A 57,671-nucleotide genomic window follows, 5' to 3' on the forward strand; every position below is an offset into this window, starting at 1 on the left:
CAATGCCAAGAGCGCTGAAGCGCAACTACGTACCTCAATGCCAAGAGCGCTGAAGCGCAACTACGTACCTCAATGCCAAGAGCGCTGAAGCGCAACTACATACCTCAATGCCAAGAGCGCTGAAGCGCAACTACGTACCTCAATGCCAAGAGCGCTGAAGCGCAACTACATACCTCAATGCTAAGAGCGCCCAAGCGCAACTACATACCTATTGAACGGGCTCTCCGGCCCGTTCCTAAAAAGCTTAGCGCGAGATAAAATGCGCCCAAACATTCCCATCAGGCCCGGCTACTTGATTGATATAGCCATACGGATACATCAACTTTCTTCCCTCAGTATCTCTGTAACCCGTGAGTGCATCTCCCCACGGATCTTGCACGATATAACCCTCAGAATTGTAGCCAATTAAAGTGATAATGTGACCCGCCGCCGTAAAATCTCCCGCTAAAACTATCGGCCGCCGATTCAGCAATTCCGATCGCACATCAGCCCATTTCCGAGTCGCACTAAAACTCGTCTTAAACCCGTAAGCCTTAATCAGCGCCGAAAGCACGTTATGATCGGTTTGAGAACCCTGGCCGGCATAGTCGAAACACCACTGCAACAACTCATCCTCCAACTGTCCCCCATACTTAGAACGAACGCCGTAATAATACAGCACCATGGCGATCGCAGTTACATTGCAAGTAGACCAGTCAAAACGCGGATTGTCCCGCTGTGAAAAATACGGCACGTTCAATTCCACATTGTTCGGAACCGGATCGAAAATTTTATCTCCCCGCTTGAACTGAACAAAACTTGGAAAAACATAACCTGTATTGCCGAAATTTTGCAGCTCTTCAGTCAGAGAAACTTTCAGGTGATCGGTTTCCAAACCGTAGCTTTCCACACCGTAAACTCGACCTAAAGGCAGTGTAGTTCTCTCGGTAGCCGTCAGCTTGGCAGCATCTACAGGGCGTTTTTTAAACACAGTTGGTTGCAGCATTGTCATTGTCAAAGGATCCGGGTCAAAGGGAACTTCTTTGCCATTTTTCTTGATTTGAACAGATTGCCAATAGATAAATCCCACATTGCCAAAACCGGGAATAGCTTCGGCGAAAGTTACTCGGAAATGCCCCAAAATGCAGGCATAACCAGTGATGGCGTAGGTGCTGCCTAAAGTTAGTTCAGCAATTTGGTTTGCAGGGAGTTTCGATGATTCTTTTGGTTGACCTTTAATCAGAGTTGTTTGAGTTACCAACAGTTGAGCATTCCCGTTGCTATTGGGTACGTCTGCTAGGTCGAATTTCAGGACTTTTGTACCTTTGGCAAGCTGAACGTCTGGTTCGTAAAAATAGCCAAAAGTGCCGATCGGCGAAATTGTCGAATCCAGAACCACTTTGAGATGCCCGTCAATAAATCCGTACTTGCTAAGTGCCAAAGTCTGACCTGCTTTGACAAGAACTTTTTGCTGGTTGTTGAGGCGGGAACCATCAACCGGGGCTACCTTAAACCAAGTGTCGGAAACTATCTTTAAGCTCAAATCTTTTCCGACAGTCAGTGGATCTGAACTTACGGTAATATAAATTATTTGGCTGGCGGTAATGTTACCTTTGCTATCAGTTGCCCGCAATCTCAGCCAGCGAGCTCCGGGTATGCTAAATCCTTTAGCCAAATTCACTTGCCAAGTGCCTGCTTGTTGGTTGAGTGTCACGGTTAGCGGAAATTTATCCTCGGCTATTACCTCAACTTTTGCTGCTTCTTGCTTGTCAAAAGTACCTGAAAGTGCGATCGACTGATTGACCAAAACCTCTGTCGGGCCTTGATACGTTAAATTTGGGGCCGGATTGAAAGATTTGCCACCTTTGGCAAATTGCACGAAATCTGGATAAACAAAACCCGTATTGCCAAAGGGCGGCAAATTTTCAGTCAGCGAGACTTTAATATGACCTTGTTCGATCGAGAATCCGGAAATTCCGTAAATCATTCCCGCCGGTAAAGTGATTTTTTCTGGCAGTTGCAGCTTGACAGCATCCACCGGCCGTTTTTTCAACACAGTAGTTTTGACAACAGTCATGGTAACTGCATTTCTGTTACAGGCAATCCCCTTGCCGTCTTGCAAAATCTGGACGTGTTGCGAGTACATAAATCCCGAATTGCCGAAGTTGGGAATTGGGCGATCGAGAGTGACTCGAAAATGACTTTCCACGCAAGCGTAGCCGAAGATATTGAAAGTTTCCCCCTGGTCAAATCGCACTTTCTGAGTCGGGCTTAAAATAGTCGAATCTGCGGGGTTGCGCTTTAACCAGGTTTTTTTGTTCACCCACAGCAACTGCATTCCAGGGGGCGGGGTAGGTAGATCGGCGCGATCGAAGATCAGGATTTTTGAGCCTTTAGTGATGACTGCGTGCTTTTCGTAAAAAAAGCCGGATTTTCCTACGGGAGAAATTGGATTATTTAGTTCAACATTTAGGTGTTCGTCTTCAAACTCGTAGCTGCTAATTTGATAACTTTTACCTGCGGGTATTTCCGCTTTTTGCTGAGAAGTGAGACTGCCAGAAGGCACTGTTCCGGCTTTTAATTGGGTATCTTGGAGCGTAATTAACGTGAAAGAGCGATCGGGTGTGTTAGAAGCAGGATTAACTTTAATGTTAATTGTTTGTTCGCCAATAACTTTGCCTGTTTTATCAGTAGCCTTCACCTGCACTGTGCGAGTTCCAGCGCTATCGAATCCTTTCTCTAAACTAATGTTCCAAATGCCTGTCGATAAATTTATCCCGGCCTTCAGGGCATTTGAGCCTTCTGCTGCTGAGATTGCCGCCACTTGATTTTTATCAAAACTGCCAACTAAGACAGAGGCTCGATTAGCCTCAACTTCTTGTGGGCCTAAATAACTCAAAATAGTCTTGGTGCTTGTCATTATGTATCCGCCTACCTACTTAATTATTCAGCTACAGCAAGGATAACTTCTCATTTTATCAAACACAACGATCCGATCCCGGACAAAATCGCTCCTGGACTGAATCTAGGGGCAGTTAATGCGTTTTAAAGCATGAATTTTTTATTGTTGGCGAGATTTTTACCAGAAATCTAACAGTCCAGCTAGCGATCGCGCACCTGACGCGAATATACCGCTGGTTGAGAGAATTTGTGGCGCAATTTTTGCGAGAAAAAATTTAATGGAAGTAGGTTATTACCCCCTATACCTTTGACCCCTCACTTAGCTCATTTGAGATTTTAGATTGAGGGATTTTAGATTGAGGAATTTTAGTCGTAGGGTGTGTCGCGACGAAAAATTTTTATAAGGAATGAGAATTAAATAACTTACAATCTTTATTGTTCTTGTGGAATGGGCGTCCCGCCCGTCCTTCCGGGACGGGCGGGACGCCCATCCCACTTTCAAGAGTGTAAATTATTTAATTTGCGATCCTAAGACTTACGCACGGGTTGCCAGAAACCGGGTTTTTGCGATAATACTTTGCTGTGATTCGCAAATTTGGGAAAAAACCCGGTTTCTTTAGACTTACGCACGGGTTGCCAGAAACCGGGTTTTTGCGATAATACTTTGCTGTGATTCGCAAATTTGGGAAAAAACCCGGTTTCTTTGTCGGAGTGCGTATTTCACATATCCGCAATAGTTTGATAAACAAACACAAAATTTATTCTGTAGCAATTTTTGGTGGAAATGGTATTACAAAAAAATCCGGTTTCTACGAGAAAATTGCGTGTAGCAACGAGATATCTCGGAAGAAACCGGATTTTTAGCCCTTTAGTGCGTTCAGGAATGTTAGACTAACGGCGGCTAAACTATGGTGACCAGAATATCTTGAGCGTGAGAGTCAACTTTCATCGTTTCCCCTTCATAAACCTGAATAATTTTGCCAGTACCGTCGATAACAAAAGTAACGCGCTTGGCATAATCACCTTTCTCAACATCGTAAGCTTTGGTAATAGCACCATCAACATCTGCTAATAGCTGGAAAGGCAAACCGTACTTCTCCGTGAACTTTTGGTGCGATTCTTCGTTGTCGCGGCTGACACCGAGAACTACAATGTCTTTGCCCTTGTATTCTTCATGGGCTGCTTTGAAGCTTTGAGCTTGTCTGGTGCAACCGGGGGTGTCATCTTTGGGGTAGAAATACAAGATTACGGTTTTACCCGTGAAGTCGGAGAGGGAGACGGTTTTGCCGTTTGTGTCTTTGGCGGTGAATTGAGGAGCCGCGCACCCAACTGGTAATGTCATAGTTTTGTTGACCTTGCGATTGATAAAGATATTTTAGTTGATTTTGGGCTGTTGTTGTCAATCTCTTAAATTTAGATTCGGAATTGAGCGACCAAAATGTAAAATCTACCTTTCGGAATAGTTTTGATGGGTAATTTTGTGCCTTGACTGACGGGCGATATTGTGTTAGATTGTGGGCGTGGACTCCGAATATACTGACGCTATCAAACTTGATGAAGTAAGTAAAATATGATAGATTTTTACACTGTTATTATCCGAAAGAGTGCCAAGTATTGGGTGGCATTGTGTTTGGAGAATGGATTGGTTGGACAAGGAAATACTCCCGAACAGTCTATCGACAAACTCAAACAGGCGATCGAGTCATTTTCTGAAGTTTATGAAGCTGAATTAAATATTTATCTTAATCCTCTTGCTATTAATGAATTGCACGAGTTTCTTACTTTAGAAGATGCGGAAGCTTCAGATACTTATGAACTAAGAAAAGTTTATGCCTAAAATAATTAGACTTACAGGACTTACGCAGGGGGCCCAGAAACCGGGTTTTTTGACGAAAATACTGAGTTACAACCCGCAGATTTGGTAAAAAACCCGGTTTCTTTGGTAGAAGTGGGTAAGTCCTGACTTAATTAATTTTGGCAACAAGTTCTAACATATTCTCGAACAACAAGAGATAAATCAAACAATACTTGCTCTCCTTCTATTCTTTTGACTAAATAACGTTGACGCAATGATTCTAACCCATTCATTAAGTCCATTGATGAGAGAGATAAACTTTGTCTTAAATCTTCTCTTGACACAGGTTGCTCAAATTTACTTAATTGTAAAACAATCTCTTGTTCTCTGGGTGATAGTCGCTTGAATAATTTAGTCAACCGAGATTTCATGTCTTTAGTGACAATTAAACTATCTTCGTTTAAGAAATCAGCGACTTTGCCCCCAAAAATATTTTTAATTAAGCTGACAATATCTTTTAAATAAACGGGATTACCTTCATATAACTTTATAAGTTGCGCCCAAGTTTCATCATCCTTTAATCCCCAGTTTTTCATGATTGACCTACTCTCTACTCCTTCTAACTCTAAGCACTTAATAGGATATAACTCCTCATCCAAGCAAATCATTTCTTGACATTGTTCCTGACTAATTAAGATCAAACTGCTTTGATGTTCAATCTCTGTCATCATTGTAAACAAGTTTTGGTAATTTTTATATTCCGTTTTGAATTGTCCTGCCCAGTCTCCCTTTATAAATAATTCTTGGATATCATCAAGAATAATTAAACATTTTTTCTGACGTAAAACATTAAAAAGTTGAGTTAACTTATTGTCAGGTTGAACAGAATCATGATTAACACCTGTTAAAATTTCAGTAATAATGCCATCTAAAGATTGAGATAGTTTGAGGTTTTTCCAGACAACTACATCAAATTGTTGTAAATTGAGATCGACAAACTGTTTAACTAGGGTAGTTTTACCGATTCCGCTTAAGCCTAAAACTGAGATTAGACGAGTATTTTGATGAGTTAGCCAATGGGATAGGGTTTGAAGTTCGGTTGTGCGATCGTAAAAATGGGTAATTTTCGGTGCTAGGGTTAAATCGTGAAAATTTGAGCTAGGTTTACTTTTAGCTTGATTTTGTTGATTATCTTGATGAGATTGATCTAGCGTTTGCGAACAGAAATTAAATTTATGATGATTTCCGATACCTATCACCTGTGATGATTTAACATAAATCCTTTCTATTGTTGAACGAAAATTGTATTTATTAACATCTTCGCCTAACTGTTTAGATAAAATTTGCAAAAGTTTATAACCTATGTCTCTAACATGACTTTCACTGCGATGACATTCATCTGCAATTGTCTCATAAGTCTGTCCCTGCCAAACTCCTTTAATCACCGTTTCCTGAATATCATCTAAGTGTTTTCCCGTCTGGGCAAAAACTAACTCATCAGCAAACTGTAACACTTCTTTAACATCCATAAAATTTATAGGGTATAAGTATTTCAGCCATTATAGCTCAGCTTGGGCAGGCACGATCAGGCATTGTCGGACAATCACGTTAATAATTTGTTACAAAAGACTGGATTAAATCAGGCATTTTCCTATAGCGGCCGATCGATTTTTACTTTATCTTTATTAAAGAAAACTAAGAATTTTTCAAATAGGAGACAACAATGACTAAAACTATAAGCGCGCCAAACTTTGTCAATTTAGGCACAGAAAAAACTCCTGTTAGCTCGCCAAATATTGATAAAGCGATGGAGAGTTTTATTTGCACAGAGATTGTTGCAAAAGATGGAAAAAATACGGATACAAGCACGGCAGGGAACGATAAGGTAGTTGATGATTAATGCGATTAATTATTGACCGAGAGTCAGATGTATAAAACAGAAAAAACATCTGGATTAATTATTTCACTTTCACGTTCCCGTGAAGATAATCATACTTTTTTTTACGGGAATCTCTTCTCAATAAAAGTTTAGCCAACCTAGTTTAGGATTTTTAAAATTTATGTTTGTCCCTCTAAATTTATCTCAACAACAAATAGATTGTCTTCGTTTAACATCAACAGTTTCTCTGGATGAATATTATATTGAAATAGTTGATTTTTTAGGAAATTTTCCTGAAATTACCTATGTTTCTCCTCCTCATGTAGATATTCTGCCAAAAACTCTAACAGATTTAGAAAAATATTTAGATAAAACTGAAAAGTTTACCGAACAAATTTCATATTTAAATTATGACGAGTCGCAAAAAAAACAACTTTTTCAAGAACTACTAGAAATAAGTAAAAAGCGCGGATATAAAATCATTCTTTCTGTATTGAGTTTTGTTCAAAAGTTACTAGAGTTAGAGATTAGCGATTGTGAATTGAGATTTATTGAGAAAATAATCGATTTTTGCATATACATTAAATCACCTGAAATCACACTTCACCTAGAACAAATACTCAGAAAAATTTTAGGTAAGAGAAATATTGTTCTTTATATTTCTGATATCGAAGATGCTCACTTTACCATGCACCTCGATCCTATGGAGAGAAACTTTCTATTTATAGCAGTCGATCTAATTGTTTCTCTATACTCGTCTCCACAGGGCTACCCAATACCTACTGAAAATGTTTTTTTACTATTTGATATTTCAACCTATATCTGGTACAGAAAGCCGTCCAGCTTGCCTCGTGTAAACACACCACTGGAAAAACTCACGAGACAAGACATATTAGAGTTTGTTGATTCACTAAGAATAAAATATGCGTACAAGCTATTTCCTCAATATAATATAAGCGATCAAAAATTGGTTTATTTTGAAGTAATGGCAAAGGAACTTAAGCAAATAAAAATATGTAACAGCTATTTTGAAAATTCTACATATCTCTGGAAAAAAGGAGAGTTCATCAAACCTTTGGCTATGCAGGCAAGTCGCAGTTCAGACTGGTTGATTGAGCAAGCTTTCTCTCCTTTTGTTTATGATAATGAGTGTTCTTTATGGATTTCAACAATGCCTCCTGTTATCAGACAGAACAATATTTATAAAGAGTATGAGATAAGAGGAACATACTTTATGGACTATGTATCTTGTGTTAAGATTGAAACTCAAAAATTAACAGGTAAAAAAGCTGGTATAGATTGGCGGTACTCTCATGGTCTGAAGGAAAATATGTCGGAAATAAATTTACCTGATTATGTTGTTAGTGAGTTAATCAATTGTTTTAATGTATTGCAACTTCGTTTTTGTACTTTTGATCTGATATTTGATGGTCAAGACTACTACTTACTAGATATTAATTACAACGGACAATGGATTTTTTCAGATGAAAAGTGTGACATGAAAATTACTCGCCAAATTTTAGACTATTTGGGAATAAGGGGTAATTCTTCTCCAATGCCAAAAATACAGGGATGAGTTACAACTTGCAGAGGGAGCTATGCCATATCAAGCCCGGTCATATATTTTAGTATATTTTTTATAACTCCACTTAGACTCTAAATAGGTAATCATAAAAATATACTACCTATGCTGAGCCAAATCAATGACTTTTATCCCATCCGAAGCGTTTAAATCTATTAGTTATCCCAGCCGCACTGTCAAAAGAGCCGATCGCGCGATCCGGTGTGCTCCTTTTCAATTACACTTCTTCCAGACCATCCGCGATAACAGCGTTTTCCTAAGCGCGATCGCCTCAAATGCAGGTGTCGAAAGTGGCTACACCCGATCGCCCGTATCCGAACTCGCAGCCGAAAACTCGCTGCTGTGGCTGATTCAAGTCGGCGTGTTGCGGCGCGAAGTAGATGGACAAGGGATTACCGATAGTTTTCGCCTCACGCCCCTGGGCCGCCAACTCGTGGAAAAATGGGAACAGCAAGGAAATAGTTTGCCAACTGCTTCATTGTGCGATCGCCTGGGAAATGCCGTTAGCCGAGGGTTCGGACTATTTTCATAAGAGCGTTAAGGCGGTAAGGTGCGCGCCGCGCACCTGCATAATTAGATTTTAATGAGGACTGAAGTCCTCACTACAAACGTCAATTTCTCTCCCCGAATTTTCAGCTAATTAGCCCTGATTCAAAAAGCGGCTAGCCATCGACATGGCGTCAGTAATATCTACGTCGCCGTCTCCATCTCCATCTAAAAACGCATTCAAAACGGGATTTGCGCCCTGGGCTGGATTTTGGGCGTTGCCGCCGCTTTGCAGCAAATTGAGTACCAAGGGCAGTAAAACAGGGATCATCCCTTGCACTGTTTCGTTATTCAAGCCGGTTCTTTGGGCGATATCGGTCACTATTTGCGTCAGTTGGCCACCTCCGAACAAACTCTGTACCGCTTGTGCATTGGGATTTGTGCCGCTAAATTGGTTGACAACTTCTTGGGCTTGTGCGTCTCCAGATTGCGATCGCACGTCTTGCAATGCCGATCGCACGTATCCACCCAAAACCGACATCGCTAGCTGAGTCGTACCCGCATCGACGCCGTGGTTGCCGCTCAACTGCTCTACCGCACCCAGAATGTTGCCCAACTGATTGGGACTTGCTTGTTGGTTGGGATTGTCGATCGCACTCAAAATTTGGTCAAAGAGTCCCATAATTTTCGCTCCGTACAGTGGTTGCTCAACTGTGAATTATAGCAAAGCCTGTTTTTTAAGATTACCGAAAATAGTTTTGAATTGGGTATTTTCACTCATCATACTATTTTTTTATTAGGACGCTCGTTCTTATCCTGCACTAGCAACTTGGTTTATCGTTTCCGTTATCGGATATTTTAGGATGCACTTATACGATTACGATTTTAGATGTTAGATTGAAAAATTGGGAATGACTGATTCCGTAAGGATTTGGAAAACTGGAAAATCAGTTGCATTCTTTTTGGCAACTGGTATGACGTTAATAAACCGTGTTTCTAGGTACTTAAGATATATTTGTTTAAAAAACTATATAGTTCAACTCGCGATCGAATAAATAGGTAGGTAGGTATCAGTAAACCGACAAAGGCGTTCGGGCGGGTGAGTGCAACCATAAATTGTCTGCTAAGCTACAATTGCAGCCTCGGGCGCGATCGCCATGTTTTAGTTGCATCCGCTGGCACTCAAACCCACACTGCATCGAACCCGAAGGACAAGGCGAATCGGGATTTACGAGCGCGACATTACGATCGGGCGCTTCAACAGTTCCGAGTTCTGGCGAAAATGTAAAAATCAAAATATAACCCTTTTACTTGCCCCTGCCCCATGCCTTTGCCGCGCCTGCTAACATTAATTGCCGCTTTCTGCCTCACCCTGGGGTTGATTATTGGGCTGGTGAGTTCCTTAACGGGGCTTTACAGTCAAGTTGCGTGGTCTGCTTCTCCGCTGCTGGCTAATTTGCTAATTTTCCTGATCGTTGTACTTTTAGCAACGCTAATTTTTGCGCTGTTTTATTATTTTAGGCTGCTGCAACGTCCGGGAAAAGTTAAGGGAAAACGGGCGATAGATCCGAAGATTCCTGTTGTCAAAAGCGAAGCTGCTTCGGAAAATCTCAAAGCAATCAGGCAGCAAGTCGATCGCATTCAAGATGAAGTAGCACGGCAAGCTTTGCTGTTGAGAGCCCGCGAAATAGAAGCTAGCATGGCCCGCGGCAATGTTCGGATCGTTGTTTTCGGTACCGGTTCTGCGGGCAAAACTTCGGCTGTAAATGCGCTGGTGGGGCGGATGGCCGGACAGGTGGGGGCGCCAATGGGAACTACCGAAGTTGGAGAAACTTACACTCTGAAATTGAAAGGAGTCGATCGAGAATTAGCAATTACTGATACCCCAGGCATCTTGGAAGCGGGAGTAGCGGGGACTTACAGAGAGGAATTGGCGCGGCAGTTGGCGGCCCGGGCTGATTTGATCTTATTTGTGTTGGACGGCGATTTACGCAAATCTGAGTATGAACCGCTGCGGACTTTGGCCCAAATTGGCAAAAGGTCGATCGTGGTTTTTAATAAAGTAGACCTTTATCCCGACAACGACAGAGACGAAATTATCGATCGACTGCGACAGCGAGTTAAAGGTTTAATATCAGCAATGGATGTAGTTGCAATTAGCGCCAACCCGCAAAAAGTTGTACTAGAAAGCGGGACAATATTTCAGCCAGACCCCGATATGATGCCATTAATTCGGCGAATCGCAGCAATTTTGCGAGCCGAAGGCGAAGACTTAATTGCGGACAACATTTTGCTACAATCTCAGCATTTGGGAGACCAAGCACGCAAATTAATTGACGCTCAAAGACGGCGCGCTGCTGATAAAGTAGTAGAGCGCTTTCAGTGGATCGGAGCCGGAGTAATTGCCGTTACGCCTTTGCCAGTTGTAGATTTGTTAGCGACAGCAGCAGTTAACGCTCAAATGGTAGTAGAAATTGCCAAGATTTACGGCTGCGAATTAAATATCGATCGCGCCAAAGAACTAGCCCTGTCTCTCGCCAAAACCCTAGCCAGCTTAGGAATAGTTGAAGGCGTAATTCAAGTAGTCTCAAGGGCGTTGCAGTTAAGTGTAGCCGGATTTGTACTTGGCAAAGCAATTCAAGCAGTCAGCGCCGCTTATTTAACCAGAATTGCCGGGAAAAGTTTTATTGAATATTTCCGACACGACCAAGATTGGGGTGACGGCGGCATCGCCGAAGTCGTGCAAAGGCAGTTTCAGTTAAATCGGAAAGACGAGTTTGTCAAAGCTTTTGTCAAAGACGCGATCGCCCGCGTTGTCGAACCTCTAAACATCTACCAGCAAGAAGAATCGGAACCAGAATTAGAAATGTCAGCAGAATTGGAACCCGAACCCTTGTATCAGCACCCAGGCGACGATTGGGAAACCCACAGCAACAAGCGAAACGATGAATGGTAATTGTCAGTTGACAGTTGACAGTTGACAGTTGACAGTTGACAGTTGTTAGTTGTTATAGCGGTTCTCACAAAGACGAGGTACGTTGTTGGGCTTCAGCCCTCTTGATTTAAGCGGTTATGTAAGCTGTCAGCCATACCTCATCTTTTTGAGAAAGGCTATATTAGTTATTAGTTATTAGTCAACAGTCATTAGTTCCAGGGCTATTTCATGTTTCATTCTGCTGAAACCAGCCTTTCTTGAGGTTAAGATTGTCCGAAGAGAGGCACGTTAGCGCAGCGATCCGAAGGAAAGCAAACAAGAGTGTCTATTTTTCATATGGTTTGATCGACTTGGCTCTAAGTAAGTCGGCGCTTTAAAACACAACTATGTAAACGATTGTAAAGTGTCCAAATGCTTTCTACTGGCTGACTTAAGCCTGTTTACATACTGTTACATTAAGCCTGTTTACATACTGTTACATTGTTCGGTTTAATCCTGCCTACCTACTTATTCTTGCAAGCGTCTTGGGTTAAAACTTAAAGCCCAATACCGTTTACTTAAGAACACCCTGGGGGTAAAACCCTATGAACAATAGATACGGAGATTGCTTTCCTTCGGATCGCGAAAGCTAACGTGCCTCTCTTCGGACCATCTTAAGTAAACCGTATTGGGTTAAAACAGACTAGAATAATAAAATGCAGTCAGACAGAGGTAGGTTAAAAACTCTGTCTGACTGCTGCTTTGAGATCGGGAAATAGCTTTATTTCAAATTAGTCGATCGCGTCTACCGCTCTTTCAGCAGCTCGTTGAGTTCTGTCAATATCTCGATTTACTTTCGCGCGAACCTTGTCCGAGGCATCTTCAGCGCTGTATTTTACATTTCCCGCTGCATCTTTGACATTTTCTTTGCCTTCGCTGACATTATATCTCAGCGACTCAGTACCCTCAGCAGCTCTTTCTTTTGCTCCCTCGGTGGCTTCTTTAACAATCCCTTTTGCTCCCTTCAAGCCTTCGCGAGTATTTTCCTTAAGATTAGCAAAGCCTTGTTTTGTTTTGTCACCAAACTCATCAGCTTTCTGCTGAGCGGTACGAACATTGTCATTCATCTTCTCGCCAATTTGGTCGAGTTTGTTCGGCGCGTCATCTGCTACCCGCCGGATATTTTCACGCACATTGCTACTAGATTTGGTTTCGATGCGGCGCTGGGCTTCCTCTTTAAGAAGCTTAGCTTGTGCTTCTACTCCTTTAACCATTGGGTTTCTGGGATCGTCATCGCTGTATTGATTCTGGCCGCCTTTGTATACGGAAGTTACAGCCTCTGAAGGCACTTCTTTTCTAATTTGGTCGGCAGTTTTTCCGGCTATGACATCAGATCCCTTGCAGGCAGTGCTCACAAATACTAAAATGCCGACGAGAAACACTGTTAAAATTTGTACAGCTCGAATTTTTTTCAGAAATGCAGTTAGTCTGTTCATAAAAATGCTCCTTTCTATGGTGACTTATTTTTTGGAATATGTTTAAATGCCTGGTGGTTCTGTAGGTGGCTACCATTACAAACATTAAGCACTCAAACACTTTTTTAAATATACGAAGACAAACAGAAGTTTTTCATCTATCTGAAGTAACATTCCTTAAGTCATACTAGAAGCAATAACAAAAGCTTTAGTTATAGTCGCGAGAGCAGGAATGAGAGCTAAATGATAGTAAAAAGCATTTTTTACCAGAAATAATTAGTTTAAAGCCTCTCCCTTTGAGGGGAAAATTAAAATCAGACTATTCATTACTCCAATCCTCGGACTTAAGGGTAGAGGTCGCTCTCAAACTGTCAACTGTCAACTGTCAACTGTCAACTGTTGAAGAGTGCTATCACCGAAGAGCGAGTCATGTATACATATAGCGGCGATCGGGACAGGACTACTGTAGTTGAACTGTTTTGCGCTTTGGGAGGTAAAAAAACCTTCCGGTCAGGAACCAGAAGGAAATGGGTGTACGATCTCAAGTACAACAAGGTCTTTAATGGCAATTGTCGCCGCACGTGCCGATCGCCCACATCTGTCTAATGGCGGAAAGTATCTGCACAGTTACTAATCATTTTGAATAGCTGTTTTTAGACTCTTGCAGAATTCGCCGATCGCCTCTAAACCCTCTTCTGGAGTTCCTTGGGCCAAGCGTTTGACAAAAGCACTACCAACAATCGCAGCATCTGCACCCCATTCTTTGACTTGACGGGCGTGTTCGGGTTTCGAGATACCAAAGCCGACGCCGATGGGTTTGTCGGTGATGCTGCGGATTTCTTGCAGCAACTCTTTTGCTCGCGTATCTAAGCCTTCCCGCACTCCTGTCACCCCCATCACGCTGACTAAGTAAATAAATCCTTGAGACGCGCGAGCGATCGCTTCTATGCGACTTTTGGGACTTGTGGGAGCAACTAATAAGGTGAGTTCAATCCCTAATTTGTTGGCAGGTTGGATGAGGCTGTCAGCTTCTTCTAAGGGCAAGTCTGGTACAAGCAATCCCTGAACTCCAGCACTTTTGATTTCCTGCAAGAAGGTTTCGATACCTCGGTACAAAATCGGGTTGTAGTATGCGAAGAGAATGATGGGCGATCGCAAATTCGGACTAACTCTCGCTACCATTTCCAGTACCGAATCTAACCGCGTTCCCCGCTGTAGCGCCCTCGTAGCAGCAGCTTGAATCACCGGCCCGTCAGCTAGGGGATCGGAATAAGGTACGCCAAGCTCGATCGCATCTGCACCGTTATCATCCAAAACTTGTAGCGCTTTAGCCGTTGTCTCCAAATCTGGATCGCCAGCAGTAATAAAAGGAATTAATCCACACTGGTTGCTTTTTCGCAACGTTTCAAAACAATGAGAAATAGTCATTAGGGAGTTGGCAGTTGGTTGTTGGCAGTTGATTCTTGGCAGTTGATTCTTGGCAGTTGATTCTTGGCAGTTGATTCTTGGCAGTTGATTCTTGGCAGTTGGTTGTTGGCAGTTGGTATTAGCTAATAACAACTAATATCATGTCCGATTGATTAACCATAATATCCCGGTCGGGGCGGGTTTTTGAGATTATCAATTATTGGCAGGTATTGTTGGCTCACGGGCCCCTACAAAAATCGCGGTCGATCGACCGGACATGATATAACAACTGACAACTAACAACTAACCACTAACAACTGACAACTGACAACTGACAACTAACCACTGACTAACTATCTTTTTCCTGCTCAATTTCGGCTTGAAGTTTGGCTAACTCTTCAGGAGTGAGTTCATCGAGCTGCTTCTGCAAGACAGCATCTTTGTACTCTTTCAGTTGCTGACTGTAAGTCATCTTTTGAGTAAGCGCTCGAAACAAATAAGTCACCAGCCAGCCAATCAAGCCAGCTATCAAAAATAACTGACTCCAAATCCCAGCATTCATGCTGTCGAGTCCGGCGAATTGTAGCACCAAGTAGGCCAACCCACCCGCTACAAAAAAGCCTAGACTGATTCCAATTACGTCAATACGTCGCATTTAGGCTTCTATCTGCCGCCGTTTGGGGCGAAAATTCAAAAAAGGAGCGAGGAGAAACATACCAGGGAAAAAGAAGAACATCAAGAAGTACATGAAGCCACGCTCAAAAGAGGAGGCCACGTACCAGCGACTGTTCAGGTAAGCGTAGGTGCCCGCGGGTACTACCAGGAGGTAAGCTCCTCCCAAGACGGCGTAAAGCAGCAAGGTAATATACATAGATTTGCTTTAAGGGAATAATAACAGGGTCAGTCGGTTGACACGCTCAGCTAGCTGGTTAACTATTGTACCGCTTGGGGAGATACAGCGCGACTTTTGAGAATTTTTCAATTAGGGGTTGCGCTATTTAGGGTTTTGCGTGTAGAATAAAAGGCTGTTGTTGTCAGTGGGTCAAAACCACAGCAGCAGCTTCACGAAAGGGGGTGTGGCGGAATGGTAGACGCTACGGACTTAAAATCCGTTGACCCGAAACGGTCGTGTGGGTTCAAGTCCCTCCACCCCCATTAAATTTTCATGGTTTGTGAGCTAATAGTTTCAGATTGGCCTCAACACCAAGAGTTCTAATTTCCGCTCATCTTTCTCTAAATCCTAAGATGTGGCGGATTTAACTTTTCGGGCGGGCTAGAAGCCCACCCCACAAGAGTTGTAAGAAAGAGAATTCTTCAAATTAGATGCGCGCTAGCTTATAGTAATGCTTGCAAGATTTGTGGGATGGGCTTCTAGCCCGTCCCGGATTTGGGTGGATCTGGTTTTTGAAGCCTGAAGAAGCATGACCGCATATAAGTTATTAGTTATAATCCCATATTTTCTGCGGTCATGCTATAGCCCATACGGATATATTCGCTTGCATTGAGATGCACCCCCCGATTTGTGGGATGGGCTTCTAGCCCGTCCCGGATCGCCTGCTATATTACTCAGCAATTGGCAAAGTAATCGCAAATTCCGTCCCCTGTCCAATTTGAGAATTCATCTCAATTTTGCCTTGATGCTTGGCAACGATTTGATAGGAAATAGCCAATCCTAATCCAGTGCCTTTGCCGATCGACTTTGTAGTAAAAAACGGGTCAAATATCTGTTGGGCAGTGGCTGCGGTAATTCCCGGCCCATTATCCCGAATCTTGACAGTGATAGCATTATCTGCCGTAACTTCCGTGCAGATCCAAATCGTTGGTGAAAACGCTCTGTCTGCCTTTTTTACCTCCTCCAGCGCATCAATTGCATTGCCGAGTACGTTCATAAATACTTGATTCAGTTGCGCTCCATAGCACTCAACCGGAGGCAAATTAGCGTATTCTTTAATAACTTCGATACCTTGTTTGAGTCGGTGATTGAGAATTATCAGGGTGCTGTCTATTCCTTCGTGAATGTCCGCAGGTTTCATGTAACCGTCGTCTAAACGGGAAAAGTTCCGCATGGATACGACAATTTCGCGAATGCGATCGGCTCCCATTTTCATCGAAGCAAGCGTTTTTGGCAAATCTTTGCTGAGAAAGTCCAATTCAATGTCTTCGATGCAGTCTTTAATTTCATCCGGTGGGTTGGGATAGTATGCTTGATAGAGAGTTACCAAGTCTGCCAAATCTTGGATGTATCTATTAGCATGGTCAATGTTACCACCGATGAAATTAACCGGATTGTTGATTTCGTGGGCGATCCCTGCCACCATTTGACCGAGAGACGACATTTTTTCAGTCTGAATTAATTGGGATTGAGTTTCTTTTAGTTCTTGTGTATAATCGCTAACTCGCTGAATCAATTCATTGAAAGAAGCCGCTAAAACTCCGATTTCGTCTTCAGTTGTGACTGGTACTTGCAGGTTAAAATTAGATTCGCGGGCTACTTGCTGGGCGACGTTTGTCACGCTTTCGAGGGGTTGGGCAATGGCGCGGCTCGTTTTGTCCGCCAGTAACACGGCGAGAAGTCCTGAAATTACCATACTCCCGAGAATAATTCGGTTTCGCAAACTTTCAGCTTCTTCTAATGCTTCTACCCCTTGCATTTTTTGAATGTCTACAGTAGCAATTAATTGGGTTAAATGATCGGAAAGTTTATCTAGTACGATCGCCTCTTCGCCGCTGCGATTTCTCAACAATTGTAGCTGTGCCGACTCGATGCGGTTAGCTTCCAAATGCCACACTTCGGCTTCTTTTAATTGCAGTTTAGTTAGCCGATCGTAATAATCGATGACCATCGCATACCTTGGCAATATTGACTGCAAATCTTTCTCTTGTCTTGCTAGCCAGTCGGGATTTTTGATCGCAAAAAATTGTATTTCCGCAATCAGGATTTTCGCCTGATTGATTTGCTGGACAAACCGATCGTGTTCGTATTGCAGCCACACCGTGTTTCCCAAAACTGCCGGGAATCTCGCTGCGTGCGATCGGGCTTCAAATATGCTATTTTGCAAATTTTGCAACAGTTGCTGTTGTTGTTGAGCAACATTTACCTGAATTAAAGCTTGCTTGCGAAAGTAGTCTCCCACTTTCAGCCCCGCACCCGTTCCCAAAATCGCTATGCCGATAGCTAAAGCATAGCCATAGCTGATTTTTTGGCCTATCCGCAAATGGTTGAATCGTTCCCTTAGCCAGTTTAAATTAATAAATCTATGGTGTAACAATTTTTTCTGAGCAGAGTTTGCTGGCTCTACTTTGCTATCTTGGGGCTGAGTGTCGGTCAATAATAACATCGAAAGTTCCTCCCAAACAAATCAGGAGTAGTTGACATCCTGCACAATTTTTTGCAATATCGAGAAACAGCATAAACCTGTATTTCTCAGTTAATCAGTAGATTTGTTGAAAAATTATAATACTTCGTATTCTACTCCCTAAAAAAACGATAGGGAGATACAATAATTTTTCGGATTTTTAACTTTTTCGTTTTCTAGCCTGACAGTTGGTTGAGTACAAAATGTCAAACTAATCTTTCTATTGAATTTGCCAGATCAATTGCTATCTGAGCTGCCAGCCGACGCGATTTACCCCATAACGCCTTAATTATCTCTGTTCTTAGACAAAAGTGTTTGTGATCTGTATCAACAATTTATGTGATTATACGCAACTTTACAAAAATCATAAAAAAAGCTACAGTATTTTCACTTACTTAGTTAAGGATACAAGCTCTAACTACGGGTTCTTCCGGTTTTTTTTGCCAGTTCTAGGTGGGATTTCAGCAATTTTGCGAAAATATCGTCGCTGTCAGTAAATCCATAAGCTTGCATTACATTGGCGATCGACCTTAAAATACAGTTTATAAAGTTAGCTAGTTGTTTCTTCAAAAAACTTATTATAAAATTGAGTAATTCCCCACTGTTTTGGCAACTTTTTTTTAGTTCGGTACTATAAAATAGTAAAATCGAAACACCATCGCATTTCTCATCCCTAAACATTTTCTCTTTTAATCGTGGAGCACGTGTAATCATGGTAAAGTCTCAGTATGAGGGATATTCCGTCGGCAAAAAACACACTTCCGCACTCAGGGAAAACTTCGGGAATGCCAAAGTGTATGCACAAAATGCACAATCAGTGCTTAACAAAGCTACTGGATTTATCAGTGCTTACGATTTCACGCTAAATCCTTATCGGGGCTGTCAGTACGGATGCAGCTATTGTTATGCTGCTGCTTTCAGCCCGAATTCACAGATGCGAGATGATTGGGGAAATTGGGTAATTATCAAGCAAAATGCAGTGGCAATTCTTAAGAAAGAGTTAGAACGTTGGCACAAGAAAAACCCCGATCGCCCACCGACAATTTACATGAGTAGTGTCACAGATCCGTATCAGCCAATTGAATCGAAAGAACAACTAACTAGGCATTTGTTAGAAGTCATGGTTCCCTATCAGCCGACGCTGGTTATCCAAACTCGCAGTCCTATGATAACTAGAGATATCGATATTTTACAGCAATTCCAGCGATTGCGAATCAACATGAGCATTCCAACTGGTAGCGAAAAAGTGCGGAAAGATTTTGAACCAAAATCTCCGAGTATTCCTGCAAGACTTAAAGCTATTGCCAAACTGAAATACAGCTTTCCTTATCAAGAAAATTGCGAAGTCAGATTTTCTATAACTGTGACCCCACTACTACCTACCCTACCCGAAGATGAAGGTAATTTTATTAGCAAGCTAGAAGTTGTCGATCGGGTAGTGATTCAAGATTTTCATGCCAGCAACGAGCGATCGCTAATTGCATCAACGCGCTCAGAAGCATTAGCTCTTAAACAAAAGTACGCTTGGTGGTACAATAGCGAACAGCAGAGTTATCGCAAGTTTAAAAATAAACTCAAGGCGATGCTCCCGGATGTTGAAATCATGGAAGGCAAAGAGGGATTTGGCTATGAATAATCTGCTAGCTAACTGGTGGCGTTCTCAAAAGTTTAACCAAGCCGTTAAGAGTCAAAATAATCGACTTGCCCAAAAACTGTTAAAAGAAATACAAAATTCAGGGGCAAAATTATCGTGGCAGGAGAAACTATATAAAGAATGGCTACAGCTTGAAAAATTATTGCAACAAAAAAATAACCGCCTCCAAGAAGGCGATCGGCGTTTAGCAGAGTTAGAACTGGAACTGGGGTTCGGAAAAATTGATGCCTTTCCCGGAGATATTGATGACTTAAGCTTATTGACTCCGGATACACAATTTATTGAAGTTATTTCACAAAGTTTCAAGCTTAAAGAATGCGATGCCAGCATGATTCAATGCACAGGGATTTATGAAAAAGTATTTGATAAGTTTGAACAACATTTGGCTGGTTTCATCAAAAATGAGCTGAATAATTTGAGTCGAAAAAAAACAAATTTTGATTCTTTACTTCAACAAGCTATTGACGATATACAAAAACTCAAAGAAGGACAAGATCCTCGATACAGTTTTGAGCTAAGTCCTCACATCTATTTAATGAGGTATTTCCTAGATAACGTCTATTGTGCATATCTAGCTTGGTTTCTCATTTACAAAGCAGGATTATTACCAACTAAAGTCAATATCCTTGATATTGCCGCAGGGCCGGGGACAGTTGCCTACGGACTAGGTTTGTTCCTGCAAACTATTAACGACTTTTGTTTAATACCGCCAATGCACATATCCTATTACTCTTTGGAACAGCAAAAAGCTTTTCAATATCGCGGACTCCAATTTTGGCGGCAATATATGGAACCCCACGAGATCAATGCTTACTTTCGGTTTGACACTTCTAGTATCTTTGATGGTGAAAGTCAATCTAGAAAGATTCCTCAAAACTTTTTTGATTTTATTGTAATTTCTCACTGTTTTTTTAACGATGAGGATAGAAGAGAAAAATCCCATCGCATTTATAAGGATATATTTACGGATTGCCTGACAGATTGTGGTTATGTTTTGCTAATTATTCAAGAAAATAAGTTGCTTAAACCTTACAATATTCGTCAAAATTTCTTGATGATGTGGGGTTAAACTTGGTTTGGTATAAATATTTACATTCAACAAACAGCCGGACATCCCATCCGAATTTTGGAAAATTTGCTAGAGAAAATCTTCATACCCAGCAATTCATCAGTCCACTTTTTCGTAAGCACTTTAACTTACGTTATGACTTGAATTACTCAATTGATGATTATGTAATATTAGCCCAAAAATGAAGTTTTCAAATGAGTAAAATAACTCAGATATAATTTGATAGGTATTGAATTTTAATGCAAAAAAATATGCTCAAAAATTTGACTGACCCCTCTACAAATAAATTTCAAAATGGTTGGCATGGCAGCCTCAAGTTAGCCTACGCAAACCGTGACGGGGCTACCCAAATTATTCACAATCAAATGCAAGCGCTCACAGCGTAGTTTTGCACACGGCTGGGGGAGTTGTCGGGGGCGATCGCCTTTCGCTCAATTTCCACCTCCAACAAAACGCCAAAGCCTTAATCACCACCGCTGCGGCTGGTAAAATTTATCGCAGCAGCGGACAGTTAGCGCAACAAAATATTGACATTCAACTAGATACTGGCGCTCATTTGGAATGGCTTCCCCAGGAAACTATCGTTTTCGACGGCGCAGTTTACCGACAAGACTTGCGGGTAGAATTAGCACCGCAAGCCAGTATTTTGCTGTGGGAAATTACGCGGTTCGGACGCAGTGCTAGGGGCGAAAAGTTCTTGTCTGGAGAATGGCGATCGCACACCGAAATCTGGCAAAAAAACAGCCCTCTGTGGATTGACAGACAATGGCTCAAAGGTGGGGGCGAAATGCTCGAAAGCGCTCACGGCTTAGCAGGAAAACCCGTAGTTGCTACCCTCGCTTGGATCGGCGAACCAGTCACAGCCGAGATGCTGGAAAAAGTGCGAGCTTTGCGGTGCGAAGATACAATTTATTCCGGATCTGTAGCCGTTAATTCTGCTGCCGGCGTTACTCGCATTCCCAACGGTTTGCTGTGCCGATATCGCGGTTCGTCCACCGCTGCCGCCAGAGACTGGTTTGTCGCTATTTGGGAATTGCTGCGCTTGTCTTTTTCAGAACGCCCTTGCTGTTTGCCCAGAGTTTGGATAAAATAGCATTCTCTTTTAGTTTCACCTACTTTCTGTTTCCGGTGCAACACATCAAATGCAATACCCGCCCCCAGTACCAGACAGACTACTTCTTCCGATTGACATTCGTCGTGACAAATATAGCCGATTTAAGTCAGAAATATGCGATCGGCAAAAAGTCGTTTTCGGTTCTTTGCTAAAGTCCAAAAACAAAAGGATAAATCACCTTGACACAAACCAGATGTTAACACTATCTTGAGTCATGGGATGTAATTACCGATGATTTGCCACGGCTGATAGTTGAACTTGAATAAATAATGCGATCGCACTTACAAGAATAAAAATGCAACTCACCCCCCAAGAAAAAGACAAACTGCTGATTTTCACCGCCGCCCTGCTAGCAGAGCGTCGCAAACACAGAGGTTTAAAATTAAACTATCCAGAAGCACTAGCCTACATTTCCGCCGCGATTTTAGAAGGAGCAAGAGATGGCCTCACCGTCGCAGATTTAATGAGCTACGGGACAACTCTCCTGACGCGGGAAGATGTGATGGAAGGGATACCGGAAATGGTGCATGAAGTGCAAGTTGAGGCGACTTTTCCCGACGGAACTAAGTTGGTGACAGTGCACGATCCGATTCGTTAAATAATATTTAAACCCACAGACTCGCAGGAGACAGATATGATTCCGGGAGAAATGATTGTTTCAGACGGTGAAATTGAGCTAAATGCCGATCGCCCAACAGTGCGGTTGCTGGTTGCAAATACGGGTGACAGGCCCATTCAAGTTGGTTCCCACTATCACTTTTACGAAGCAAACGAAGCCTTAGAATTTGAACGAGAACAAGCAAAAGGAATGCGGTTGGATATCCCCGCAGGTACAGCAGTTAGATTTGAGCCGGGAGATGAAAGAGAAATTCAATTAGTACCGTTTGTGGGTAGCCGTCAAGTCTACGGCTTTAATGGAAAAGTGAACGGTCATCTGGAAAGTTAAGTATGAAAGCAGAAAATCGTTTGCAAGTGTTGAATGTTGAATTGGGAATTTGTTAACTTAAAACTCATCCCAGTTAAAATAATGCAACTTTAACCTCGCAATCCCAACCAGGATCGCGCTCGGTCATCCTATGGAAAAGCTAAAATCAAAATGGTATCACTTACCAGAAAGAATTGGTTGAAAGCCTCTCCCCGATCGGGAGAAATTAAAATCAGACTATTCATTACTCCAATTCTCTTCCTTCTAGGTAGAGGTCGCTCTCCTTCGGTCAACTGTCAACTGCCAACTGTCAACTGTTGAACAGCACTACCGCTGGAGAGTGACAAAGCAATGTCAAAAAAAATTCTCTGCATAAGTGTATAAATGCCTTTCTTTTGTTAGTGAAACCTCAGACTTTTGAGCGAGTTAAAATCGGCAGTTTGCGATCGATATTGGTATTCAAAACCGCAAACATACACAGCAAAAGCGCATGATGAATCCAAAATTAGTTGACCAGATAAAACAGATGTTGAAGCAGAGTTTGCTTGCAACGTCGAGGCGTATCTGGAGAACCCCGTTAGATCGGCGTACCAGCATCAAATTATTAGATAACAGCATCGTTTACAAACAGCAGCACGAACCCGTCAACATACCTGCATTAACCTCAGTAAATGGAGTACCTTCTCGGTTTTTTACCACAGAAACAACCGTGTCTTTTGACCCGGATTATGTGTGGAAAATTTCCGTGAATAAACACATAGAGGCTCTAACTATTTGTACGTCTGGAAACACGCTGCTAAATCACAAGTTGCTGTTAGACCTAGATTTTCGGATTAGCGGCGCGGGTATTCTGGAATGGCCTTATAAATCCCACCAAATTACCTATCCGCTGGTAGTTGCTCCTTGGTCGCATTTGTGGTGCAGTTATTACGATTATGTGATTTTTGTACTGGCAAAACTTTGTAGGATTGAGGAGGCTTTAGGTAAGGAGATTTGGCAAGAAGCCAAAATTTGTTATCCTTTGCGCCATACAGCTTTTGAGTTGGATTTTCTGACCAAACTCGGTATTCCTAAAAGCTCGCTAATCGACACTCGGGCTAGAGATACAGGATATCATGCAGAAAGTTTAGTATTAGGAAACAATCAAGATTGGTATTTCCCCAGTCCTTACGATATAGAGCTTTTGCGGAAGAAATTCTGTCTCAAGGAAAATGTCAAGCCTTACAGGAAATTGTATCTTTCTAGAAGCGGGCAACGCCAGGTTAAAAATGAGGCACAAGTACGAGAGGTGTTGAAAGAGTTTGGTTTTGAAATTTTGGAAGATATTTCGCGCACTGTGGATGAACAAATTCGCCTGTTTGCAGAAGCAGCGGTGGTTGTTGGCCCTCACGGCGCTGGTTTTACAAATTTGTTGTGGTGTCAGCCTGGAACGAAAGTATTGGAATGCTTTTATGGCGGGTACACGCCGCCGTTTTTCTATTACATTTCCCAGATATTGGGATTAGAATACTCCCGTATGGTTGATAACAGCGACGATTCGGAAGATTGGAGTTTAATTAGCATGGATATGACGGTGGATGTGGAGGTTTTGAGAAGGGAAATCAAGAAAATGCTGGAATGAATTTACAAATCGACAAATGGGGCGATCGCACAAATGTTGTAAATATAGCCTTTCTCAAAAAGATGAGGTACTCATGGGCATAGGGCATAGGGCTCCGTGGGCATAGGGCTCCGTGGGCATAGGGCTCCGTGGGTTCCGTGGGCATTAGGGCATTAGGGCATACCTCACCACGCTTGAGAACCGCTATATTTGCTAACTCAGATTGAAGAACTCGGCACATAGTATAATTTAAGCGAGCCTCAACTGCCAACTAAAAAAATATTTATATTAGGAGAAAGCATGAGTTACAGAATGGATCGCCGCGCTTACGCGGAAACCTTCGGGCCGACAACGGGCGATCGCGTGCGGTTAGCTGATACTGAGTTATTCATAGAGGTTGAACAAGATTTCACAACCTACGGGGATGAAGTTAAGTTTGGCGGCGGTAAAGTCATTCGCGATGGCATGGGACAGTCGCCTATTTCTAATGCTGATGGTGCTGTTGATACGGTAATTACTAATGCTTTGATATTGGATTGGTGGGGGATTGTCAAGGCAGATATTGGGATTAAAGATGGCAAGATTTTTAAAATTGGGAAAGCCGGAAATCCTTACATTCAAGATAGGGTAGATATTATTATCGGGCCCGGCACGGAAGTAATTGCTGGTGAGGGAATGATTCTGACGGCGGGGGGAGTTGATACTCACATTCATTTTATTTGCCCGCAACAAATCGAAGTGGCGATCGCCTCTGGAGTCACTACCATGATCGGCGGCGGCACTGGCCCAGCAACGGGTACAAACGCTACAACTTGCACTCCGGGGCCTTGGCATATGTACAGAATGCTGCAATCAGCCGATGCTTTTCCGGTGAATCTGGGATTTTTAGGTAAGGGAAATAGCAGTCAACCTCAAGGATTAGTCGAGCAAGTTTTGGCGGGTGCAATGGGTTTGAAGCTTCATGAAGATTGGGGAACTACGCCAGCAACGATCGACAATTGTTTGAATGTAGCTGATGAGTACGACGTGCAGGTGGCAATTCACACAGACACTCTGAATGAAGCGGGATTTGTGGAAGCTACAATTGCTGCGTTTAAAAATCGGGCAATTCACACTTACCACACAGAAGGTGCTGGCGGCGGACACGCACCGGATATTATTAAAGTGTGCGGCCAAGCTAATGTTTTGCCTTCGTCTACTAACCCGACTCGCCCTTACACTGTCAATACTTTGGAAGAACATTTAGATATGTTGATGGTTTGCCACCATTTGGATCGGGGGATTCCTGAGGATGTGGCTTTTGCTGAGTCGAGAATTAGAAGGGAAACTATTGCTGCTGAGGACATTTTGCACGATTTGGGTGCTTTTAGTATGATTTCTTCTGATTCGCAGGCCATGGGAAGAGTGGGAGAGGTGATTATTCGGACTTGGCAAACGGCGCATAAGATGAAGGTGCAAAGGGGGAATTTACCCCCCCTAACCCCCCCTTACCAAGGGGGGGAAACAAGAGGGATAACCCCCCCTTACCAAGGGGGGAGAATAGAGGGGGGAAATGATAATTTTCGGGCGAAGCGGTATATTGCTAAATACACGATTAATCCGGCGATTACTCACGGAATTAGTCAGTATGTGGGTTCGGTGGAAGAGGGTAAGTTGGCGGATTTGTGTTTGTGGCGGCCGGCGTTTTTTGGGGTGAAACCGGAGTTGGTAATTAAGGGTGGTGCGATCGCCTACGGGCAGATGGGGGACGCTAATGCGAGCATTCCGACGCCGCAGCCGGTGCATATGCGGCCGATGTTTGGCAGCTTTGGGGGGGCAATTGGGGCGACTTGTTTGACGTTTGTTTCGCAGGTGGCGCGCGATCGAGATATTGCAGCACAGCTCGGTTTACAAAAGCCAACTGTAGCAGTTTCCGGGACAAGGCAGATTAGTAAAAGAGATATGAAACTCAACGATTATTTGCCGCACATGGAAGTCGATCCAGAAACCTATGAAGTGAGGGCGGATGGACAATTGTTGACTTGCGAACCGGCAACTGTTTTGCCAATGGCGCAGAGATATTTTCTGTTTTGATTGGTTGTGCAGCCTCATCAAAACAATCCCAAAATTCCGTAGGGCGGGTTCACCAACCATCTATGAAATCCACAAACAATCTCATAAACCCGCCCCATCCCCGCGATTATTTAGATGAACATTTCACCAATAAATTATGGTACATTTGTATTGTTGGATAAACCCGCCCCATCCCCGCGATTATTTAGATGAACATTTCACCAATAAATTATGGTACATTTGTATTGTTGGTGGGCGGGGGCGGGTTTATGAAATTATTCATTTTTACCGTAAATTGTTGGTGAACCCGCCCCTACAAATTTGGTTTCAAAAATATAACAAATTGTTCTAACACGGCAAATTATGAATTACCAATTACAATTACCAATTACCAATTACCAATTACGCTTATGCTATATTTAGCCCAAGTACAAAAGAAGGAAATTTCAGGTGAGATAAGTCTGCAATTGCTGGCTTGTCAAAATTATGATGAGACATGGGCTATTCTTTTTCAAGAAACTGTCTTGACGCTACCGCCAGATTTCGATCGCAATGTTTTAAATGAAGGGATGCTAGTATTAGCAGATATTGGCGAAAATAGCAAGATTTTGTTGCATATTCAATCGGCTACAAACTGGGTGCTAGAATTAGTTCAGAAGTATTTAACAACAGGCTTTACTCCCGATTTTTTGCAGCAAGAAGCCCAGAAGGCGGAAGGGTGGCGGCAATCTCTCACCTTGCAAAGTCAAGAGTTGTCTCGCCGCTTTATCGAAGTTGAAGCCCGCCGCGAACAAATTCAAAATTTAGAGGCAAAACTACAACAGGAAAAGGAATTGCTCGAAAGTACGATCGCCCAATTGAAAAATTCAACCACTACACCACCACTTTGACTCCAATTAACACAAAACAGTTAAGGACACGGCACTGCCGTGTCCCTACAAATCTCATTTGCAATTTGCTGGACATCATATAATTTGTAACTTGACAAATAGCCCTTACCCGTTGCCGAATCGCCAGCCAAATTGCCCGCTGCTAAAGCACTTTTGACTTCAACCAAGCGGCGGGGAGACACAACAGTTTCTGAGAATTGGTAACGTATGCCCGCTTCTGAAACACATCGTACTGATTGCGCTCGATCGCATTTAAGATTCTGCTGTACAACATCGTAGCAGCCCACACTGTCCAGCGGATATCGGGACTGAGCACTTTAATTCCCGGTTCGGCGCTGGCGTATAATTTGCGAGCTCGCTGAATTTGAAAGCGCATCAATTCCCGCCAGCGGTTGTCAATTACACCGTTGAATAAATCTTCTTCGGTATAGTTGAACAAAGCTAAGTCTTCTAAGGGAATGTAAATGCGGCCACGACGGGCATCTTCTCCCACATCGCGCAGAATATTCGTCAACTGCTTGGCTATACCGAGGGCGACGGCTTCTTCTTTGGGAATTCTATTCCCCCAGTGCCAATTCCAATTAGCCGCAGAGTTGGATTCGTCTACGCCCATCACAGACATCGACATCAGCCCAACAGTGCCGGCTACTCGGTAACAGTAAAGATTGAGCTCTTCAAAAGTTTCGTAGCGACTGCGGTATAAGTCCATTTGCTGGCCCGCAATCATCTCTCGAAACGGCTGAATGTCGATCGGGAAACGAGACAGCGTATCCACCAAAGCCACGTCATAATCATCGTGGGGATGGCCCGCAAACACAGATTCTAGGCGTTTTTCCCACAAATTTAGCGTTTCAGGGGTCGTAGCCTCAGAACCAGGCCCGTCTACGAGTTCGTCGGTGCGGCGGCACCAGACGTAAATCGCCCAGATTGCCCGACGCTTGGCTTCGGGCATGAGTTGAGTGCCTAAATAAAAATTTTTGGCATAACTCGCTGTGACTTGGCGGCACAGTTCGTAGGATTCATCCAAAGAGGCCAGAGTTCTCATGCACTGGAGTTTTGACAGTTGCAGCATCCGAGAATAAGAAATTTAAAGATTAGAACTGACATTCCCCCGTTGAGACAACAGGAGATTCTTTTACGTCTTGAGGACTTACGCATCTGAACAAAGAAACTGGGTTTTTGAACCGAGATTGAGGGTTCTAAGCAAATATTTTGGCTAAAAACCCGGTTTCTGGTCGCCCGTGCGTCAGCCCCAGTCTTTATGAAAAATTCTTAATTTTTCATTTTTTATTGGCAGTTGAAATAGCCTGCGCTGTCAGCTTACCAGAAAGCACGGCACCTTCCATACTCGCAAGATAACGCTGCATCGTATAATCCCCCGTTAGATAGAAATTGCTAATCGGAGTTGTTTGCGAGGGACGGCATTCCTGGCGTCCGGGGGTGGCTTTGTAGACGGAACGTGGGGTTTTGACTACGTGATATTTGAGCACTTTGGCGGGTTCTGGGATTTGGTCGGGAAAGAGTTTTTCTAACTCGACCATTGTGGCTGCGACGATATCTTCGTCAGATTTGCCAATCCAGTCTTTGGCGGGTGCGAGTACCAGTTCCAGCATGGATTTGTCTGGGTTGGCATATTCGCGGCAGGTGTTGCTCATGTCGGCGTAGACGCTCAGTAAGGGCGATCGCGAGAATAGCAAATGGTCGATATCTGTCAGCTTGCGATCGAACCACAAGTGTACATTAATCACCGGTACTCCCTCCAAACCTTCGAGCTTTTTGAAATAAGCCATTTCGCCCCAAGGTTTCGGCATCATCAACTTCAGCGGGTCAACCGGCATCGCCGAAACGTAAGTATCGGCCGTCAGAATTTCTTCCTCGGCCCCCTTGACGCCACCAATCTGGAAACCGCGCACCGTGTTGTCATCATTGAGCAAAAACTCTCTGATGGGTGCATTCAGCCGGACTTCGCCACCGCGTTCAGTTATGTAGTCTACCATCGGCTGACACAACCTCTCCGTAGGGGAACCGTCTAAAAAGGCCATTTTCGAGCCTTTTGTCTCTTGCAAGAAGCGGTTGAGGGCTGTCAGCAGAATGGTTGCAGATATTTCGTGGGGGTCGATAAAATTCAGCGCCTTGGACATGGCGATGAATACTTCTTTTTCGACTCTGGGGGGGACGTTTTGCTTTTTCAGCCAGTCTGAAAACGAGTATTTGTCCATTTCTTCGACGTATTTCTGGCCTTGAAGTATCGCCGGAATCAAACCAATGCCGAAACTGATTTTTTCGGCCCAGGTGAGCATATCGTTGTTTCTGAGGATAGCCACAAGGCCATTCAACGGAGCCGGAATATTGGGAAAGTCAAAGCGAGAATAGGTTCCGGGCGTTTCCGGCTGATTGAAAATCATCGAATGTTCTTTCCATTGCAGCCTGTCTTCAATGTCAAGTTCTTTGAAGAGTTTCAGCATATTTGGGTATGCACCGAAGAAGATGTGGAGGCCGGTTTCGTACCAGTCGCCGTCTGCATCTTTCCAGGCGGCTACTTTACCGCCGAGTACGTCCCGACTTTCTAGGAGGATGGGGGTGTGACCCGCATCGGTAAGATATTTAGCGCAGGAAAGTCCTGCTAAGCCTGCTCCGGCGATCGCAACTCGCATTTAATACTACTTGGCCTCTATATTCACTTTGTGTTCATTATACTTTACAACTCGTTACAAAATTTTGGGCAATCTGTAGGGACGTGGTTGTGCCGTGTCCGGTGCGGGGCGATCTGGTTCTTAGCTATTTTTAGGGAAATTTGCCATGCAGTTGCTATTTTTTGCCCTACGTGCTATAATTAGTAAACATACTGAAAATAAAAACTATGAACAGTTTTGTCAGCGACGAGACCTTAAGGCACGAAGCCGAAATTGCCTGGCTTGTAGATATCAGCAAAATGCCTTGGGTGCGAGAGAGCGAGGTAAATTTTTCTACCAGAAAAGGAGTCTCTAAAAAACGTCTTTCAGAGCTTCAGCAAGGTCAAACTTTAGTGGGGTATGCAGAATTAGAAGATGATGCCCCTCCTACCGGAAATCATAAGTGTTTTATCAGACGAATTTTCACACTTCGTGAAAATGACTATGAAGCTTACAAAGTAGGTAGCTCTACACAGGCAGATCATCCTACTGAAGCAGTAGAACCATTAAGTATAGAACCTAAACACAAAGGGCTATCTCCGAGTAAGAAATCTCAAATAGCTGTGAGAGTTCCCCGTAGTCTTTTTAGCAAGCTCAAAAGATATGTTCAGCAAACGGGCATATCTCAAACTGATGTCATAGTTAGCGCTCTAGCTAGTCATCTAGATTCTGTCGAAGATATACCAATGATTCAGAGGCTATTAGAACTTGAAAAGAGAGTTTCTGTGTTGGAAATCAAGAGCTAATAGATACAGCCATTAGGTAAAACATCTATTTTATAGATGGGAATGACCACTTGAGGGCACAATCTGTATAGACTTTAAACTTAGTATAAAACGATGGTACAAACAATTCAAGCTCGAAATGTCACGATGTACGGCTTGAGAACAAAATTTGGAATTAAATTAGTCAGAGATGACCAATTCTTTCGCGAGTGGCAGGATAATTTGCCAGAAATCTCAGAAGCTGAGAAACAGCGATTAGACAGAGTGCAAGCAAGTTACACAAATTTACTAGAATATCCCCCACTTCTAGAAAATACAGTCAAAATGGTAGTATTGTCTCCATTGTTGGATTTAGCAGATTTTTATCTTGCTCCTTTTCACGTTACTTCCGAAAAGTCTGTAGAAATTGTTGACGAAGATGAAGGAATGATTGTCAGGGGACAGTTGGATGTTCTAGCTTTGTTTCAGGAGTTTTGGGTAGTAGTTATCGAGTCCAAGAAAGCGGCGTTCTCTTTGGAAGTAGGGATTCCGCAGTTGCTAGCTTATATGTTAGCTAATCTGAAGAGCGATCGACCTACTTACGGATTGTTAACGAATGGGGCAGATTTTCTATTTGTCAAATTAGTTAAGGGGGAAACACCGCAGTACGCTTTTTCTCGGAAGTTTTGCCTTTTAAATCCAGGGAACGAGTTGTACACCGTGCTGAGTATTTTGAAGCGCCTCGGTGAGTTGAATGTAGGTAATCTGAGTTAGTGGGGGAATCAGAAACCGGGTTTTTGCAAAAATCTTTGATTTTCACCCGCAGATTCAGTGAAAAACCCAGTTTTTTTGCTTGGAAAGGTTACGCATTTAAACCACTAACGAGGCCTGTAGGGTGCGTCAGCTCAATCGCTCCAAAAGCTAAGGTAAACGCTGTGGGCTGACGCACCCTACAATACTTTTACATACATGAAAACGTGCGATATGCTGCCAATGCTGCTTGTTTTACAGCTTCTGGGACGATCGGAAAAGTAGTCAAAACATACGCAAATTCTGCTTCCGTTAATTCGTAAAGGTGAGCGATGATGCCATCTAATTCCGCTCGCAATTTAGCGCGTTCTGTTTCATCGGTAACGCCTTCTCGGTGCGAGTTTAAGCCGACTTCTTGGGCTAATTCGTCAAATTCTGGGGCAGTGCAGATCAGTTTTGCGGCGCGCTGTACGATGTCCGAGAAGTATTTGTCACCAGTGGTTAATCGCGGGATAGGAATTTGGTAAATATAAAACATATTAAGAGTTGTAGTCACTTTTTGACGGAGAAACCAATCCACAATAAAAGAGTTACACATTGCACAAAAAGCCAACATTTCTGCTTGACCAATTTTAGATTTACCTAAATCGATACTGGTACTATTATTATCAAAGAACACTCTGCTGGGAGCAATGGTCGTAATTAATGTACGCGAGTCAGTATTACGAGCAATTCGTCGATGTACCCAACGATAGCATTGATAATCAAGTATCTGATTGCAATCTTTATTATTTCCAAGTAATTCTTTTCTCCCCATTTTTTCTTCGATCCAGTATGGCGCAGATTCATCAGTTTTAGTGAATTGATGAAACATTTTTCCTACAAAAAGTGGTAGACTATTGCTTGTGGCTTGAAGTTGAAAAAAATCAGTTCTGTTACCCCTGTCAAATTCGCGATGTAGTATACAATTCCATTTCCCCTTAATCTGTTCGCCAAGTAACGGGAATTGCAGCATTTTTTCAGCAATCCGAATATCTCCATCATTTTTAAACTCCATCACCGACAGAGAGTCAGGAGATAACTTCCGCACTAATTCAACGCTAATTCGCAAGCTATCAGCATTAGGAAACCTTTGCAGTTCCTCCACATCAAGACGCATAAAAGCAGAGGAAAACTCAGTTGTTATCCCATCCTTCTCAAAAGTAAGAACAACTATTTTGAAACTCTTATGAACCCCTTCAAAAATTGTTTTGCGATTTTCTAAACAAAATAACCCCGTGACTTGTGTTTGACTAAATAACATTTCCCGCAGTTGCTTAGTACCCAAGTCAGTGTAAATGCCGCTGGGAATCACAATCCCGCACTCGCCACCTCTGCGTAAGAGATTAAAACATTGTTCTACAAAAAGTTTATAGAGGTTAATATCCGTACCTGCTTTTTTACCATTGACAATCGAAATCTGATTTTTGTACTGTTCTGCTGAACAATAGTAAGCACTAATGTGGGGAAAATTGCTCTGATATTCCAACCAAGCATTAGCAACTTCAGAATCTTGCAAGAGTTTCTTTTGCTCTTTTTCAAAGCTCTTAATATCCATCTTTTTTTTCGTCACTAAATTGCTATGATTAGCAAAAAACTCCTTAGCATCTGGCTTGAAAACTTCCCAAGGTGGATTAGCAATAATCGCATCAAATCCTCCCCGTTCTAAAATTCTGTCAAAGTGATATCCCCAGTGAAACGGTTGCAATCTTGCAATATCATCAATAGTTAAAACTCGTTTATGAGGTTTCCCCGCTAACTGCACCTCTTCGTACTTAATTTTCAGCCTGGTAAACTCATCAAACAATAACTGATTTAACTTGACTTGCGACTCCTGGTTTAACTTTTCAATATGCTGCCGCAAATTCAATAATCGCGATTCTTGAGAAGTTCCTTCCTCTTCCCCAGACTGAAAAGCGTGTTTTTTATATAAATCAATCGACTTATTCTTGTCCGCTAAAATTCCTTTGTAATTAGCAGAAGCTAAAATTTGCAGTAAATTACCTTGGCGCGAATTTCCTACAGAATCAAATCGTTCTTCATCAACCCGAATCAATCCAATTAAGGAATTGCCAGCCATGATGTTAAAATCAATATTCGGCAGCGGTTCCAAGTCGCTGACATTCTGCGCCGCCGAAACTAAGGCTAAAAATAGTCGCAATTTCGCAATTTCCACTGCTTCCGGCATGATATCCACGCCGTAGAGGTTGTCGCTGATAATCCGTTTTTTGATATAATAGTTGAGTGATGAATGCTCTGTTTCGATGGTTTTGAGTAAGTCGTTGAGGTAGTGGTCGGTTAAAAACTTGCTTGTACCGATGATTGTTGAATAGATGTAAATCAGCGTTTTCATCGCTGCGACTAAAAACGCGCCGGAACCGCAGGCTGGGTCTAATAATGTGAGGTTTGGGAGGATTTCTTCTAGTAGGCGGCGGCAGAGATTTGCGTCGAGATTGGTGAGGAGTTCGGTGATTGTTTCAAATTGATGAGAAGAACCCCCCCGGCCCCCCTTGCTAAGGGGGGAGAAAGAGGGGGAGGGGGAGGAAGAGTTGGAGGAGTTGAGGGATTGGTTGACTTTATCGAGGATTAGTTTGTTGATTGTGCGATCGCACAAATATTCAGTAATCTCCGGCCTGGTATAATAAGCACCAAAGGCTTTTTGGTTAATGTATTTCTCAAAGATGTATCCCAAAACTGCCGGATTAATTTCGTTTTCCTTCCCACCAACCGTATCGTCGAGATTCCAAGAATAGCGCGCAAATAAATCTAATATTTTCTCGAAAGCAGCATCGGGTATAGCAATATTCAGATAATTCTGTTCGATGGGATGTTCCAGAAATAGTCCCCCATTCAAATATTTAATATTGCCAATCAGCCTTTCAACCTGAGAACTTCGTTCATATTGTGGCTTAGCAAATCCCTCAAAAAACAGTGTTTTCAAGAATTCCGAGTAAAATAAATCGGTTCCCCGCAGTTTACTTTCAGCTAACTTTTCCTGCAAATATAGCATTTTGCCGCTGTCGATAAACCCTTTGCGCTGCAAAAAATAAACAAACATCAAACGGTTGAGTAAAACCGAAGTATACCAGCGCCTGTCTGTCTCCTTATCTATCCCGGAAATCACACTTAAAAATTCAACGTGTTGCTGTTTGAACTCTTCAAAAAACTTCTTAGTAACTCGTTCAACATCCAATCCAGCCTGCAATCTTTGGGCGACATCAATCACCGATAGCGTTCCTAATTCTGCTAATTCAACTTTTAAAGCTGTGACTTTACTCAACATTAAATCGCAAGGTTCCCGTTTCACATATACACGATCGCGAGGATAAAGTTTTGTACCTTCGCACTTCACCCAATACCAAAGAGATTTAGTCCGATTTGCATCAATAAAAATTAATATATTTTCGCGGGATATCTGGACAATTTCGCGATAGATTGTCAATCTTTGGGCCGCATTGGGAATGTTACCGCTAGCGGTGGTAATTTCATATATAACTACTCCTAAAAGTTGGGCGATGGCTGTTCGGGAATAAGTCTCGCCATCAACTTCTGTGGGTATGGTTTTGCGGGATGATGGATTATCCCAACCGAGTTGTTGGACGAATAGTTTGTTGAATTCAAAGTCTTGGAGAAGTTGACGGGATTCTGTAAGTGTTTGCGGCATGGTTATATATTAAGGAAGAAGGAAGAAGGAAGAAGGAAGAAGGAAGAAGGAAGAAGTAAGTTAAATCTGAGATGTTGTACTATTTTCAAGAACTGGCAAGATGCCCGTTCCACAAGACTTAATTTGATTTTGGAATGGGCATCTTGCCCGTTCCCGGTTTCTCGACTCCCAATAATTATATCCTCTGAAACAAGCCTAAAGAACAAATAATCATTGGTTCCCGTTTGTCTCCATCTTCACTAACTATACAAAAACGGTCATCCATCCTCAATCCTACGACTAATTCTGCTAATGCCCGATCGCCAATACCGCTTTTTAACTGCCGATTCAACGTGTCAATTGCCGACTGGCGCAGGGGATAGCGGTAAATTTCATCAATGGCTTTTGCCAATTCCTCGGATGCGAATATTGTACCACGCATGGACTGCGCGTAATTTTTCAAACGTTCGTAGGTTCGGAACCGAGCACCGGAGGATCTCCCTAATTGTCCGCCCGCAGTTAACTCTTCTTCTGCTATCAATTCAGCACCTTTTTTGACTAATTCGTGATGCTGTTTGTCTCTCGAAATGGCAGGAGTCGCTTCGTCGCAGGCGGCAATTCTTAATATTGCGATTTGCGATTGTGTGACACTGTTTCCCGCGCGATCGACCCAAATCAACGAATCATTACCCTCGGTAGTTTTCATGTACAATAAAACTCCTTCTGGCTGCAATGGTACGGGTGTATGAGCGCGAGTTGAGTAAACTACATTTGGCATTGATTCAATGGTTTTCTTCAAAGTCGGATTATTGTCAGTCGCATTTTTCCAAATCTGAAAAGCTTCTGATGTTAGGTCAACTTCGGCATCTTCTTCTCCATCTAAAATCCCGGATTTTTCATTGTAAATATCCAGAATGACTTGTGGTGAATCGTCCTCAAAAAATGTCTCGTCGGTGCCGACAACTTCGGCATTTTCCTGTAACCGTCGGCGCAGTCTGGCGCGGAGATTGATAATCCGTTCTACTCCTTCGTCTGGCAAAAATGAATAGCACAAAATGCGATCGGCTGTTTGCCCGATTCTGTCTACTCTTCCCGCCCGCTGAATCAACCGGATGATTGCCCAAGGTAAGTCATAGTTAACGATAATTGCACTGTCTTGTAAGTTGTGACCTTCACTCGGAATGTCGGTGGTAATTAAGACACGCAATTCTTGTTCTGGGGAGATTTTATCCCGCTTATTGTTGCTAGTTGGACTAAACCTAAATGTGAGTTCTGTGGGGTCTTTTGATTTGCCTGTCACTGATGCAATGTCTGCTATTTTGAGCTGAGTTAAATTATCAGTTAGATAGCGGACTGTATCGGCAAATTGAGTGAAAATTAGTACCTTCTCGCGCGGGTGAGTTTCGGTGAGCAATGTCACCAAAGCTGCTAACTTTTGATCTGGTTGAGAATGCCATGCACTGCAAGTTTGCAATACTTCAATTAAACAGCGGGCATCTGCTAGCAAATCCTGTTTTAACTTGTTGCTATCAAAAAAGTCTGATTTTAGCCATTTAAATCTGCGTTGGTAGCGTGTTTTATATTCTCCATAAACTACTTTTGCTCGCTGTTGAAAACCTTTTTCTCCTAATAGCAATTCAGCTTCGATATCTAAGAGTTCTCCCGAATCATCTTCGGTTTCTTCGGTATCAAAATTGCTGATTACAACTGAATCAGCATCTTCATCGCTGTTGCGGGTATCCAACAATTCTGCATCCTGAGTGCCGATCGGGATATCGGAGTTTTGCCCGATCGCATACAAATAAACAAAATTCCGCAGGATGTGCCGCTCGATCGACTGAATAAACGCACTCCCGCTGCTTTCTAGCCGTTTAAACAGGTTTGTCCGCGGAAAATCTCATCAACCGACGACCGCCACGAAATAGGGCATTTAACTGTCGCTGTTCTGCTTCAGTCGGCTGTTGTTTGGGTTTTTTGGCGATGTAATTTCCGAGTCCGTAACGGGGCAGATTTAGGGCGTTGATGACTTCGACAATTTCCTCAAAGTCAAGCTGGGAGTTGGTTGTGGAAGTTTCCGAGGAAAACTTAATGGTTCTGGGAAGGCGATCGGGAAAATAGGAGCGAGTGCGATTGGCAAATTCTAGATATCTGCGATCTTTTTCTGCATCGGTTTCCGCATAATTATCTTTGATAAACGAGCGAGTTCGCCTCACCATGTAGCGCTTCATCAAATCTCGCCAATCATCAGGATGTTCGCTCTTTTCAAAAGCCGCTAAAGAGCGCACCGAACATTGATGTCGCTTCATAAATTCTAACTCTCCTTGACTGCCGCCGCCCAATTGATTTAGCAAAGCTTCGGGCCGCAATCCTAAATTTTGGTCTTCGGGAATAAACAGTCGCAACTGAGCAGATAAATCTAAATAGGTTTTATTATAAGGAGTTGCCGAAAGCAGAATACATTTACTTTCATTGATGGCAATATATTCTTGAATCGCTCGATATCGCTTGCCTTCTCGATTTCTGAGGTTGTGACTTTCATCAATTAACACAACTCGATAGCGTCGCAATTCCGGCAATTCTTGCTGTACCCGACTGATGGATAAGACTTTTGCCAGGAGGCGATATTTATCAGCATACTCCTGCCACATTTTGACCAAGTTTTTCGGACAAATAATCAGGGTTTCCAAGAGACAATCTTCTTGGAGAATTTTGGCAATAGCTGTACCGACTAAAGTTTTGCCCAAACCTACCACATCGCCAATAATCACGCCTCCCCGTTTGGTAATGTGACGGGCTGCTAGCTTAACGGCTTCTTCTTGAAACTGAAATAAACCCTTAAAATCGCGGGGAATCTGAAATTCGGAAATACCTGCGATCGCCTCGTGTGACAGATGATAGACAATGTTGAGATAGATGTGATAGGGTGGAATCAGTTCGGATCGCGCCCAACTGCGATCGAGAATTTCGGCGAGTTCCTTAGAAATATCAATACAGCCGTATTCTTCCCAGCGGTTTTCAAACCATTTTTGCAACTTATTACAAGCATCAGAATCTAAGATATCAAGATTCAATTCTCCTTGTTTTGATAGTCCCGATAAAGTCAGATTGCTGCTACCCAAAAAACCGACAATCGGACTATTTGGATCGTGACGATGAACGAGATAGAGCTTCGCGTGTAGATGATAAGCTAGAAATAATTTAACAATAACTTTTCCGGTTTTAATCTGATAGCTCAATCTGCGTAAGCCTTGTTCGTCAATATCACTGGGAGCCCCGATTGTCAACTGATGACGAAACTCCTTAGCCATCCGTTTTTTGAGGCGAATAATTGTACTATTGTCAATCCCCCGATGATGGGAAATCAGGCTAAAACTAGCATTCAATTCATCGGATGGCAAGCTTTGCATTCCCACCAAAAGGCGGCAGCATGCTCCCCGATTTCCCACATATGCTTCGATTAAATCGCCAATGCTCCGCCATCCCCTGAGATTGAAATAGCCCACGCAAAAATCGGCACGGTAGGAGAGTTTAATGGTTTCTCGTAATGCTGGTAGCAGAGATAGTTCGATGTTGTCAAAAATGCGTGGCACTTGGTTTTTTCTGTGATGAATAATGTTAGATTAATTGTAGGGAAACGGCACTGCCGTCTCCTCTTCTTTCTTTAGAGTTCTGGTTGAATTCCAGCCGATCGCAATTGAGCGCGTAATTGCTCTAATTGGTCTTCAGCGCGATCGGCTCTTTGGGCCCCCGATAACAACAGATTCCCTTCACTATCCCACCAGCGCAACCAAGGTAATTCCATATTTTGATAAGTACCTTGCCAAATTCCCAATTCTACTCCTAACTGTGGAATCGGATAATGACCGCGATCGTTTGCTGCAACTAATTGATACCTATCTTCGATCAGATGATAGACTTCAACACTAGCCTTGCTGACTTCATAAATTCCATAAAATGCCGGATGTATGACATTTTCATAAATCCAGAATTTACCAGCCTTAGTTTCCTGTTTGCCCGATCGCAATAAAGGCGTTCTGTCCCGTTCTTCAGCACCATTCCCGGATACAAACTCTAACACAATCAACGGTGATATAAACTCTTGCCACAACACATAATAAGGGCGAAATTTACCATCCAATGTTGGTGGAACATTCGGTACATAGAACCAGTCAGGTGCTTCTGCACCCTTTTCTAAGGGGTCAGTTAATCGCCAATAAATACCGCTATCTTGACCGATACAATAGTTACCGTCAGCGTGAATTCTTTCTAAGATAGGAGTTATGGAATCGGTTAGTAAAATGCTTTGGGGATGTTCTTGAAAGTTCTTCACAAAAGTACCGTCTGATTCGGGTAGTTGAGTATGATCCGGCCAGCCTGTGGGATTGTTTTCTACATCTAAGCTGAATTTCATGGTTTTATGGTGATTGAAGGTGTTTGTGCGATCCTCTTCGAGGGCTGCGCTAACGGCTTTTAATTTTGATGTTGATGATAGGATAACTTTTGCTCTCCATTCTAATCAATTTGCTCCTCAGTCCCTGCGCCAAAGCCATATGGAAAAAAGGTCGATCGCACCCAACCAACCCCAACCGCTAGCCCGAAGTGAGATAACCCCCCCGCAGCCCCGTGGCTCGACGCGGTACAATAAATGCGATCGAACTTAACGCTTATATTGAAAAAGCTACACACAACGCCACAGGAGACAACGGACGTATGGGAAAAGTAGTTGGCATTGACCTCGGAACGACAAACTCAGTAGTAGCCGTCATGGAAGGCGGCAAACCGGTTGTGATTGCCAACGCAGAAGGGATGCGGACAACTCCTTCGGTGGTTGCTTTCACCAAGGAAGGAGAACGCCTTGTCGGACAAATGGCCAGACGCCAAAATGTTCTCAACCCCCAAAACACCTTTTACGCCGTCAAACGGTACATCGGGCGCAAATATACCGAACTGACTCCAGAAGCAAAGCGCGTCCCTTACACAACTCGCCGCGACGACAACGGAAACATCAAAATCAAATGCCCTCGCCTGAAAAAAGATTTCGCCCCAGAGGAAATTTCGGCGATGGTGTTGCGGAAGTTGGCCGATGAAGCCAGCCGCTATCTGGGACAAGAAGTTACGGGGGCTGTAATCACTGTTCCTGCTTATTTCAACGACTCGCAGCGACAGGCGACGCGGGATGCTGGCAGAATTGCCGGACTTGATGTGAAGCGGATTTTAAATGAGCCGACTGCGGCTTCTTTGGCTTACGGTTTGGAAAGGCGAGAAAGTCAAACAATCTTAGTTTTTGATTTGGGCGGCGGTACTTTTGATGTATCTATCTTAGATGTTGGAGATGGAGTATTTGAAGTTAAAGCAACTAGCGGCGATACTCAGTTGGGTGGCAATGATTTTGACTCCAAAATTGTTGATTGGTTGGCTGAACAATTCTTAGAAAAAGAAGGCGTGGATTTACGCAAAAACCGCCAAGCTTTGCAGCGCTTGATCGAAGCGGCAGAAAAAGCAAAAATAGAGCTGTCGGGAGTTGGCGTCACTGAGATTAATTTGCCGTTTATTGATGCAAATGAAGATGGGCCTTTGCATTTGGAAACGCGTTTGACTCGCGGTCAATTTGAGGGGCTGTGCAGCGATTTGGTGCAGCGGATGCGCCGTCCGGTGAAACAAGCTTTGGCTGATGCCAATATGAGTCCTTCTCGGATTGATGAAGTTGTGTTGGTCGGCGGTTCGACTCGCATTCCTTTGGTGCAGGAAATTGTGCGGAGTTTGATCGATCGCGAACCGAATCAAAATGTCAATCCCGATGAGGTTGTGGCGGTGGGTGCTGCTATTCAGGCGGGGATTTTGGGCGGGGATGTCCGCGACGTGCTGCTGTTGGATGTGACGCCCCTGTCCCTGGGCTTGGAAACCATCGGCGGGGTGATGAAAAAACTGATTCCGCGCAATACTACTATTCCAGTTAGGCGATCGGATATTTTTTCGACTGCTGAAAACAACCAAACTGTGGTAGAAGTTCACATCATCCAAGGGGAACGGGAATTAGGTAGAGATAATAAGTCTTTGGGACGGTTTAAATTAACGGGAATTCCGCCGGCACCGCGAGGGATCCCGCAGGTACAAGTGGCTTTTGATATTGATGCTAACGGGATGCTGTTGGTGACTGCTTTGGACAAAACTACCGGCAGGGAACAAAGCATTACTGTGCAAGGTGCTTCGACGCTGAGCCAGCAGGAAGTGAATCAAATGATTCGCGATGCGGAACAGTTTGCTCAAGCTGATAAGTTGCAGCGGGAAAAGGTGGAAAAACGCAATCGCGCTGAGGCTTTGGCTTATCAAGCTGAGCGACAGTTGCGGGAAGTTGCACTCGATCGCGGAATGCAGTTTGCCCAAAGAAGCCGCCAGCGCATTGAAACTTTAATTCGGGAATTGCGAGACAGTTTGGAACGTAAGGATGAGCGGGGAGTTGACCAAGTTGGCTCGGATTTGCAGGATGCTCTTTACGATTTGAGTCGGGAAGTCGCGGCCTTTGCTGATGATGACGATGATGATGATTTCTTTGAGTCTGTGAAGCGGACTTTTACAGGCGATAGTACCAAGCGGCGCAGCGATGACAGCAGCTATTATCAAAATGCTAAGCCCTACAGGCGATCGACAGTCGATCCAATGCCCGATCGCCCTTACGATCGCTCTTACGATCGCGATCGTATGCCAGATCGCGATCGATCTTACGATCGCACACCCGATCGCCCATACGATCGCACACCCGATCGCAGAACCAGCAATAACCGCCCAACTCGCCCCTATCAAAATCAAAGCGACGACTGGGATGACGACGATGATTGGTTGTAATTGAAGGAAGAAGGAAGAAGGAAGAAGGAAGAAGGAAGAAGGAAGAAGGAAGAAGGAAGAAGGAAGAAGGAAGAAGGAAGAAGGAAAATAGCGGATTTTTAGCAGAGAATATGTGACCGCCCTTTTTCCACTTCTTCTGGACTTCTTTTTTCTCTCCTCTACTACACTAGACTTCTTGGAAATAGATAGAGATTACTATAATCAGCAAGGAGAAAACTATATTTTTTTATGAGTCATAGAGAACAATACATCTGGCAGCGGGGTATTTATCTTTGTCAACTTTGCTACGAATTAACCAAATCATTTCATCCATCTGAACTTTATGGTATTACCAGTCAAATTCGCCGTGCATCTGTATCAGTACCAGCTAACATTGCTGAGGGATATGGACGTTTAAACAGTTGACAGTTGACAGTTGACAGTTGACAGTTGACAGCGAAGTGATAAGAACAGAGATTTAAACTCCGTTCTTATCACAATCTGCCTTCATGCTGGGGCTTCAAACCCTTGCTATTCGGTGAGCACGAAAGAGTATATTCGATATTTACAAATAACTCTCGGTTCGCTGCGAGAACTGGATACTCATTTAGTGATTTCTGAAAAAGTGGGGTTAGGAACGCACCAGCAAATATCACCGGTTGTTAAAGAAGTAGATGAAGTCACACGACTAATTGTCAGCACAATCAATAAACTTAAACCAGAATAAAACATCTTTCCCTCTTCCCTCTTCCCTCTTCCTTCTTCCCTCTTCCTTCTTCCTTCTTCCCTCTTCCTTCTTCCTTCTTCCCTCTTCCTTCTTCCTTCTTCCCTCTTCCTTCTTCCTTCTTCTCAAATTATGCAAAACTTTCGTAATTACTATCAAATACTGGGAGTGCCCAGAGATGCTACGGCTGACGAGATAAAAAAAGCCTATCGACGACTCGCGAGACAGTTACACCCTGACGTGAATCCCGGAGATAAATCTTCCGAAGATAGGTTTAAAGATATTAATGAAGCTTACGATATTCTTTCCGATCTCGAAAAGCGCGCTCAATACGATCAGTTTAGTAAATTCTGGAAACAAAAGGGATTTCAAGGCAAACAAGGCGTAAAACTTCCCAATTTTAAAAGTTGGGGAAATAGTAAAAATAGCCGCAAAAAGCCTGCCGAAGATATCGATTTTAGCGATTACTCAGATTTTAATAAATTTCTCGATCAAGTCCTCGGAAGGCGCCGGGAAGTGAGGATGGCGACAGAGAATGATGCACCGCGAGTTCCCACTTCGGAACCGTGGAATACGGCTTCTAAGAAAACCAGTTATGTTGCTAATTCTCGGGAAGAGAGAAGGGATTTGGACGATCGCGAAATTCGACGCGAAACCAGGGAAATAGACGATCGCGAAATCAGACAAGACATTGATGCGAGGCTGACTCTGCCTTTGGAAAGGGCTTATTCCGGCGGTACCGAGCGCATCCGCTTGGATGACGGGCGGTGGATAGAGGTAAATATGCCAGGGGCGATGGTATCGGGCCAGCGAATTCGCCTGCGAAATCAAGGTATTGGCGGCGGCGATTTGTACTTAAAAATCACCGTTTCTCCCCATCCATTTTTCCGCTTGGAAATGTCAGATATTTGCTGCGAATTGCTGCTGACGCCCTGCGAAGCGGTGTTGGGGGGAGACATTGAAGTGCCGACTCTAGACGGCTTGGTTAAGATGAAACTGCCACCGGGAGTCACGTCTGGGAAGCGGTTGCGGCTGGCGAATAAGGGCTATCCGACTGGAAATGGCGATCGGGGAGATCAGCTAGTAGAAATTCAGGTGTTAATTCCCAAGGAAATTAGTGACGAAGAACGGGAATTGTACGAAAAATTGCGGCAAATTGAGACTTTTAAACCGCGTCAGAATTTGTATGATTAATTGTAGGGTGCGCACTGCGCACCTTACCGAAATGTAGGTGCGCACTGCGCACCTTACCCATCAGCCAATTCCGCCTTGAGGGCGTCAGGGGTTTCCCATCACCCATCACCCATCACCCATCACCCATTACCGATTACCGATTACCGATTACCCATTACCGATTACCCATTACCGATTACCCATTACCGATTACCCATTACCGATTACCGATTACCGATTACCCATTACCCATTACCGATTACCGATTACCCATTACCCATTACCCATTACCGATTACCCATTACCCATTACCCATTACCCATTACCCATTACCTATATGTTCACATTCATCAATCCTAAAACTGATTTTGCCTTCAAAAAAATCTTTGGTTCTGAAAATAGCAAAGACATTCTAATTAGTTTTTTGAATGCCTTGCTATATGACAATCAGCCCACCATCGAAAGTTTAGAAATCGTCGATCCTTATTCATTGCCGCTAATTCGAGGTCTTAAGGATACTTACTTAGATATTAGAGCCAACTTAAATGACGGCACAACTGTCATTATCGAGATGCAGGTTTTGAACGTAGAGGCTTTTGAAAAGCGAATTTTGTACAATGCAGCCAAAGCTTATTCCACGCAATTAGAAACAGCCGATCAATATGTAATGTTGAATCCAGTGATTGCCTTGACAATTACTGATTTTGAAATGTTTGAGGATTTTGACAAAGTAACTTCGCGGTTTGTTCTGAAAGAAAGAGAGTTTTTAAGTGATTATCCTATTTACGATATCGAATTAGTTTTTGTCGAGTTACCCAAGTTTAAAAAAAGTCTGGAGGAGTTAGAAACTTTGACCGACAAATGGCTTTATTTTCTCAAAACTGCCAGAGACTTAAACACAGTACCTGAAACAATGGAAGTTGTGCCAGAAATCAATAAAGCATTTGCAATAGCAAGTAGAGCTAATTTGAATCGTGACGAGTTAAGTGACTTGCTAAAACAGGAGATTTATATCCAAGATCGGCGAGGTGCAATATCTAAAGCAGTGCGAATAGGAACAGAAAAAGGCAGAGAAGAAGGCAGAGAAGAAGGCAGAGAAGAAGGCAGAGAAGAAGGAATCAAAACAGGACAAATAGCACTGATTGTTCGTCTGTTGGAACGCCGTGTAGGTGCTGTCACTCCCGAAGTTCAAAGTCAAATCGGGGAATTGTCGATCGCCAAATTAGAAGATTTAGGAGAAGCTTTGCTCAATTTTACCCAAATGTCCGACTTGTCAGCTTGGCTGGAAACACCAGATTTAGCCGCCCAATAGCCGTTAGCGCAGCCCTCGAAGAGGATCGCACTTTCAGCAATCCTCGATAACATAAGTAGAATTACTGTTGCAATTATTCAGGAACTAGCCGAAAATTAACAACAAGCTAATTTTCCCACAATACAGGAGCATTCTGCCGCGATGACTCAAATGCCGCCTCAATGCAAAAATCTGCAAGAGCAAGTTGACTCTCTACTGCAACTGCTGCGTCAGGAACCGTCTTTGCGACAACAAGATATCACGGCGGTACAAGCTTCTCTAAAAAAGGCAATTTCTCCCGAGTTTGAGATTGTGTTTGCGGGCGCTTTCAGTGCGGGAAAATCAATGCTAATTAATGCTTTGTTGGAGCGAGAATTGCTCTACAGTGCGGTCGGACACGCAACCGGTACTGAATGCTATATCGCCTACGCTGAATCTACCCAAAAAGAGCGTGTTGTTCTCACTTTTTCGAGCGAAGTTGAGATTCGCCAGCAAGCCTATGCTCTTTGCGAACAGTTAAATTTAACTACTGAAATTGATATTAATCTCACAGATGTAGTTAAAATTTTAGCTCAGGGATGCAGCATAATTATCGAAAAGGAAGGCGGAGAAAATAAATCGGAGAGAGCTAAACAAGCGAAGGCTTTGACTCTACTTTTAGAAGGGTTTGAAGCGAATCGCGATCGCATTCAAGCTGTGGAAAATGCAACTTATTCGATGGAACAGTTTAATTTTTCCAATCTCAAGGAAGCTGCAAGTTACGCGCGGCGCGGTAGCAACAGCGCTGTACTCAAGCGAGTTGAATATTACTGTTACCATCCGCTGCTGCAAGATGGGAATATTATTATTGATACGCCGGGAATTGATGCGCCTGTCAAACAGGATGCGGAATTGACCTATGATAAGATTGAAAGCCCGGATACTTCGGCGGTTGTGTGCGTCTTGAAGGCTGCGTCGTCTGGGGAAATGACGACGGAAGAGACGGAGTTGATGGAGAAAACGCGATCGAATCCCGGAATTCGCGATCGCCTGTTTTACATTTTCAACCGCATTGACGAAACTTGGTACAACGCGCAACTGATCCAGCGCTTGGAAAATCTGATTAATTCCGACTTTCGCGACACCGCCAGAGTCTATAAAACCAGCGGATTGCTGGGATTTTACGGGAGTTTGATAAAAGGGACAACCGGGCGCGATCGCTTTGGTTTGGATAGCATATTTGTCGAAAGTCGCGATCGAGTTGATGCAGACACGAATGCGGATAGTAAAAGTGAAAACACTGAAGAAACACCGCTATTTGTCAGCGAATTTAACCGCTACTGTGCGAATTCCGGGAAACTATCTCCCAGCAAATTTCGGATTTCAGTTAACAGCTACGAAACGCCCAGTCAAAACTACGTGCGGATTCTGGCAGAACAAGGTCAACCATTAATTCAGCAATTAATTCAAGATAGCGGCATCGAAGATTTTCGCACAGCCATCACCGATTATCTCACAAAAGAAAAGCGCCCGCAACTGTTCAGAAATCTCGCTGACGATTTAGAGGATTTGTGCATTCAACTGCGGAAACAATACCAAACAATTCAGCGGAATTTGGACAGCCAGCCCCGCGAAATTGAAGCGATGAAAGCCCAAGAACTTTTACGTCTAAATCAAGAATTGCAGCAAGTCGGACAGGAATTTCGAGAACATATCGCCAAAGAAGTCAATGATATGATTATGAACAGATGCGATATTTTCGATACAGATTTTCGCCAACTGCAATCTCGGATGATTCGCCGCTTGGATGAATTGCTAGATGGATTTTCGGTTGAGGCGGCTTACGGACGAACTTTGATGACTCATCCGCGGAATGCTACTGCACCTTTAATTGCGGTTTTAGTGGAAGCGCTTTATTATTTAGCCAATCAGTTGGAAGATATTTTAGTAGAGGCTACTAAGTCACTGGTTGAGAATTATTTCCAGTATTTAAAAGACAGCATTCGTAAGTCAGAATATTATCGATTGCTTTATCGGTTGTTGGGGAATGACGGGGGAATTGAACAGCAGTTAGAGGAGTTGTCACAGCGGGTTTCTCGTGCTTTGGTGAATGCGGCGGGCGTGGAGTGCGATCGCTACGTGCGAGAAAGTCCCCGTTTTTACGACGAAGGCACGTTTTCGATTTACCAATTCCGGGAAACATTGCAGCAAACATCCCAAGGTTTTGACTGCGAAAATATGGTAGACGCGCAACCAGCAATTCGGCAATTATTGAGGCTAGATTTTGAGCCAAAAGTATCGAAAACCATTCGGCAAACTTTCCGCCAAACTGTGAATCAAACGCTGAAAGAGCATTTGTTACCGATGGCGGAACAGCAAGCTGATGATATTTTGCAGAAATACAGTCAAGCCCGCGATTATTTGGAGCAAACTTTGGCACAGGAAGCTGAGGAGAAGATTGCTAAGAATCTGCGGCTGCAAGCTGAGAATGAAGAGAAGATTCAAGAGTACGATCGGGCGGTTTCTGTGATTAATAGTTGTTTGCAGGCGATGAAGTTGCACGAGCATTTGTTGCCTGTAATTGGAGAAAATAATAGCGTTGTTGTGGATTGTGAATGATTGCTATGAACATTCGCCAAAAACTTCTAACAATAATCGAGCAACTTCCCGATGATAAGTTGGCAATACTTCTCAACCTAGCGCAGTTTTTGACAACAGGAAAAGAATCTGTTCAACCGATGCTTGTATCCCAAGCTTATCAAGATTGGCTGAGTGCGGAAAATGACATTTATGACGAACTATTTGCTGATGAACTTGCGAAGAGGTGATGTAGTGTTGGCTCAAGTACCCATGCCTTCTACTCAGCTAACACAGTTTAAACTGCGTCCGGCTGTGATAATTTCGGCAGATAATCTCAACCAAATTATTGACGATGTGATGATTGTACCTTGTACTTCTAAGACAACTCGCTCTTTGACGGCAGCTCAATATTTGATAACAGGAGATGAAATTGCATTGGCTGGTATTAGAGTTGAGTCTGTAGTTAGGTGCGAGTCCATTTTTACCCTCAATAAGTCAATGATTACTCGCAAACTGGGTGCTTTTTCAACTGAGGCTATAAACCACGTTAATCGCTGTTTGATGGTAGCTTTGGAATTAGAAATAGTAGATTAAATAGGACTTGCACGAGGGTGGTAAGTGAATGATTGCAATTTTGGCGATTGAAATTACGGCGATTGGAAATCGCGGCTACACAGACAAAACCCGCCTCCGCGGGTTGAAGACATTCTTAGTCCGCGGAGGCGGACATCGTTTGTATAGCCGCGGTTTCCAACCGCCGGGATTCTTGCCAAAATATAGATGCTACTCTAAAATAGTTAGGATGACAGTTTAAAGAACTTAGAGATTAATATGGAAGATAAATTTGATTTCCATAACTGCGGTAATGATGATGCTTTATCTTTTGGTGACGCAATGCTTAAAGTAGAAAAACTCAAGGAAACAGTAAATAGAGTTTTACCTGAAGATGAGTTAGCACAGACACTCAATAAGTCGTTAAGCCAACAGAAACTAGATATTGATGTAGGTTTAAATACTGACCAACAAACTAGGGCTTATGAAAACTGATTTGGTGAGGGTATAGATTGTGAAATTCTCAGAGTGGGTGCTCAGGGCTGGAAGAAAGGGAAGATGAAGCTCAAACTCAATGTCACCATAGAATTTTGCCCAGACGAACCAGAAGTCGAAGAAACACCAGAAAACAACAACTCAGAAACCAACCAACCGGAATCCCCCCTCGATGATTTGCGCCGCCAACTTCTCCAACAAGAAAACTCACCCAGCTAATCCATCAAACATCTGCGGTTAAAAATAATGACTAAAACCCCGAGAATCCGCATTCCTCCAGAAGTCAGAAAATACGTATTCACCCGCAACAAATATCAGTGCCAAAGCTGCGGCCAAACCAAACTAGAAGCAGAACTGTCGATCGATCATATCATCCCCCTAGCCCGCGGCGGCAGCAACGACATCAGCAACCTGCAAACCGCGCTTTAAGCGACACTTTGACCTGTGATATTTAGTATAATAAGTTTGACCGTTTGATATGGAAATTGCACTCTGCCATGCGATCGCACTTTTAACTCCTAGCTAGGATAACTGCAATGCTCACAAAAACAGTTGACATACAAGAAGCACAAACAAATTTAAAAGAGTTATTATCTCTAGCACTTAAAGGTATAGAGGTTGTTCTCACAGAAGGTGGCATTCCCCTTGTACGATTAGCGCCCATTGCATCCCCAGCTAAGCCGCGCACAGCAGGATTGCACGCTGGAACAATCTGGACAAGTGAGGATTTTGATGAACCGTTATCTGATGAATTCTGGACAGGGAATCTATGAGATTACTCCTCGATACTCATACCTTCATTTGGTGGGACAGTTCCCCGCAAAGACTTTCACCAAAAGCTCTTGCCTTGTGTCAAAATCCAGAAAATACTTTGCTTGTAAGTGTTGCCAGCATTTGGGAAATCCAAATCAAGCTCCAACTTGGTAAACTAAGTCTGAATCTGCCTTTAACAGAAGTGATAGAAAGCCAGCAAGTGACTAACAATATAGAATTGCTACCTATTACTATTGCTCATGTTTTAGCCTTGAATAACTTACCAACTCATCACAAAGATCCCTTCGATCGCCTATTGATTGCTCAAGCCAATATAGAAGACGCTGTGTTAGTGAGTTGCGATTCGATATTTGCCAAATATCCGGTCAACATTGACTGGTAACTCCTACCATCGATAATACCGATAAGGATCGTCCCCATTCTCAAAATCTGTCTTATAATCCGGGTGATAAAACTCCTGACTCGAACCGTTAAATACAGCACCATCGGCCCTAAAACTTGCCCCTAAATTAGCTAAAATCTGAGCATTTGCCCGAGTTTGCCGCCAGCGAGTAAAACGCAAATAAGTCTTAGCATCAGCATTCAAACTATCCGGGTCAATTTGAGAGAAAATCGCCACGCCCTTACCTACAGCAACCCGGCTTAACAAACCGTCAGCACCGATTTCTCCCCCAGACTTAATCAACCAAGTATCATAAAAAGAGCGCGATCGCAAATCCGAACCGCTAAGCCCCTTCACCTCATCCCAACCAGGCACCGCCAGCGAACCCCCGAAATCCTTCGCCTGCTGCAAACCCACGCCCAAACCCGCAACAGGTACTTGACGCGGCAAGAAAAACGCATTTCCGCCACCATTCAAATAAGCGCGCAAATCTGCATCTTTCAGATTCGCTTCGGCACCCACAATCGCCAAACCAGCATCCTGAGAAAGCGCATTAGCCCGCTGATAAATTACCCCCAAACTGTCCAACTTCTTGGCATCTTTGTCTCCCCCAATTAAAACCACCTTATCCGGCTTTCCAAGCATTGGAGAATTCGTCCCGTAACTCACAATTTGTTGGACTAACTGCGCCGCCCCACCATCTACAGAATAATGGTCTTCCAAATCCAACTCGTTTAAAATCAGCCGCCCTTTTCCATAATCCAATTCCATCAGCGGGGAATAAGCTAAATCAAACTCAGATTCCAAAATTGGCCGCCAACCGCTGCGGTGCGGCTTCTCAATTGAAGCGCTGCTGACTGCGCCGCGATTTCCCCAATGCCAGCCGTACCAAGGCATATTTGCTGGACTCAATCTCGATCCAGTTTGAGTTGTATCTGGATAAGCTTCAACCAGCGTACTTTCCCCCATCCAATCCCGCAAATCTTCACCGTCTAAACCGATAATTGCTGGATGATTGCTGTCAACTGGATAGGCGCGGCGGCTGACGTGTTCGGCAACCCGCAAACCCATGTTTTTCAACCATTCCCGGCGCTGAGGAAACACCATTGTTTTGCCGCCGTTTCGCACGAAATTTTCTAAATTTCCTGGCAAATTTTGCCCGCTAGAAAAAGCTTCCCTACCGATAATTAATAGCGATAAAACTTGCGAACCATTCCAAGGCACCAGACTATAACCTAACTGCTTTAACATTGCCGATGTTTTGCCAACTGGATCGAAGATTGTTAGCGTATCCTTGATTTTGGCTTGATTGGCAAACACCCGGAAAGGAAATGTATCAGAATGCGGCCGATCGCCAATTCGTGCAGTTAAACTAATTTCGCCGTCAGCTTTGCTAGAAATTGTATTTGGCAATTTCACGTCAATTGGGAAAAATAGCGTGCCTGCTGTGTCAATTTTCCCCTTCTTCTCCCCAGTTGCTACCTCTTCTCCCCCGACCATAACTCGCCAATTTAATGCAAAATCTTGCTGCGCTCTGGTATCGTTAATTAATACTATTTGCTTAGCCAATTTGCTGCCTGCAAAAAAGCTGTGATCTTTGGCAGCAAAAGCCTGATTAGCACCAGCAATCCAAGCTAAAGTCGGGCCGTTATTCTTCATAATTGCCTCCCCTGCCGGATAAATTTTGTAAGCTTCTGGTTGCAAATGATGCATCAGATTGTTGGACACTTGCTTCAAATAAACACCTCGGCGACCCGATTGAAATCCTCCCAGATCTACCTTGGTTCTGCCAGCATCCGAAACATCCCAACCGTGTCCTTGCTGCCAAGGAATCATGCCCCCAGACATTCCAAAAGTCCGCCAAGTCCGCCAAGTATTCGTACTGAATAAATACTGCAACTTTTGAAAAGCAGGTGCAAAATCTAAATCCTTGCTCATGTGCCAGCTTTTATACTGCATATCCTTGACAAATTGCTCGCGAATTTTACGTTTATAAGTGGGAGTTTCTAAGTCGTAAGCTTGTTTGCCAAAGTAAATTGCTGCAAATTCAGTCATCCAAGGTTCGCTAACAATCACCTTATCAAAACCTTGGCGGTTCCGCATCATGGTCGCGTGCAGAGGCGTGCCAAATTCTACTACCATGTAGGGCATTTCTCCGGTTTTACTCCACTCTGAAATCCATTCTTCCCTTTCTTGTAACGGCATCACATTTAAATAAGAATTTAGCGAATAAACATCGCCAAAAGTGCCGCCTTGATGTACCATTACAGGTCTGGTTGGGTCTACAGATTTCATAGCAGCAAAAGCTTCATTTCCCAGGGGGGTTTTTGCCCGCAAACGCTGGTCTTCGACGGGGCCGATTGTTCCTTCTACTGTTTTCTTGCCGATGCGGCGGGGATTTTGGTCGTCACCGTTGCCGAAATAATTGGGACTTGTTGCCCACATTAATACTGAGGGATGATTGCGGTAGCGGCGCATTTCTGCTGTCATTCGCCCTTTCCAGCGATCGATAATTTGGCGGTTATTCCATTGTTCGCTCCAAGCTATGGGAGTAATATCTAATGCGGGCGCCATAATTGGAAAACCTTTGAGGTCTGCGCGTTCGGAAAATAGTTCTCTGAAGTGCCATCTACCCCGTTCGTCGTGATTCCAAGGCCAGATTTCTGCTATATTGAAACCAGCTTTTACATAGGCGTCTATTAAACTGTCTGAAACTTCTACTGTGCCACCTTCCCATGTATCGGAATGCAAGGCGGGACGCAGGCGAAACTCGGTGCCATTTAAGAAAAATTTGCGCCCTTGTACCCAAAATTCGCGGAAGCCGAAGGGTTGGTTGTATTGCGTGTTAACGCCGCTGCCTGTTACTTCTAATTGCAGGGTGTAGAGGTTGGGTTTGCCGGCATCCCAAAGGCGGGGACTTTGCCAATCCCACTGGACTTTTACGGTTTGAATTGGTTTGGCTTGAACGGTTGCAGTGCCTGTAAATTTTTGTTCGACTTTGCCTTTTTCGTCGAGCATTTGCGCTACAAGCTGAACTTGACCGTTTTGGGTAATGTCTTTGAGTTCTACATCTAATTTAATTTGCTTTTTTCTGGTGGAAGTTTGGACGTATACATCGCTAACTAGCGGGCCTGGGGCCACGCTAAGAACCCTGACTTCGCCGATGATTCCCCGCGATTGCAAGTTGGATTTTGTGGTGTATATTTCTGTGGGACTCATGATCACGGCTTTGTCTTTTTCGTCGGAGACTGCCGCGACTAAAATAGATATTGTATTTTGACCTGGTTTGGCTACTTTGGTAATTTCAATATTGCCGTAGGGCCATTCGATTTGACCGCAGTTAATGCCGTTGACAAAGATAATTGCATCGGTGCTGACTCTGGCTAAGTCGATAAAAATGCGGCGGTTTTTCCACTCGCCGGGAATGTCTATTTTTTTCTGATACCAAGCTTTTGATAGTTGTTTGCTGTTGAAGTTTTCCCAGTCTTTGCCGGTGCCGCGAGTGATGATTCCGGGTATGAATTCGTTTTTTTCTTCTTGCCAGTCTCCGGGTACTTGGATGGAGCCCCAATTTGGGGAGGCGGGGGGACTTTGGGGGTTGCCTGTGGCGGGGACAAATTGCCAGGTGCCGTTGAGATAGATTTGGTTGCGCTGGTTGTCGATCGCGCTGGCGGTAGCTGTAGTAAGATTCGGAAAGCCGATCGACATTACTGAGTTGGTGACCGAGTTGGGATTTTGCACCGCGTAACCGATGAATCCGAAGACGATGGCGGCTGCGAAAAATAATCCGATAATTTTTGCCAGCTTGTGATTCATCGTAAGTTCCTCCCAGAAATCAACTTATCCAGTTTGTCTCTTCATTTATCATAAGCTGCTGCGCGCATCAATTGCTTGGTTTCGACGAGTGGACAAAGGGGAAAGTGGGAGAAAGGGGAGAGTGGGAGAGGGGGGGAGTGGGAGAGGGGGAGAAAGGGGAGAAAGGGGAGAAAGGGGAGAAAGGGGAGACGTGGGAGGGAGCATCTCAGTTTTGCATTTATTATAGTGCGAGCGTCCCCGCTCGCGTATTGTAAAATACGCGAGCGGGGACGCTCGCACTCAAAGAAAAAATGCTTTTTACAAAAATGAGATGCTCCTGAGGGGGAGATTGGGAGAGGGGGAGATTGGGAGTATTTTTCTGATTCTCTGTGACTAATGACTGATGACTGATGATAAGGTTTACGAGCGGGGACAGCACTGATGACTAATGACTGATGAGGGCGGGCACGCACCATCCACCGCCCCTACTGACTAATGACTAATGACTAATGACTAATTACTAATGACTACTATCAACTGTCAACTGTTAACTGACTTCAGCAAATCTGTCTGTGGGAAGATGGCACGGCGCCGACAAATGTGGTTTGGTATAGAAAAAACACATAATTTTTTTTAACCATGTTGTTTTATAGGCACAAACAGAAATAGTGCGATCGCGCCATCGCTACAGGTCAAAAAAAAATGAGTCGGTTTCAGGTCTTGCCTTTACCCATTAAATCTTACAGCATTGCTACATTTACCGCAGGCACGGCCTTACTGCTGACAACTCTGTTACTGTTTGCACTTCAGGCAACTCCTGCAATCTTACTTCTTGCCGCTGCAATGGTTGGCGGCTGGTATGCTGGTTTAAAGTCCGCAGAACAAGAACTAGAAATAGAACGCCAGATTATTTCAAAAGTAACTGATACCACAGCTTGCTTGATTGTAGTTCTCGACAGTCGAGGACGGATTGTGCGATTCAACCAAGCTTGCGAAAAAACAACTGGCTACTCGGTAGCAGAAGTTCTGGATAAATATGTTTGGGATCTGTTCTTGATTCCCGAAGAAGTTGAGGCAGCTCAAACAGTTTTTGCTAATCTAAACGCAGAAGTTGTTTACAGCGAATATCAAAACTATTGGCGCACTAAAAATGGATCCAAGCGCTTCATTTCTTGGTCGAATACAGTGATGCTGGGTATTGATGGCTTGGTAGAATATGCGATCGCAAGTGGTATCGATATTACCGATCGCAAATTAGCAGAAATAGCCTTGGCTTCATCCTACGCCAAGCTAGAAAACCGCGTCAAACAGCGCACGGCTGAGCTAACAGTAGCTAAAGAAGCGCTGCAAGCTCAAGAAGAACGATTTCGCTGTTTAAGTTCCTGTTCGCCTGTGGGAATTTTTATGGCAGATTTTGAGGGGCGCTACACCTATGCAAACCCTCGCACTCAGGCGATTTGTGGCTTGAGTTTGGCAGAACTTTTAGGAGATGGTTGGGAGAATTGCATTCACCCGGAAGACCGCGATCGCGTATTGAGCCGATGGCTGGATTATACTCGGGAACTTGGGGAATATGCGATCGAGTATCGCCTGCAAACAGCAGAGGGGATTGTGCGCTGGATTAATGTTGGTTCGGCGCCGATGTTCTCCGACTGTGGGGAACTTATCGGACACGTGGGCACGGTGCGAGATGTTACTGAAAGACAGCAAACACAAGCAGCTTTGTCTAGCAGCGAACAGCAACTGAGAACGCTGCTAGAAAATACGCCCGATGTGATTATCCGCACCGATAAAGAACTGCGTTATATTTATGTCAACGAAGCAGTTGCCCGAACTCAAGGAAAACCAATTTCATTCTTCCTCGGGAAAACCAGTCAAGAGATAGGAATGCCGCCGGAACTTTGCCAGAGGTGGGATGAAACTCTCCGCAAAGTGCTAGAAACTGGTCGAGAAGAAGTCATCGAATTTCAGGCTTACTCAACCGACGGCATCAGAAGTTATCAATCTCGCGTAGTTCCAGAGTTTGACAAAGACGGCGTACCAGAATCGGCGTTAATTGTTGCCCGCGATATCACAGAACTCAAACTTACAGAAAGTCAAAGATTGCAGTTGGCAACCGAGCAAGCAGCCCGAGAAAAAGCCCAAATAGAACAGCAGCGATCGGCATTTTTGGCAGAAGTTAGCAAAATTTTGGCTGCTGCGTTTGACGGAGAAACAGTGCTGCAAAATGTCGCTGAATTAGCAGTTAATTCTGTTGCCGATGGGTGCTGCATTCATTTGACCGAAACTGACTCAAAAGTCCGCAAAGTCGCTGTGGCTCACGCAGAAGCCTCTACGGTTGATACGATTAATAAGTTGAGAGTTTGCAGCCCGATCGCCTTTGATGCTGTTAACGGCTATCCGCTGGTAATTCGCACCGGCAAATCCCAACTAATTGCCGAAGTGGATGAGGAGATTTTAGCAGCAGCAGCCGAAAATGCAGCAGAAATTGAAATGCTACGCGCGGCGAAGCTATCCCGTAGGGAATCGCTCAATATCGGTTCTCACGCTTGCGTACCGCTGAAGGCGCGCGGGCGGGTAATGGGTGCGATCACTTGCTTTACCTCAAAGTTGGGGCGCCGCTACAGTGCAGAAGATATGGCAATGCTAGAAGATTTAGCATACCGCGTGGCGATCGCCCTGGACAACGCCAGACTTTATGCAGAAGCGCAGCAAGCACTAGCTCAAACATCGCAATCCTTCGCCTTAATTGACTCGCTGTTAGAAGCATCTCCCCTAGCGATTTGCTTTCTCGATCGCGAAATGCGATTCATCCGCATCAATCAAGTATTAGCAGAACTCAACGGTTTGCCAGCAGAACAGCATCTCGGTCAAGACTACCGCCAATTGTTGCCAGAATCCGCTGCCGAGTTTGCACCAATAATTCAGCAAGTTCTAGAAACCGGCGAACCTGTTTTAAATGTAGAAGTCAGCGGCGAACATGGGGGAAGACCCGGATATTTCGGCTACTGGCTCGCCAACTACTACCCGGTGAAAAATGAAAGGGGAGAAATCATCGGCGCTGGCATAATTATCGCAGATGTTACCGCAGCCAAACAAACAGAATTAGCTTTGCGGGAAAGTGAAATGCGCTTCCGCAGCGTGGTAGATTCTAACATGATCGGCATTGGTTTCTGGGAGGCGGGCGGCGAAATTACCGAAGCTAATAACGCCTTGCTGGACATGATTGGATATACGAGAGAAGACTTAATTTCAGGAAAAATCCACTGGAGCAATATCACGCCGCCGGAATACGCAGAACTCGATCGCGCAGCCCTCGCCCAAGTCGCAGCATCAGGAAGTTGCGAGCCTTTTGAAAAAGAATACATCCGCAAAGACGGCACGCGCTTCCCAGTTTTTGTCGGCGCCGGACACTTGCAAGGATGCACAGACAAAGGATCGTTCTTCGTGGTCGATATCACCGATCGCAAACAAGCTCAAAACCAGATCCGAGAAAACGAAATTCGCATTAGCAACCAACTAGCAGAACTCGACTTAGTTTACAACACCACACCAGTCGGGCTGTGCTTTCTCGATACCAATTTGCGCTACATCCGCATGAACGAATGCCTCGCTGCGATCAACGGCCGCACGATCGCAGATCACATCGGGCGCACCGTCAGAGAAGCGATACCGGAACTTGCCAATCTGGTAGAGCCGATTTACCGCCAAGTGCTCGCTACGCAAACCCCCGTACTCGACATGGAACTTAAGGCCGAAACCCTTCAACAGCCGGGAGTTGTGCGGGATTGGCAAGTCAGCTTTTACCCCGTGATCGATGAATCGGGAACGCTGTTGGGAGTCAGCAGCGTGGTTGCCGAAATTACCGATCGCAACCAAGCAAAACGGGTAATCCAGCAAAGCGAAGCTTTATTCCGCCGACTGTTAGACTCAAATATTTTCGGAGTCGCGATCGGCGATTTTACCGGCCGCATCGCCTACGCCAACGACTCCCTGCTCAACATGGTGGGCTATACTCGCTTAGACGTGCTCTCCGGTCAAATGCGGTGGGACAATATGACCCCCTCCGAATACCTCCACCTCGACGCCCGGGCGGCCGGGGAACTGCGGGCGTCGGGAGTCGCAACTCCTTTTAAGAAAGAGTACATCCGCAAAGATGGCAGCCGCGTGCCGGTGCTGATGGGCGCGACGACTTTGTGCCCTGACAAGGGCGAACCA

Annotated in this window: 46 protein-coding genes, 1 tRNA gene and 2 pseudogenes (1 of these 49 running past the window's edge); 31 read left to right on the plus strand and 18 right to left on the minus strand. The window is 43.9% G+C overall.

Features of this window, described 5'->3' with window-relative positions:
* Nucleotides 1–244: 244 nt before the first annotated feature.
* Nucleotides 245–2,899 carry a C39 family peptidase gene (locus JGK36_RS04720; RefSeq protein ID WP_293197002.1) on the minus strand — a complete coding sequence of 885 codons (2,655 nt, stop codon included), beginning with the start codon at nt 2,897–2,899 and terminating at the stop codon, nt 245–247.
* An 882-nt stretch (nt 2,900–3,781) separates the two neighbouring features.
* Nucleotides 3,782–4,222, minus strand: a complete 441-nt coding sequence (locus JGK36_RS04725; RefSeq protein WP_293157736.1) for a peroxiredoxin — start codon at nt 4,220–4,222, stop codon at nt 3,782–3,784.
* A gap of 228 nt (nt 4,223–4,450) precedes the next feature.
* Here JGK36_RS04725 and JGK36_RS04730 point away from each other — a divergent pair, with 228 nt between their 5' ends.
* Complete coding sequence (locus JGK36_RS04730; RefSeq protein ID WP_293197001.1) at nt 4,451–4,717, plus strand: hypothetical protein; 267 nt, start codon at nt 4,451–4,453, stop codon at nt 4,715–4,717.
* 131 nt (nt 4,718–4,848) lie between these two features.
* On the opposite strand, the gene JGK36_RS04735 is transcribed toward JGK36_RS04730, so the two are convergent.
* Complete coding sequence (locus JGK36_RS04735) at nt 4,849–6,204, minus strand: NB-ARC domain-containing protein (RefSeq protein ID WP_293197000.1); 1,356 nt, start codon at nt 6,202–6,204, stop codon at nt 4,849–4,851.
* 194 nt (nt 6,205–6,398) lie between these two features.
* Between JGK36_RS04735 and JGK36_RS04740 the strand changes: the two genes are divergently transcribed.
* The 3 genes from JGK36_RS04740 to JGK36_RS04750 all read left to right on the plus strand — a co-directional run bounded on the left by JGK36_RS04740 (nt 6,399) and on the right by JGK36_RS04750 (nt 8,668).
* Nucleotides 6,399–6,575 carry a hypothetical protein gene (locus JGK36_RS04740; RefSeq protein ID WP_293196999.1) on the plus strand — a complete coding sequence of 59 codons (177 nt, stop codon included), beginning with the start codon at nt 6,399–6,401 and terminating at the stop codon, nt 6,573–6,575.
* Between the two features lie 160 nt (nt 6,576–6,735).
* Complete coding sequence (locus tag JGK36_RS04745; RefSeq protein WP_293196998.1) at nt 6,736–8,130, plus strand: hypothetical protein; 1,395 nt, start codon at nt 6,736–6,738, stop codon at nt 8,128–8,130.
* Between the two features lie 127 nt (nt 8,131–8,257).
* Nucleotides 8,258–8,668, plus strand: coding sequence for an Npun_F0494 family protein (locus JGK36_RS04750; RefSeq protein ID WP_293193489.1), 411 nt, complete (start codon nt 8,258–8,260; stop codon nt 8,666–8,668).
* 108 nt (nt 8,669–8,776) lie between these two features.
* Here JGK36_RS04750 and JGK36_RS04755 read toward each other — a convergent pair whose 3' ends face one another.
* Complete coding sequence (locus JGK36_RS04755; RefSeq protein WP_293186526.1) at nt 8,777–9,304, minus strand: DUF937 domain-containing protein; 528 nt, start codon at nt 9,302–9,304, stop codon at nt 8,777–8,779.
* Nucleotides 9,305–9,692: 388 nt separating this feature from the next.
* Entirely contained in the window at nt 9,693–9,917 is a 225-nt protein-coding gene (locus JGK36_RS04760; RefSeq protein ID WP_293196997.1) for a hypothetical protein, read from the minus strand.
* A 29-nt stretch (nt 9,918–9,946) separates the two neighbouring features.
* On the opposite strand from JGK36_RS04760, the gene JGK36_RS04765 reads away from it, so the two are divergent.
* Nucleotides 9,947–11,578: a YcjF family protein gene (locus JGK36_RS04765; RefSeq protein WP_293196996.1), complete on the plus strand. Its 1,632-nt coding sequence runs from the start codon at nt 9,947–9,949 to the stop codon at nt 11,576–11,578.
* Nucleotides 11,579–12,327: 749 nt separating this feature from the next.
* On the opposite strand, the gene JGK36_RS04770 is transcribed toward JGK36_RS04765, so the two are convergent.
* The 4 genes from JGK36_RS04770 to ndhL form a co-directional block, all read right to left on the minus strand.
* Nucleotides 12,328–13,032, minus strand: a complete 705-nt coding sequence (locus tag JGK36_RS04770) for a DUF6658 family protein (RefSeq protein WP_293193492.1) — start codon at nt 13,030–13,032, stop codon at nt 12,328–12,330.
* Between the two features lie 609 nt (nt 13,033–13,641).
* Nucleotides 13,642–14,439, minus strand: a complete 798-nt coding sequence (gene trpA, locus JGK36_RS04775) for a tryptophan synthase subunit alpha (RefSeq protein ID WP_293153118.1) — start codon at nt 14,437–14,439, stop codon at nt 13,642–13,644.
* Between the two features lie 328 nt (nt 14,440–14,767).
* Entirely contained in the window at nt 14,768–15,073 is a 306-nt protein-coding gene (locus tag JGK36_RS04780) for a DUF3007 family protein (RefSeq protein WP_293186520.1), read from the minus strand.
* Nucleotides 15,074–15,289: an NAD(P)H-quinone oxidoreductase subunit L gene (ndhL, locus tag JGK36_RS04785; RefSeq protein ID WP_293153127.1), complete on the minus strand. Its 216-nt coding sequence runs from the start codon at nt 15,287–15,289 to the stop codon at nt 15,074–15,076.
* A 199-nt stretch (nt 15,290–15,488) separates the two neighbouring features.
* On the opposite strand from ndhL, the gene JGK36_RS04790 reads away from it, so the two are divergent.
* A tRNA-Leu gene (locus JGK36_RS04790) sits at nt 15,489–15,573 on the plus strand.
* A 407-nt stretch (nt 15,574–15,980) separates the two neighbouring features.
* Here JGK36_RS04790 and JGK36_RS04795 read toward each other — a convergent pair.
* On the minus strand, nt 15,981–17,756 hold the full coding sequence (locus JGK36_RS04795) for an ATP-binding protein (RefSeq protein ID WP_293186518.1): 1,776 nt from the start codon (nt 17,754–17,756) through the stop codon (nt 15,981–15,983).
* 730 nt (nt 17,757–18,486) lie between these two features.
* Between JGK36_RS04795 and JGK36_RS04800 the strand changes: the two genes are divergently transcribed.
* The 8 genes from JGK36_RS04800 to JGK36_RS04835 all read left to right on the plus strand — a co-directional run bounded on the left by JGK36_RS04800 (nt 18,487) and on the right by JGK36_RS04835 (nt 27,078).
* The gene (locus JGK36_RS04800) at nt 18,487–19,410 is read left to right on the plus strand and encodes a radical SAM protein (RefSeq protein ID WP_293196995.1); all 924 of its coding nucleotides are present in this window, start codon (nt 18,487–18,489) and stop codon (nt 19,408–19,410) included.
* A complete protein-coding gene (locus tag JGK36_RS04805) occupies nt 19,403–20,497 on the plus strand; it encodes a photosystem II assembly protein (RefSeq protein WP_293200827.1) in 1,095 nt (364 codons plus the stop codon). The genes JGK36_RS04800 and JGK36_RS04805 overlap by 8 nt, the downstream gene beginning before the upstream one ends.
* Before the next feature lie 388 nt (nt 20,498–20,885).
* The gene (locus JGK36_RS04810; RefSeq protein WP_367120244.1) at nt 20,886–21,590 is read left to right on the plus strand and encodes an urease accessory protein UreD; all 705 of its coding nucleotides are present in this window, start codon (nt 20,886–20,888) and stop codon (nt 21,588–21,590) included.
* A 316-nt stretch (nt 21,591–21,906) separates the two neighbouring features.
* Nucleotides 21,907–22,209, plus strand: coding sequence for an urease subunit gamma (gene ureA / locus JGK36_RS04815; protein ID WP_293153142.1), 303 nt, complete (start codon nt 21,907–21,909; stop codon nt 22,207–22,209).
* Nucleotides 22,210–22,245: 36 nt separating this feature from the next.
* Nucleotides 22,246–22,557, plus strand: a complete 312-nt coding sequence (locus JGK36_RS04820) for an urease subunit beta (RefSeq protein WP_293186510.1) — start codon at nt 22,246–22,248, stop codon at nt 22,555–22,557.
* A gap of 469 nt (nt 22,558–23,026) precedes the next feature.
* Nucleotides 23,027–24,157 carry a glycosyltransferase family 61 protein gene (locus JGK36_RS04825; RefSeq protein ID WP_293186508.1) on the plus strand — a complete coding sequence of 377 codons (1,131 nt, stop codon included), beginning with the start codon at nt 23,027–23,029 and terminating at the stop codon, nt 24,155–24,157.
* Between the two features lie 279 nt (nt 24,158–24,436).
* Nucleotides 24,437–26,209: an urease subunit alpha gene (gene ureC / locus JGK36_RS04830; RefSeq protein WP_293186506.1), complete on the plus strand. Its 1,773-nt coding sequence runs from the start codon at nt 24,437–24,439 to the stop codon at nt 26,207–26,209.
* 389 nt (nt 26,210–26,598) lie between these two features.
* Nucleotides 26,599–27,078: a hypothetical protein gene (locus tag JGK36_RS04835; RefSeq protein ID WP_293196992.1), complete on the plus strand. Its 480-nt coding sequence runs from the start codon at nt 26,599–26,601 to the stop codon at nt 27,076–27,078.
* 142 nt (nt 27,079–27,220) lie between these two features.
* Here JGK36_RS04835 and crtB read toward each other — a convergent pair whose 3' ends face one another.
* Together crtB and pds are read right to left on the minus strand one after the other, a co-directional pair.
* A complete protein-coding gene (gene crtB, locus JGK36_RS04840; protein WP_293183364.1) occupies nt 27,221–28,150 on the minus strand; it encodes a 15-cis-phytoene synthase CrtB in 930 nt (309 codons plus the stop codon).
* Nucleotides 28,151–28,358: 208 nt separating this feature from the next.
* Nucleotides 28,359–29,732, minus strand: a complete 1,374-nt coding sequence (gene pds / locus JGK36_RS04845) for a 15-cis-phytoene desaturase (protein ID WP_293183366.1) — start codon at nt 29,730–29,732, stop codon at nt 28,359–28,361.
* Between the two features lie 206 nt (nt 29,733–29,938).
* Here pds and JGK36_RS04850 point away from each other — a divergent pair, with 206 nt between their 5' ends.
* Nucleotides 29,939–30,496, plus strand: a complete 558-nt coding sequence (locus JGK36_RS04850) for a DUF6009 family protein (RefSeq protein ID WP_293183368.1) — start codon at nt 29,939–29,941, stop codon at nt 30,494–30,496.
* A 93-nt stretch (nt 30,497–30,589) separates the two neighbouring features.
* A complete protein-coding gene (locus tag JGK36_RS04855; protein WP_293183370.1) occupies nt 30,590–31,228 on the plus strand; it encodes a restriction endonuclease subunit R in 639 nt (212 codons plus the stop codon).
* A gap of 187 nt (nt 31,229–31,415) precedes the next feature.
* Here the strand turns inward: JGK36_RS04855 and JGK36_RS04860 are convergent, their stop codons facing one another.
* From JGK36_RS04860 to JGK36_RS04875, 4 genes are all read right to left on the minus strand, one after another.
* Nucleotides 31,416–34,907 carry a DNA methyltransferase gene (locus JGK36_RS04860; protein WP_293196991.1) on the minus strand — a complete coding sequence of 1,164 codons (3,492 nt, stop codon included), beginning with the start codon at nt 34,905–34,907 and terminating at the stop codon, nt 31,416–31,418.
* A gap of 175 nt (nt 34,908–35,082) precedes the next feature.
* A complete protein-coding gene (locus JGK36_RS04865) occupies nt 35,083–36,687 on the minus strand; it encodes a C-terminal helicase domain-containing protein (RefSeq protein WP_293196990.1) in 1,605 nt (534 codons plus the stop codon).
* A gap of 70 nt (nt 36,688–36,757) precedes the next feature.
* On the minus strand, nt 36,758–38,476 hold the full coding sequence (locus tag JGK36_RS04870) for an SNF2-related protein (RefSeq protein WP_293183378.1): 1,719 nt from the start codon (nt 38,474–38,476) through the stop codon (nt 36,758–36,760).
* Nucleotides 38,477–38,547: 71 nt separating this feature from the next.
* Complete coding sequence (locus JGK36_RS04875; protein WP_293183380.1) at nt 38,548–39,297, minus strand: Uma2 family endonuclease; 750 nt, start codon at nt 39,295–39,297, stop codon at nt 38,548–38,550.
* 299 nt (nt 39,298–39,596) lie between these two features.
* Between JGK36_RS04875 and dnaK the strand changes: the two genes are divergently transcribed.
* The 4 genes from dnaK to JGK36_RS04895 all read left to right on the plus strand — a co-directional run bounded on the left by dnaK (nt 39,597) and on the right by JGK36_RS04895 (nt 42,435).
* Complete coding sequence (dnaK, locus tag JGK36_RS04880; RefSeq protein WP_293183431.1) at nt 39,597–41,729, plus strand: molecular chaperone DnaK; 2,133 nt, start codon at nt 39,597–39,599, stop codon at nt 41,727–41,729.
* On the plus strand, nt 41,720–41,845 hold the full coding sequence (locus JGK36_RS04885) for a hypothetical protein (protein WP_293192096.1): 126 nt from the start codon (nt 41,720–41,722) through the stop codon (nt 41,843–41,845). The genes dnaK and JGK36_RS04885 overlap by 10 nt, the downstream gene beginning before the upstream one ends.
* A gap of 112 nt (nt 41,846–41,957) precedes the next feature.
* Nucleotides 41,958–42,134: a four helix bundle protein gene (locus JGK36_RS04890; RefSeq protein ID WP_293183382.1), complete on the plus strand. Its 177-nt coding sequence runs from the start codon at nt 41,958–41,960 to the stop codon at nt 42,132–42,134.
* Between the two features lie 112 nt (nt 42,135–42,246).
* Nucleotides 42,247–42,435 (plus strand): four helix bundle protein, encoded by a 189-nt coding sequence (locus JGK36_RS04895; RefSeq protein ID WP_293183384.1) that lies wholly within the window; start codon nt 42,247–42,249, stop codon nt 42,433–42,435.
* Here the strand turns inward: JGK36_RS04895 and JGK36_RS04900 are convergent.
* Nucleotides 42,397–42,591 carry a hypothetical protein gene (locus JGK36_RS04900; protein WP_293200830.1) on the minus strand — a complete coding sequence of 65 codons (195 nt, stop codon included), beginning with the start codon at nt 42,589–42,591 and terminating at the stop codon, nt 42,397–42,399. The genes JGK36_RS04895 and JGK36_RS04900 overlap by 39 nt on opposite strands.
* On the opposite strand from JGK36_RS04900, the gene JGK36_RS04905 reads away from it, so the two are divergent.
* The 10 genes and pseudogenes from JGK36_RS04905 (at nt 42,565) to JGK36_RS04950 (ending at nt 49,658) form a co-directional block, all read left to right on the plus strand.
* Nucleotides 42,565–43,626 (plus strand): J domain-containing protein, encoded by a 1,062-nt coding sequence (locus tag JGK36_RS04905; protein WP_293196988.1) that lies wholly within the window; start codon nt 42,565–42,567, stop codon nt 43,624–43,626. The two genes, JGK36_RS04900 and JGK36_RS04905, sit on opposite strands and share 27 nt — an antisense overlap.
* Before the next feature lie 75 nt (nt 43,627–43,701).
* Complete coding sequence (locus JGK36_RS04910) at nt 43,702–43,965, plus strand: hypothetical protein (RefSeq protein WP_293200832.1); 264 nt, start codon at nt 43,702–43,704, stop codon at nt 43,963–43,965.
* On the plus strand, nt 43,943–44,917 hold the full coding sequence (locus tag JGK36_RS04915; protein ID WP_293192101.1) for an Rpn family recombination-promoting nuclease/putative transposase: 975 nt from the start codon (nt 43,943–43,945) through the stop codon (nt 44,915–44,917). The genes JGK36_RS04910 and JGK36_RS04915 overlap by 23 nt, the downstream gene beginning before the upstream one ends.
* 150 nt (nt 44,918–45,067) lie before the next feature.
* Complete coding sequence (locus JGK36_RS04920) at nt 45,068–47,494, plus strand: dynamin family protein (protein WP_366516566.1); 2,427 nt, start codon at nt 45,068–45,070, stop codon at nt 47,492–47,494.
* A gap of 5 nt (nt 47,495–47,499) precedes the next feature.
* Entirely contained in the window at nt 47,500–47,703 is a 204-nt protein-coding gene (locus JGK36_RS04925; protein ID WP_293192105.1) for a hypothetical protein, read from the plus strand.
* Entirely contained in the window at nt 47,666–48,049 is a 384-nt protein-coding gene (locus tag JGK36_RS04930) for a type II toxin-antitoxin system PemK/MazF family toxin (protein WP_293192107.1), read from the plus strand. The genes JGK36_RS04925 and JGK36_RS04930 overlap by 38 nt, the downstream gene beginning before the upstream one ends.
* 237 nt (nt 48,050–48,286) lie before the next feature.
* Nucleotides 48,287–48,721 (plus strand): annotated as a pseudogene (locus tag JGK36_RS04935) (KGK domain-containing protein).
* Nucleotides 48,722–48,748: 27 nt separating this feature from the next.
* Nucleotides 48,749–48,919: pseudogene (locus JGK36_RS04940) on the plus strand (HNH endonuclease); the annotation flags it as partial.
* Nucleotides 48,920–49,038: 119 nt separating this feature from the next.
* Nucleotides 49,039–49,275 carry a toxin-antitoxin (TA) system antitoxin gene (locus JGK36_RS04945; protein ID WP_293183398.1) on the plus strand — a complete coding sequence of 79 codons (237 nt, stop codon included), beginning with the start codon at nt 49,039–49,041 and terminating at the stop codon, nt 49,273–49,275.
* On the plus strand, nt 49,272–49,658 hold the full coding sequence (locus JGK36_RS04950; RefSeq protein WP_293183400.1) for a type II toxin-antitoxin system VapC family toxin: 387 nt from the start codon (nt 49,272–49,274) through the stop codon (nt 49,656–49,658). Before JGK36_RS04945 ends, JGK36_RS04950 begins: the two co-directional genes overlap by 4 nt.
* A gap of 3 nt (nt 49,659–49,661) precedes the next feature.
* On the opposite strand, the gene JGK36_RS04955 is transcribed toward JGK36_RS04950, so the two are convergent.
* The gene (locus JGK36_RS04955; protein ID WP_293183402.1) at nt 49,662–53,474 is read right to left on the minus strand and encodes a glycoside hydrolase family 2 protein; all 3,813 of its coding nucleotides are present in this window, start codon (nt 53,472–53,474) and stop codon (nt 49,662–49,664) included.
* Between the two features lie 681 nt (nt 53,475–54,155).
* On the opposite strand from JGK36_RS04955, the gene JGK36_RS04960 reads away from it, so the two are divergent.
* On the plus strand, nt 54,156–57,671 hold the 5' portion of the coding sequence (locus JGK36_RS04960; protein ID WP_293196986.1) for a PAS domain S-box protein. Its footprint extends 2,019 nt past the window's final position; 3,516 of the gene's 5,535 nt are visible here — the first part of the coding sequence; its start codon is at nt 54,156–54,158; its stop codon lies beyond the right edge, outside the window.

It is taken from the genome of Microcoleus sp. PH2017_35_SFW_U_B, from assembly GCF_020737865.1.
Taxonomy (GTDB): domain Bacteria; phylum Cyanobacteriota; class Cyanobacteriia; order Cyanobacteriales; family Microcoleaceae; genus Microcoleus.

Bases quoted from the DNA above. Each gene is read 5' to 3' on its own strand.
- JGK36_RS04850 (WP_293183368.1), top strand. From the start codon at position 29,939: ATGAACAGTTTTGTCAGCGACGAGACCTTAAGGCACGAAGCCGAAATT.
- JGK36_RS04825 (WP_293186508.1), top strand. From the start codon at position 23,027: ATGATGAATCCAAAATTAGTTGACCAGATAAAACAGATGTTGAAGCAG.
- crtB (WP_293183364.1), bottom strand. From the start codon at position 28,150: ATGCTGCAACTGTCAAAACTCCAGTGCATGAGAACTCTGGCCTCTTTG.
- JGK36_RS04835 (WP_293196992.1), top strand. From the start codon at position 26,599: ATGCTATATTTAGCCCAAGTACAAAAGAAGGAAATTTCAGGTGAGATA.
- JGK36_RS04930 (WP_293192107.1), top strand. From the start codon at position 47,666: ATGACGAACTATTTGCTGATGAACTTGCGAAGAGGTGATGTAGTGTTG.
- JGK36_RS04860 (WP_293196991.1), bottom strand. From the start codon at position 34,907: ATGCCGCAAACACTTACAGAATCCCGTCAACTTCTCCAAGACTTTGAA.
- JGK36_RS04945 (WP_293183398.1), top strand. From the start codon at position 49,039: ATGCTCACAAAAACAGTTGACATACAAGAAGCACAAACAAATTTAAAA.
- JGK36_RS04745 (WP_293196998.1), top strand. From the start codon at position 6,736: ATGTTTGTCCCTCTAAATTTATCTCAACAACAAATAGATTGTCTTCGT.
- JGK36_RS04740 (WP_293196999.1), top strand. From the start codon at position 6,399: ATGACTAAAACTATAAGCGCGCCAAACTTTGTCAATTTAGGCACAGAA.
- trpA (WP_293153118.1), bottom strand. From the start codon at position 14,439: ATGACTATTTCTCATTGTTTTGAAACGTTGCGAAAAAGCAACCAGTGT.
- JGK36_RS04805 (WP_293200827.1), top strand. From the start codon at position 19,403: ATGAATAATCTGCTAGCTAACTGGTGGCGTTCTCAAAAGTTTAACCAA.
- JGK36_RS04755 (WP_293186526.1), bottom strand. From the start codon at position 9,304: ATGGGACTCTTTGACCAAATTTTGAGTGCGATCGACAATCCCAACCAA.
- JGK36_RS04765 (WP_293196996.1), top strand. From the start codon at position 9,947: ATGCCTTTGCCGCGCCTGCTAACATTAATTGCCGCTTTCTGCCTCACC.
- ureA (WP_293153142.1), top strand. From the start codon at position 21,907: ATGCAACTCACCCCCCAAGAAAAAGACAAACTGCTGATTTTCACCGCC.
- JGK36_RS04905 (WP_293196988.1), top strand. From the start codon at position 42,565: ATGCAAAACTTTCGTAATTACTATCAAATACTGGGAGTGCCCAGAGAT.
- JGK36_RS04820 (WP_293186510.1), top strand. From the start codon at position 22,246: ATGATTCCGGGAGAAATGATTGTTTCAGACGGTGAAATTGAGCTAAAT.
- ureC (WP_293186506.1), top strand. From the start codon at position 24,437: ATGAGTTACAGAATGGATCGCCGCGCTTACGCGGAAACCTTCGGGCCG.
- JGK36_RS04730 (WP_293197001.1), top strand. From the start codon at position 4,451: ATGATAGATTTTTACACTGTTATTATCCGAAAGAGTGCCAAGTATTGG.
- JGK36_RS04925 (WP_293192105.1), top strand. From the start codon at position 47,500: ATGAACATTCGCCAAAAACTTCTAACAATAATCGAGCAACTTCCCGAT.
- JGK36_RS04735 (WP_293197000.1), bottom strand. From the start codon at position 6,204: ATGGATGTTAAAGAAGTGTTACAGTTTGCTGATGAGTTAGTTTTTGCC.
- JGK36_RS04915 (WP_293192101.1), top strand. From the start codon at position 43,943: ATGTTCACATTCATCAATCCTAAAACTGATTTTGCCTTCAAAAAAATC.
- JGK36_RS04950 (WP_293183400.1), top strand. From the start codon at position 49,272: ATGAGATTACTCCTCGATACTCATACCTTCATTTGGTGGGACAGTTCC.
- JGK36_RS04855 (WP_293183370.1), top strand. From the start codon at position 30,590: ATGGTACAAACAATTCAAGCTCGAAATGTCACGATGTACGGCTTGAGA.
- JGK36_RS04890 (WP_293183382.1), top strand. From the start codon at position 41,958: ATGAGTCATAGAGAACAATACATCTGGCAGCGGGGTATTTATCTTTGT.
- JGK36_RS04800 (WP_293196995.1), top strand. From the start codon at position 18,487: ATGGTAAAGTCTCAGTATGAGGGATATTCCGTCGGCAAAAAACACACT.
- JGK36_RS04770 (WP_293193492.1), bottom strand. From the start codon at position 13,032: ATGAACAGACTAACTGCATTTCTGAAAAAAATTCGAGCTGTACAAATT.
- JGK36_RS04720 (WP_293197002.1), bottom strand. From the start codon at position 2,899: ATGACAAGCACCAAGACTATTTTGAGTTATTTAGGCCCACAAGAAGTT.
- dnaK (WP_293183431.1), top strand. From the start codon at position 39,597: ATGGGAAAAGTAGTTGGCATTGACCTCGGAACGACAAACTCAGTAGTA.
- JGK36_RS04725 (WP_293157736.1), bottom strand. From the start codon at position 4,222: ATGACATTACCAGTTGGGTGCGCGGCTCCTCAATTCACCGCCAAAGAC.
- JGK36_RS04920 (WP_366516566.1), top strand. From the start codon at position 45,068: ATGCCGCCTCAATGCAAAAATCTGCAAGAGCAAGTTGACTCTCTACTG.
- JGK36_RS04795 (WP_293186518.1), bottom strand. From the start codon at position 17,756: ATGTTATTATTGACCGACACTCAGCCCCAAGATAGCAAAGTAGAGCCA.
- JGK36_RS04750 (WP_293193489.1), top strand. From the start codon at position 8,258: ATGACTTTTATCCCATCCGAAGCGTTTAAATCTATTAGTTATCCCAGC.
- JGK36_RS04875 (WP_293183380.1), bottom strand. From the start codon at position 39,297: ATGAAATTCAGCTTAGATGTAGAAAACAATCCCACAGGCTGGCCGGAT.
- ndhL (WP_293153127.1), bottom strand. From the start codon at position 15,289: ATGTATATTACCTTGCTGCTTTACGCCGTCTTGGGAGGAGCTTACCTC.
- JGK36_RS04955 (WP_293183402.1), bottom strand. From the start codon at position 53,474: ATGAATCACAAGCTGGCAAAAATTATCGGATTATTTTTCGCAGCCGCC.
- JGK36_RS04780 (WP_293186520.1), bottom strand. From the start codon at position 15,073: ATGCGACGTATTGACGTAATTGGAATCAGTCTAGGCTTTTTTGTAGCG.
- pds (WP_293183366.1), bottom strand. From the start codon at position 29,732: ATGCGAGTTGCGATCGCCGGAGCAGGCTTAGCAGGACTTTCCTGCGCT.